The organism is Pseudomonas sp. SWRI50 (genome assembly GCF_014269095.1).
GTDB lineage: Bacteria > Pseudomonadota > Gammaproteobacteria > Pseudomonadales > Pseudomonadaceae > Aquipseudomonas > Aquipseudomonas kermanshahensis.
In genome coordinates this window covers 115,344-171,380 of the sequence record NZ_JABWRW010000004.1, presented here as the reverse complement: position 1 = coordinate 171,380, position 56,037 = coordinate 115,344, and the positions used below count along the sequence as shown (strand labels likewise).

The window sequence follows — 56,037 nt, the reverse complement described above, 5'->3', positions numbered from 1 at the left end:
GAATTGAACCGCTAATTTTACGCGGTCCCTGTAGGAGCGGCCTTGCGTCGCGAAAGGGCTGCGTAGCGGCCCCAGCAATTTCTGCATTAACGCTGAGATCCTGGGGCCGCTACGCAGCCCTTTCGCGACGCAAGGCCGCTCCTAGAAGGCCGGTGATAATCAGGCCAGGTGCAGGTGGTTGTCCCAGAACCCGGAAGGCAGGTCCATCGGTTGCCCGATCAGCTCTGCCTTGCGGCAATCGTAGAACCGGCAACGCCCCTGCCCGGAGGTGACGACAAAGCCATCCTTCACCGCGCCAACCCCTGCGCAATCTGGCATCGGCGCATCCAGCTTCACCGCGCCGCTGTCCAGGTCCCAGACAAACAACCGGTTGGCCCGCGGCGCCGTCAGCGCCACCAGCCGCAGGTCGCTGTGAATCGCCACGCTGGCGGTGTACTGGGCCATGGCCTGCAACTGCCGCTCCGGCACGGGGAAGGCCTTGAACGGCTCGCCCGGGCGCTTGATCGCCAGCAGCTCGGCGGTTTCGTCGGCGTCGCCCATGAATTGCTGGCAGGCGGCAATGGTGCCGTCGTCGCCAATTGCCAAGTGACGCACGCTGTTCATTTGCTGGGCGAGGGTTTCTTTGCTCAGCAGGGTGCCGTCGCGCTGCATCAGGACCAGGCTTGGTTGCATGGCGTTGAGGTTCATCTCCACGCGGCTCTCGGCCTCGGTGCGGATGCCACCGTTGGCCACCACCAGGGTTTCCCCGTCCGGCAGCCAGGCCACTTCATGCGGGCCGATGCCGTGGGTCGACAGCTCGCCGCTGTGCACCAAGCGTTCGCCTTCGAAACGGTACACACCGAGCACGCCGCGACCCGGGTCGGTAGTGTCGTTCTCGGTGGTGTACAGCCATTCCCCGCCCTTGTGGATGACCGCATGGCCGTAGAAGTGGCGGTTGGGCTGCGAGACCACGGTTTGCAGCAGCCGCCCATCGCGCAGGTCGACCAGGTAGCTTTCGGTACCTGGGCGGCGGGCGACGAACAGGGCGATCGGCAGCGTTGGGTGGTTGATGATGGCATGGCAACGCTGGGCAACCGGGGTGCTGAACACCTGGGTGCCGTCCAGGCGGAACCCGACGGCGTAATGCTTGCCATCGCCGTCGTCGCGCGCCGAGAGCAGCAGGGGTTTGCTGCCTTTGTTGCGGAACAGGCTCCAGCCGCCCAGGGTGAGGGCGCTGAGCAGTACGCTACCGAGTTTGAGGGCCTGGCGTCGCAGCATGATCAGTCACCGTCGTTGGCATTGAAGCCCAGCTGGATGTTCAACGCCTTGGCCAGCTCGCCTTCGTGCAGGCGGTGGACAACGTTGAGGCTGTCGTAGATCTGGTTGAGGGTCTGCTTGCCGGCGTCGTCGGCCAGCAACTCGCCGAGGGTTTTCTGATTGTCGGCCAGCTGTTTGAGCGCGGTGGCGTAGGCGTCGTCGATCTTGTCTGCCAAGGCTTTCTGGTCGCTGCCCAACAGGCCACGCAAGCCTTTGTTGTCGACCCCGACCCAGACCGCCTGGGCGGCCTTGAGGCTGGCCTCCAGGCTTTTGAGCGAAGCGTGGCTGCGCCAGGCTTCGGCCTGCAGCGGCTGGGCAATGCCCTTGCTCTGGCGGCCCATGGGGGCGCCAAGCTTCTTCTTCAGGGTATCCAGGGCGGTGACCTGGGCGCGCAGCAGGTCGGCGATGGCCTCGTGGGAATCGGCGTAGCGCTGGTTGGGGAACTTGGTCATCTGCGAGAGCATGCCGTCGGTGCTGTTCCAGCCCTTGAGGATCTCTTCGGCCAAGGCCTTCTGGTGCTCGGCGATGGCCACCAGCAGTGGGCAGTAGCGGGCTTTCTGCTCTGCCGTGGCAACGTCTGGCTTGCTGTCGAAGAGGATGTACTCGTAAGCCGACAGGCCGCGCACCACGACGCTGGCCTTGCCCAGGGCAGCGGCGTCGACGGGTTTGTCACCGTTGACCAACTGCTCGACCTGGCGGCCGACCAGGTTCTTCTTGTCGGGCCAGAACTGCACCTGCCAGGCGCGGTTGCCTTCGGCCAACGGGCCGACCAGCAACGGTTGCAGCTCGGCCCAGGCTTTTTGCGCAGTGAGGAAGTCGGCGCGGGCGGTGTCCAGGTTCGCCTTGCCTTCGCAATAGGCCAGGGCGCTGACGGCCAGCTGGCGATCGGCTTCGACCCAACGGCTGTAGGTCGGCAGGATCACCTGCTTGGCGATGGCGGCGGAGGTCACGGCTTGCGGGTCCTGCGGCGAGCAGGCACCGAGGGCGAGTGCGGCGAGGCTGGTGAACAACAGTTTGGGTCGGAACATGCCCGGCTCCTTGCGCGTTTTAAAGTGAGTTCAGGAAAGCCAGCAGCGCAGCACGCTGCTCGGCATTGAAGGTGAGGACGAAATTACGTGCCGCTTCGGCTTCGCCACCGTGCCAGAGCACGGCTTCGAGCAAGTTGCGGGCGCGGCCGTCGTGCAGGAACTGGCTGTGGCCACTGACCGTTTCACTCAGGCCGATGCCCCACAGCGGCGGGGTGCGCCAGTCCTGGCCATTGGCCGCGAATTCGGTACGTTCATCGGCCAGGCCCGGCCCCATGTCATGCAACAGCAGGTCGCTGTAGGGGCGGATCACCTGGCCGGCCAGCTCAGGTTCGGCCGCGTTTGCGGCGGTGGTGAACTGCGGGGTGTGACAGCCCTGGCAACCGGCCTGGAAGAACAGGTTCTTGCCTGCCAGCACCTGCGGCGCACCCACGTCACGACGGGCAGGCACACCCAGGTTGCGGGTATAGAAGGTGACCAGGCGCAGGATGTTGTCGCTGACTTCCTTTTCGCCCCCCATGCCATCGCCATTGGGCGCGGCCAGGCAGTCGACTTGCGCTGCGGTGCAGTCGTCCTTGGGTTGCAGGGTGGAGGTCAGGCCCATGTCGCCGGCAAACGCATGGACGTTCTGCTGGTTGACGTTGGGTTGCCCGGCTTTCCAGCCGAAGCGGCCCACCACGGTCTTGCCCTGGGCATCATCCCAGACCCGGTTGGCTCGCCCGCGGATGCCGTCGCGGTTGCGGTCGTCCGGGTCTTCGTTGGCGAGGATGTCGGCTTCGGGGATGGCTTCGAGCAGGCCGAGGCCGATCATCGGCGGCGCAACGCGGGCCGAGAAACGGGTGTCAGGGTGCATTGCCCCGTAGCCCAGCTGGGTGATCTGCAAGCTGGGCCGACGCAGCTCGACCTGGTGGCCGTCCTTGAACGTGACGGCCTGGTTGGCGTAGGTCACGCGGACCTTGCCCTCCGGCGCCACGCCGGGGATTGCCATGTCCTGCAACTGGGTGCCGTACACGGGCTCGGGGACCACGCCCAGGCGCTCGACCACCTTGGCCAGGTAAGGCTGGTCGGGGATCGACAGGCGCACCAGCATCGACACCGCGTTGCTGTCATCGAGCTCGGGTGGGTGACCGCGGCCATCGCGCACGTGGCAGTTCTGGCAGGCATTGGTGTTGAACAGCGGGCCGAGGCCATCACGCGCGGTGGTGGTGGACGGGGCGATCACCCAGGGGTTGCGGAAAAAACTGTTGCCGACGGCGAAGTCCAGGCGCCGCTCGGGCGAAAGGTTGGCCGAGGGCAGGGAATAGGCATTGCGATCGCTGCGCTGCACCGTCGCCTTGCCACCCGACAGCGCTTCGCCGGGCTCTGCCTGGGTGAAACGTGGGGCGTCGTCACAGGCGGCGAGGGCAAAGGCCAGCAGCAGGGGAGAGAGTCTGAACAGCGACGAGGACATCAAGGATCCTGGGCGTGAGCGAAAAACCGGCGTGCAAGCTTAGCAAAGTGGGGATGTTTGAATAAGAGCAATTTGCAATTGCTGGATGAAATCAGTGTCAGCTACATCTGTTGCCTGTGCCGGCCTCTTCGCGGGTAAACCCGCTCCCACACAGATCTCAGGAATCATGCCGTCCTGGTGGGAGCGGGCTTGCCCGCGAAAGGGCCAGAAGCAAAAAAGGCGACCCTAAGGTCGCCTTTTCCAGAACCGCTACAGCCGAATCAGAACTCGTGATCCGCAGTATCCGGGTTCAGGTTGGCGATGCCCAGCTTGCCTGCAGCCTGTTCGATCGCGCCGGTCTGCTTGACCAGCGAGGCGATGGCGTCACGCACGACCTGGTTGCCAGCGGCGTTGTCGGCAGCGATCAGTTGGTCGTAGTGCTCGCCTTTCAGGGCGTGGTCGACGATCACCTGGATCTTCGCTTCGGTGGCTTCCAGGTCGGCCTTCAGGGTGGCGTCGGTAGCCGGGTCAACCTTGGCCACCAGCGACGACAGGCTCGGGCCGGTCAGTTTGGTGCCATCCGGGCGGGTGTACTCGCCCAGGTAGACGTTGCGGATACCCTTGGCGTCGTAGAAGTGCGAGTAGTGGGTGTTGTCGCTGAAGCAGTCTTGCTCGTCTTCAGGCGAGTTGGCTTCCAGCGAGACCTTCATGCGCTCGCCCGCCAGTTCGCCCAGCGACAAGCTGCCCATGCCGAACAGCATCTTGCGCAGGCCGTCGTTGACCGGCTCGGCTTCCAGGGTGGCGCGGTAGTTGTCGGCAACGTTCGGTGCCCAGTTGCCGACCATCTCTTCGAGGTCCTTGACCAGCAGGTCGGTGGCCGCCTTCAGGTAGGCACGACGGCGGTCGTTGTGGCCGCCAGTGGCACCGTTGCCTTCCAGGTAGTCGGAAGCAGGGCGGTTGCCGGCACCTGGGCCGGTGCCGTTCAGGTCCTGGCCCCAGAGCAGGAATTCGATGGCGTGGTAGCCGGTGGCGACGTTGGCTTCGGAACCGCCCAGCTCGTTCAGGCTGGCCAGCTTCTCTGGGGTGATGTCCTTGACGTCGACCTTCTCTTCGCCGACCTGGATCTCGGTGTTGGCGATGATGTTGGCGCTGGCCGCCGGGTTGCCCAGGGCGTGCTCGTAGCTCTTGTCGACGTAGTCGATCAGGCCTTCGTCCAGGGGCCAGGCGTTAACTTGGCCTTCCCAGTCGTCGATGATGGTGTTGCCAAAGCGGAAGGCTTCGCTCTGCAGGTAAGGTACGCGCGAGGCGGCCCAGGCGTCCTTGGCGGCTTTCAGGGTTTCGTCGTTGGGCTTGGCCAGGAACGCGTCGACAGCCGTCTGCAGGGCCTTGGCGGTGCTCAGCGAGTCGCTGTACACGGCGAAGACCATGTCGGCGTAATGCTTGACCACGGCCTTGCCGGCCGCTTCATCGACAGCCCCAGGCGCGGCGGCGGTGGTGCTGGCGGCAGCAGGCGCTTGAGCTTGCGGAGCAGCGGCCTTGTCATCCTTTTCGCCACATCCGGCGAGCGCGATGGCGATGGCCAGCAGACTGGCGGAGGCCAGAGGCATTCGAATCATTGTTGGTTTCCCTGCGTCGTGTGGTTGGACCGTGCGCCATGGCACGCGAAACCGCAACATCATGCGAAAGATTTGCATTTGCTGTAAAGAGGCGAGCGCGCAATTCATGTAAATGCCCGTCACGGCCTGTAACCGGGGCCGCCAGGGCTACAGCATGGACACCTGATTGCGCTGTGCCTGCTTTAGGTAACTGGTCAGCTCGCGGGCCGACAGTGGCTTGCTGTAGTGGTAGCCCTGACCCTCGTGGCAACCCTGGGCGATGATGTAGGTCTCCTGCTCGGCGGTTTCCACGCCTTCAGCGATAACCTGCATGCCCAGGCTTTTGCCCAGCTGGATGATGGCGCGCACGATGGTGGCGTCGTCATCGTCGTCGAGCAGGTCCTGGACGAAGCTCTTGTCGATCTTGATCTTGTCCAGCGGCAACGACTTCAGGTAGCTGAGCGACGAGTAGCCGGTACCGAAGTCGTCAATGGCGATCAGTGCCCCGGAGCGGCGCAGGCTGAGCAGGTGCTGGGCGGCGGTGCTGATGTCTTCCATCAGGCCGGTCTCGGTCACTTCCAGCTCCAGGCTGCGCGGCGGCAGGCGGTAGGCCTGCAGCAGGTTGTTGACCACGCGTGGCAGTTCGCTGTGGTGCAACTGCACGGTCGACAGGTTGACCGCCATGCGCAGGTCGCTGAAGCCCAGGTCGTGCCATTCGCGCAGCTGCCGGCAGGCCTGGTCGAGTACCCATTCGCCGATGGTGATGATGTTGCCGTTCTGCTCGGCCAGCGGGATGAACTGGTCGGGCGGGACCATGCCCAGCTCCGGGTGTTGCCAGCGCAGCAGGGCCTCGACGCCAACCACGCGGTGGTCGCGGTAGCTGATCTGCGGCTGATACACCAGGTACAGCTGATTGCGCGGCAGGGCTTCGCGCAGGTCTTTTTCCAGCTCGCGGCGGCGGCGCATCTCACTGTCGACGCTGGCGATGTAGAACTGGTAACGGTTGCGTGAGCGGGCCTTGGCCAGGGTCATGGTCTGTTCGGCTTTTTGCAGCAGCTTCTCGGTGCTGTCGCCGTCTTCGGGGAACAGGGTGATGCCGATGGTGGCACGCAGGCGGATCTGCTGATGGTCGAGGTCGAAGGGCACCTCCAGGTCATCGAGGATGCTCTGGGCCAGCTCGGCAGCCTCATAGGGCTGCTCGATGTTGGCCTGAACCAGGGCGAACTGGTCGCCACCCAACCGCGCCAGCGCCCCCAGGCGGCCACTGTGGGCGCGCAGGCGGTCGGCCAGAGCCAGCAGCAACTGGTCACCGACCTGGTAGCTGAACTGCTCGTTGATGCCCTTGAAATCGTCCAGGCCTACGCACAGCACTGCGACGCGATGCTGCAGGCGGCCGCCATCGACAAGGATCTTGTCCAGCTGTTGCTGCAGTTGCTGGCGGTTGGGCAGGCCGGTGAGGAAGTCGTATTGGGCCATGCGTTGCAGGCTGTTCTCGGCCTCGTGGCGCAGGTGGGTATTGCGCTCGATGGAGGCGAGCAGCTGGTTGGCCGTGTTCACCCACAGGCCCAGTTCGTTTTTCTCGTGGCCCTTGAGCAGCGGGATCTGGTGCTGGCTGGGGCGATCGGGGTTGATCTGGGTAAGGTGCTCGATGATTTTCGACAGTGGCTTGGTCAGCAGCCAGTGGTACACCAGGTACAACACCAGGCCCATGGCCAGGGCGCGCAGCACGCCGGAGATGAAGATGATCACGGCGTTGATCAAAAAATCTTCGCCGTACGACGAGGTGTCGAGGGTGATGCTCAGGTCGCCGTAGTATTCGCTGTAGGGGCCGCGGCCGACCAGTTGGGTGGTGTAGGTGCGTTCCTGGCCGAGGATCAGGTCGGTCAGCCAGCGCATGGACATGTCCTGCAGCGGGCGGGACTTTTCGGCCAGCATGGTTTCGTTGGGGTGGCCGATGGACGCCATGCGCACCGATTCGTCCTGGAACAGGCCTTCCATCACCTGCATGCCCATCTCCCGGTCAAGGCTGTACACCGCCTGGGTAGAGGGGTCACGGAACATGTCGAGGATGCGCTGGGCATCGTTGTCGACAGCCTGGCGGGTCTTGTAGGTGTCGTAGACGATTTGCGCACAACTGAGCACGACGCCCACTGCGAGCGCCGACAGCAGCACGACCCTGAGCAACTTGACCGACAAGCTGTTCCGCAATTCCAGCTTCAATGGGGTTTCCTTAATCCATGCGCATGGCATCATTTTGCCATCAATGAAACCAATACACTATCGGCCGGTGTGCCACGGACACAGCGCGAGAAGCGGGGTTGTCCTGGGCAGTATATCGGTCGCCTGGCCCTGCAACTTGAGTGCGCTGTATCAAGTTTCCAGAGGTTTGATGTTAGCGTGCAATCCGTGCTGAGCAAGAGGCTGTTACAGGCCCATAAAAAAACCCGGCACCAAGGCCGGGTTCTTCGTTCAAGGCTGGATATGCATCAGGCCTTGAAGGTCTTGCCTTCGAACTGTTCGGCAACGAAAGCCCAGTTGACCAGGTTCCAGAACGCCTCGACATACTTCGGACGCACGTTGCGGTAGTCGATGTAGTAGGCGTGTTCCCAGACGTCGCAGGTCAGCAGCGGGGTGTCGCCATTGGTCAGCGGGTTGCCGGCGCCGATGGTGCTGGCCAGGGCCAGGGAACCGTCAGCTTTCTTCACCAGCCAGCCCCAGCCGGAGCCGAAGGTGCCGACGGAAGTCTTGGTGAACTCTTCCTTGAACTTGTCGAAGGAACCGAAAGCGGCGTTGATGGCTTCGGCCAGGGCACCGGTCGGTTGACCACCGGCGTTAGGCGCCAGGCAGTTCCAGTAGAAGGTGTGGTTCCAGACTTGAGCGGCGTTGTTGAAGATACCGCCCGAAGAGGTCTTGACGATCTCTTCCAGGGTCTTGCCTTCGAATTCGGTGCCTGGGACCAGGTTGTTCAGGTTCACGACATAGGTGTTGTGGTGCTTGTCGTGGTGATACTCCAGGGTTTCCTTGGAGATGTGCGGCTGCAGGGCATCGTGGGCGTACGGCAGCGGCGGCAATTCAAAAGCCATGGTGGATCTCCTGATTCAGGTCTATTTGCGGTTTGCGCAAGGCCGATCACGGGCGGCCCGATCAACGTCGGCGAGTTTGTACTCTTTGCGACGCGAGGGCTGGATCATAGCACCGGGCCCGGCGCATAACCACGCAACAAAGATAGGGAATAGAGGTTCCAGAGCGGTTGGCCGGTGCCGACCAGTGGTGTTTGTCGCGGTGTTTGTATCGCCTGTGAGATCGAGCGCCGCCCGCGCGGCGCATCGCGAGCAACGCTCGCTCCTACGTTTGTTTCGGGCCAGTCACGCCTGTGCCAGTGGGCGCGACCGCCTTGTTTGTTCGACGCGATATCGAGACATGCGCCAAGGCGGTCGCGCGCGTTTGCCCCAGGAATAATTGGCCCGAAACTAACGTAGGAGCGAGCGTTGCTCGCGATGCGCCGCGCGGGCGGCGCTCGATCTCCCAGGCGCTGAAACTGCCGTGCCAAGCACTTGCGCATTCAGCTAAAAATCAGCTGCGCCGCCACCGCGAACATCATCACCGCCACCATCAGGTCGAGCATCCGCCAGGTCGCTGGCCGCGCCAGCCACGGTGCCAGCCAGGCCGCACCGATCGCCAAGGTCGAGAACCACAGCAGCGAAGCACTGGCCGCCCCCGCCACATAGGCCCCGGGCACTGTCTGCTGGGCACCGAGCGAGCCGATCAGCAGCACGGTGTCGAGGTACACATGGGGGTTGAGCAAGGTCACGGCCAGTGCACTGAGCAATACCGCCCGGCGCGAGCGCATGCCCTGGCCTTGCTGGTGCTGCAGGCTCTGCTTGGAGCAGGCGCTGCGCAGCGCCTTGGCGCCGTACCAGAGCAGGAACACCGCGCCGCCCCAACGGGCGATGGCCAGCAGGGTCGGGTTGTGCGCCAGTACCGTGGCCAGGCCGAACACCCCGGCAGCGACCAGCAGGGCGTCGCAGACGATGCACAGGGCCGCCACCGGCAGGTGGTGCTCGCGGCGCAGGCTTTGCGCGAGGACGAAGGCGTTCTGTGCGCCGATGGCCATGATCAGGCCGAAGGCCACCAGCATGCCGTTCAGATAGCTTTGCCACATGGCGGTGTACTCCAGAAAATGAGCCATAAACGATGCTGGCTATTGTGGTGATTGGCGCTGTATAAGAAAAACAAATAAAGCTGATCAGGCATTAGGGATATCGATGTTCGACTACAAGCTGCTGGCCGCCCTTGCGGCGGTGATCGAGCAAGGCGGCTTCGAGCGTGCAGCGCAGGTACTGGGGCTGTCGCAATCGGCCATTTCCCAGCGCATCAAGCTGCTCGAAGCACGGGTTGGCCAGCCGGTGCTGGTGCGGGCCACGCCCCCGAGCCCGACCGAGGTCGGGCGCCAGTTGCTCAACCATGTGCAGCAGGTGCGTCTGCTAGAGCGCGACCTGCAACGCCAGGTGCCTGCGCTGGACGAGGAGGGCATGCCGGAGCGTTTGCGGATTGCCCTTAACGCCGACAGCCTGGCCACCTGGTGGGCGGGCGCGGTCGGCCGGTTCTGTGCCGAACAGAACGTGCTCACCGACCTGGTGGTGGAGGACCAGGAAGTTGGCCTTAAACGCATGCGTGCCGGTGAAGTGGCGGCCTGCCTGTGTGGCAGCGAACGGCCAGTGGCCGGCGCGCGCAGCCTGCCGCTGGGCGCGATGCGCTACCGTGCACTGGCCAGCCCGATGTTCATGGCGCGGCATTTCCCCCGTGGGTTCGAGGTCAAGCGCTTGGCACGCACGCCCGCGATCGTGTACGGCCCGGACGACTTCCTGCAACACCGCTACCTGGCATCGCTGGGCATCGAGGACGGCTTCCTGCACCACTTGTGCCCTTCGTCCGAAGGGTTCCTGCGCATGACCGAGGCGGGGTTGGGCTGGGGGCTGGTGCCTGAATTGCAGGCGCGCGAGCAGCTGTCCAGCGGGCAATTGGTGGAAATATGCGCCGATACTCCCATCGATGTGCCGCTGTACTGGCATCATTGGCGCAATGGCGGGCAACTGCTCGCGCAACTGACCGATCACCTGCGGCACACGGCACGGCAATGGCTGGTGCCCTTGTAGCCACGGCCGGCGTCAGTTGCATCTGAAATCTGGCAAGGCGGAGTCTTACATGCGAATTCTGGTCACCGGCGCGAGCGGCTTCATCGGCGGGCGCTTTGCGCGCGTTGCCCTGGAGCAGGGCCTGGACGTGCGGGTCAGCGGCCGACGTGCCGAAGGTGTCGAGCACCTGGTCAAGCGCGGCGCGCAGTTCATCCCCGGCGACCTGGGTGATGCCGAGCTGGCCCGGCGCCTGTGCCAGGGCGTCGAAGCGGTGGTGCACTGCGCAGGCGCGGTGGGCAACTGGGGGCGCTACCAAGATTTTCACCAGGGCAACGTGGTGGTCACCGAAAACGTGGTCGAGGGTTGCCTGAAGGAGCATGTGCGACGCCTGGTGCATCTGTCGTCGCCGTCGATCTACTTCAATGGCCGTTCGCGCCTGGACATCCGTGAGGACCAGGTGCCGCGCCGCTTTCACGATCACTATGCGCTGACCAAGCACCTGGCCGAGCAGAAGGTGTTCGGTGCTCAGGAGTTCGGCCTGGAAGTGCTGGCGCTGCGCCCGCGCTTCGTCACTGGGGCTGGGGATGCCAGTATTTTCCCGCGGCTGATGCAGATGCAACGCAAGGGCCGCGTGGCGATCATCGGCAACGGCCTGAACAAGGTCGACTTCACCAGCGTGCACAACCTCAACGAGGCGTTGCTCAGTGCCCTGTTCGCCGACGACCGCGCCCTGGGCCAAGCCTACAACATCAGCAATGGCCACCCGTTGCCACTGTGGGATGTGGTCAACTACGTGATGCGCCAGATGCACTTGCCGCAAGTGACCCGGTACCGCTCCTACGGCCTGGCCTACAGCCTGGCGGCGCTCAACGAAGCGGCGTGCATGCTCTGGCCGGGGCGGCCGCAGCCCACCTTGTCGCGCATGGGCATGCAGGTGATGAGCCGCGATTTCACCCTGGATATCAGCCGCGCACGCCAGTACTTGGACTATCAGCCCAAGGTCAGCCTGTGGACGGCCCTGGATGAATTCTGCGGTTGGTGGAAGCATCAGCCCGAAGGCCTGAAAATCGGGTGATGCAACGATGGTCATCAACACGCCGCGCGAGCGGTTTATACTCGTGCCTCTTTGCGACTACCGCGGTTGAATGTACTCATGCGTAAGCCTGCTCACGACGATTACGATGATATGCCTACCCTGAGGGCCGGCACGCCCGACGATGATGAACTGATACCCGCGCACGTGATGCGCAGCCGGCAGAAAGCCGAGCGGGGGGCCAGTACGGCACCTTTGTGGGCGCTGTTGGTGGCGTCACTGATTGCCTTGGCGGGGTTGGGCTGGTGGAGCTTCCAGCAGATCTCGCTGATGGAGCAGCAACTGGTCGCGACCCAAGAAAGCTTCGCCCGTATCAGTGAAGAGGCGGCCGGGCGACTGCAGGCGATCAGCGGCAAGGTGGAGGCCAGTGAGTCTTCGGTCAATACCGGCAGCGAGGCCTTGAAGTTGCAAATTCGTCAGTTGCAGCAAGGCGTGGCCGGGCAGACCGGCGACCTGGGCAAGCGCCTGGAGCAGGTGCTGGCCGATACCCGTGAACAACAGAAGGCTGTGACCGAGCTGCAAACCCAGTTGCAGGCACAGTTGAAGCTGGTGAATGGCGAGCTGACGGCGTTGAAGTCGGGCCAGGTCGATGGCGGCAAGCTGGATGCCCAGTTCAAGGCGTTGAGCAATGACGTGGCAGCGTTGAAGGCCGCGCAGGCGGACGGTGGCAAGCTGGATGACCAGCTCAAGAGCCTGAGCAACGAAGTGGCAGCGCTGAAAAAACAGGGTAACCCGAGCGCGGCGATCCAGAGCCTGGAGCAGGACATGCTGGTGTTGAAGAGCCAGGTCGACAATCGCCCGGCGGCGGCGTCGGGCGGTGCCTCGGTGCAGGAGTTCGATGCCTTCCGCGGGCAGACCACCCGCAGCATCAACACGCTGCAGAGCCAGATCCAGAACCTGCAGCAGCAGATCAAAGCGCGCCCCTGAAGACCCCGCGTGCCCTGTAGGAGCAGCCTTGTGCTGCGAAGAGGCCAGTGCAGGCATAACCGTTACGTGCAAGCCTGCGCCGGCCTCTTCGCAGCACAAGGCTGCGCCTACCCGATCACATCCGTGGGTAGTCGATATACCCCACCGGCCCCTTGCTATAGAAGGTTTCCGGGTGTGCCTGGTTCAAGGGCGCATCCGCTGCCAGGCGCGCTGGCAGGTCCGGGTTGGCAATGAACGGCACACCGAACGCCACGGCATCCGCCTTGCCAGTGGCCAGCGCGGCATTGGCAGTGGCCTTGGTGAAGCGCTCGTTGACGATGTACGGGCCACCAAAGGCCTCTTTGATCAGCGTGCCGATGCTGTCGTCGGCTTCCTTCTCCCGTGAGCAGATGAAGGCGATGCCGCGCTTGCCCAGTTCGCGTGCCACGTAGGTGAAGGTTTCGGCACGGTCAGCGTCGCCCATGTCGTGTGAATCGGCACGCGGCGCCAGGTGCACGCCTACGCGGTTGGCCCCCCACACTTCAATGGCGGCGTCAGTGACTTCCAGCAGCAAGCGTGCGCGGTTTTCCAGCGAGCCACCGTAACGGTCGGTGCGCTGGTTGGTGCTGCTTTGCAGGAACTGGTCGAGCAGGTAGCCATTTGCACCGTGGATCTCCACACCATCGAAACCTGCGGCCTTGGCGTTTTCAGCGCCGCTGCGGTAGGCCTCGACGATGTCGACGATCTCTTCGGTTTCCAGCGCCCGCGGGGTCGGGTAGTCGCTGAGCGGGCGCACCAGGCTGACGTGGCCCTTGGGCTGAATCGCGCTGGGGGCCACCGGCAGTTCGCCGTTCAGGTAGCTGGGGTGGGAAATGCGGCCCACATGCCACAGTTGCAGGAAGATGCGCCCGCCTGCGCCATGCACGGCCTTGGTGACATTGTTCCAGCCACGCACCTGTTCGTCGTTCCAGATGCCTGGGGTGTCTGGGTAGCCGACCCCCATCGCCGTGACCGACGTCGCCTCGCTGAGGATCAGCCCGGCGCTGGCGCGTTGCACGTAGTACTCGGCCATCAGTGCGTTGGGCACCCGGCCTTCATCGGCGCGGCAGCGGGTCAGCGGGGCCATGATGATGCGGTTGGGCAGTTGCAGGTCGCCCAGCGTGATAGGGTCGAAGAGCGTAGTCATGCGGTTTCCTTTTCAGAGCGCTTGGCTCAACTGTTCGAGGAAGGCCTGAATGGTCTCCTCATTGCGTTTGAAGAAGTGCCATTGGCCGATCTTCTGGCTGCTGATCAGGCCGGCGCGCTGCAAGATGGCCAGGTGAGCAGAAACGGTCGACTGCGACAGGCCGCAGCGTTGGTCGATCTGCCCGGCACACACACCGTGTTCGGTGCTGTGGTGCTGGTCAGGAAACTGCGTTGCCGGGTCCTTCAGCCAGTCGAGGATTTCTCGCCGGACCGGGTGGGCCAGGGCTTTTATTATGTCGTCTAGATCGAGGGGCATTGGGGTGTGGCTCATGGTGAAGCGTTCGATTGCGATAGGGGGAATGTAAATCGGTATTTCGCGATATACAAATATGAAGAGGTTCTGAGCTGAGCACCAATCGCTATATCGCGTTATAACGATATAGGCGTTGGCGGTGCTAGACTGACGCCATGAACTACCTCGCACACTTGCACCTCGGCGGCCCCGCGCCGCAGCAATTGCTCGGCAGCCTGTATGGCGATTTCGTCAAGGGCTCGCTGGAAGGGCGCTTTCCTCCGGCGCTGGAAGCCGCTATCCGCCTGCATCGGCATATCGACAGCTACACCGACCGTCACCCGCTGGTGCTGGCCGCGCTGGCACGGTTCCCTGTGCAGCGGCGGCGGTTTGCCGGCATTGTCCTGGATGTGTTTTTCGATCATTGCCTGGCGCGGCATTGGGCCGACTATGCCCAGCAGCCGTTGGCGCAGTTCACCGGTGATTTCTATCGGGTGCTGCTGGCGGAGCCTGAGTTGCCCGGGCGCCTGGCGCGCATTGCACCGTTCATGGCGGCCGATGACTGGCTGGGGGCGTATGGCGATTTTGCGACCCTGGAGCAGGTGTTCAACGGCATTGCGCGGCGGTTGTCGCGGCCGGAGGGGATGGCTGGCGTGATGCCTGAGTTGGAGCGGTTGTATGAGCCGTTGATGGCGGACTTTCGCGAGTTTTATCCGCAGTTGCAGGCGTTTGCGGCGGCGGGGCGGGTGTCTGGTTAATCTTCTGCTGCCTGCTCTGGCCTCTTCGCGGGCAAGCCCGCTCCCACAGGTACCGCACAGATTTTGAGCACTGTGCAGTACCTGTGGGAGCGGGCTTGCCCGCGAAGAGGCCAGAGCAGGCAGAACCAAAGCTCAGGCAGCGCGAGCCTGCCGCCGTGGCACCACTGTTGCCTCTTCAACCCCAAACAGCGCCCCATGAATGGCCTGTTGCGCCTGCAATGCCAGCACCGCACGCTCCTTGCCAACACTGGCAATCGGCTGCAGCAGATGAATGCACACCTCGCCACGCGGCTGGGCAAACAGCCGCATCAGGTGCGACAGCAAATCATCATCGCCAATGAACGGCGCAATCGGGTCAGCCTCGCCATTGCGCAAATACTGGATGGCCACCGGCTGCACCGGCACCGCCTGGTCGATGGCACCTGCCAGCAAACGACCGTGGAACGTGCGCACGTGGCGCCCATCGGTGGTGGTGCCTTCGGGGAAGATCAACAGCGGCCGGGCGTCGCTCAGTTGCGCACTGATCTGCTCCCGCAGCCGTTGGCTGTCGCCACCGCCGCGGCGGATGAACAGCGTGCCGGCCTTCTCTGCCAGCCACCCGGCCACAGGCCAGTGGCGCACCTCGGCTTTGGACAGGAACGACAGCGGAAGCAGCATGCCGAGCAGCGGGATGTCGGCCCAGGAGACATGGTTGCTGACCCACAGCATCGGCTGTTTGGGCAGTTCGCCTAACACCCTGACCTCAAAGGGCAAGGCTGTGACCAGGCGTTTCATGAACCAGCAGCTCCAGCGTTGCCGGCGCTCGATCGAAGCCGTCAAGCCTACGCGTTCGCCAAGGGCGATCACGCTGGCCATCAGCAGGCCGAGCAGCAGCACCAGCATAAGCCGTGTGAGGCGGGCGAGTACCCGCAGCTTCGGCATCAGACCGCCGCCTTGAAGTGGCGGGCGTAACGTGGGCAGAGGTCGTCGCGCTTGAGCAGGATGAACACGTCGGCGACCTGGAAATCTTCGTCCCAGCAGGGCTCGCCGCAAATCTTCGCACCCAGGCGCATGTAGGCCTTGAGCAGCGGTGGCATTTCGGCGATGACATTGTTTGGCAGGGCCAGGTTCGGCAGCGGGTTTTTAGGCTCGGCGCGCAGGTGCTCGTTGCACAGGTAGCGTTCGCGCAGGCGCTGCATGACCGCATGGGCCTGCACGCCACCGTCCTGCATGGGGATGCTGGCGCACCCCATCAGGTAGCTGTAGCGCCCTTCGTTGAGCACTTCGGCCAACTCGCCCCAGAGCACGGCGATGGTGCCGCCGTTGCGGTATTCGGCGGCCACGCAGGTGCGGCCCAGTTCAAGAATCGGCCCTTGCAACTGCAACAGGCCGTGCAGGCTGAACTCTTCTTCGCTGTAGAAACGGCCAAGGCTGCTGGCAGCCTGGTGGTCGAGCAGCCGGGTGGTGGCGACCAGTTCGCCGGTGCTCAGGTCGCGCACGCCGATGTGGCGGCAGTGCGGGTCATAGTCATCCATGTCCAGACCGTGTTCGGCACCCTTGAGCTTGGCCTTGAATTCTGCGCTGAACACTTTGTAGCGCAAGGCCTGGGCTTCCTGCAGGGCCGTGGCGCCGACCAGGCGTTCGGCTTGCAGACGGCGTTCAGTGCTGTTGTCGCCGGTGTGAGCGATCCGAGTCATTACGAGTCTCCATAAGCCAGCCATGAAGGGTTGCGGCCGGTCGGCTTTGTTGTGCAAAGTCAGCCTAGGTAGACGGGGTGTCACCCCTGTGAATCTTTGGTGATGCTTGCGTGACACCCACCCTCAACCCCCGCAAGGAGCTGCGTCCGATGGCCTGGCTACAACGACTCAACGACCCGCTGCGCCAACCTGTGGCCGGCACCCTGGGCGAAACCTACGCCGCGCTGCTTGAGCGCCTTGGCCAGGTCGCCCCGTTCGAACTGGCGGTGCTCGGCGGGCGCGCGATGGCCACGCCGGGCCTGGCCTTTCTCGTCGGCTACCAGGCCGCCTTACGCGTGCTCTGGCCCAGCGCGCCGGCCAGCCTCGGCGCCCTGTGCGCCACCGAGCGGCGCAGCGTGCGGCCGGCGGACATGCGCACGCGTGTCGACGGGTTGCGCCTGACCGGCAGCAAGGATTTCGTCACCGCCGGGCTTGAGGCGGAATGGTTGCTGGTGGCGGCGCGCAGTGAAGCGGCAGGCGAGGCACCACGCTTGAACCTGGCGGTGGTGTACCCGGGCGAACCGGGGGTGACGTTGGAGGCGTTGCCGACCTTGCCGCTGATGCCCGAAGTTGGCCATGGCCGGTTGCACCTGGAGCAGGCGGCGTGCGAATTGCTGGCCGGAGATGGCTGGGATGCCTACGTCAAACCGTTTCGTTCGCTCGAGGACTTGTACGTACTTGCCGGTATGACGGCCTGGCTGTATGGCGTCGGCCAGGAGTGTGCGTGGCCGCAGGCGTTGCGCTTGCGCCTGCTGAGCGTATTGGCCGGGTGTGCAGAAGGCAGCCGTCAGTGTGCGGACAGTGTGGGTTGCCATTTGTTGCTGGCGGGGTTGTTTGCGCAGTTTCAGGCGCTGCGCGCTGATATTGATGAGGCGTTGCTGGCTGGGCCCAAGCAGTGGGCGCAATTGTGGCAGCGTGATCAAGGGGTGATGGCGCTGGCTGCGGCCGCGCGGGAGAAGCGCCTGGCCAAGGCCTGGGCGGCTGCAGGATTGTCATGAAACGCCGGCAGACTCGGGTGAACATTTGAATGTTGGGGTTGCAACGCAGCCCCCTACTGTGTGAGCTCAAGATGGAAAAGGTCCTGCTGGCCCTGCTGTGGCTTGTCATGTCCTCGGCCCGCGCCGAACACTGGCCAGCCCCCGACTGGCAAACCGACCCTGCCCCCCTCGACTGGCAAGCCGTCGACGCCTACGCCTTCCCCGCTGACCGCAGCATCCACACCAATGCCCTGCTGATCATCCGCGACGGCCGCATTCTCTATGAACGCTACACCCACCCCACAAACGCCCATACCGCGCACCTCACTTGGTCCGTGAGCAAGAGCGTGCTGGCCACGGTGTTGGGTGTTGCCCAAGGCGAAGGCCGCTTCCAACTGCAGGACCCGGTCGCCCGCTTCTATCCACCCATGCAAGCCCACCCGGACGTGCGCCTGGCCGACCTGCTGCACTGGGCCAGCGGCCTGGACTGGCAGGAAGACTACGAGTACGCCCCGTTAAACTCCTCCGTGGTGGCCATGCTCTACACCCGCGGCCGTGGGGACATGGCGGCCTACACAGCGGCGCGGCCAGCGGCCCGCACACCAGGGCAGCATTTTTTGTATTCCAGCGGTGACAGCAACCTGCTGGCTGCAGCCTTACGCGGCATGCTCGATGCCGGGCAGTACCCCGACTACCCCTGGCAGGCGCTGTTCACGCCGCTGGGCATCCACAGCGCGGTGTGGGAGCGCGATGCTGCCGATACCTATGTCGGCTCTTCGTACCTGTACCTCACTGCCCGCGACCTGGCGCGCATTGGCCTGCTGATGCAGCGCGAGGGGCGCTGGGGTGATCGGCAGCTGCTGCCTGAAACCTGGGTGGCCTTCAATCGCACACCCTTTGCACAGGCCGAGCCAGTGCCGGGTGAAGCCAACCCGGGTGGCCACTGGTGGCTCAACGATGCGCAGGCTTGGCCGGATGCCCCCGCGGACACCTACGCCGCGCTGGGCCATTGGGGCCAGGCGCTGTACGTGTTGCCTAAGCAAAAACTGGTGGTTGTCCGCTATGCCGATGACCGCGACGGCACCTACCAGCATGACCAACTGCTCAAGCGTGTGTTGGCGGCGCTGGCCGGGGAGGGCGCATGAGACGTGCACTGCGGGTCTTTGTGGCGCTGCTTGCCGTGTCGCTGGGCTGGAGCGCGTGGCAGGCGCGCCAGGCGCTGGCGGATTTCCCGGGCATTCTTTCGGCCTATTCGGCCAAGGAGTATTGCTCGTGCCGCTTCGTCATGGGGTTCGACCCGGCCTACTGCCGCGCCTACGTGAAACAGTGGCTGCCGCTGAGCCTGCTTGAAGAAAGCAGCGAGCAACGGCGCGTTACCGCTGAAGGCCTGGGCCGGCGTAACCAGGCTGCATGGCAGGGCGTGCGCGAGGGCTGCCGCTTGCTGCCATGATGGCGGGCGGGTAAGGTTGCGGTCTTGTTTCACGAGATCTGTCATGTTCAAGTTGCCCCGTCTCCTGCCCGCATTATTGCTGGCCCTATGCCTTCCCGCCCATGCCAACTGGCACCTCGATGGCGAGTCATCACGCCTGTCGTTCATTACCGGCAAAAACGGTGATACGGCGGAAGTTCATCGCTTTCTGGTGCTGCATGGCACGGTGGACCGCAAGGGTGCGGCTGGCCTGCGTATCGAAATGGATTCGGTCAGCAGTGGCATCCCGCTGCGCGACGAGCGCATGCGCGACGGCCTGTTCGAGGTCGAGCGGTTCGCCGAGGCCACGGTGAAGGCACAGCTGGACCTGCGGCCGATCAACGACCTGGCCAACGGTGCGCAGATCGAACTGCGCCTACCACTGACAGTGACGCTGCATGGCCAGTCCCACAGCTACAACGCCTTGCTGCTGGCCACACGCCTGGACGAGCGGCGCTTCCAGGTGGTGACCCTGGAGCCCTTGGTACTGCGCGCCGAGGATTTTGGCCTGGTGCCGGGGCTGGAGAGCTTGCGCAAGTTCGCTGGGCTCAAGTCCATCAACCCATCGGTACCGGTTAATGCGGTGCTGATCTTTACCGCCCGCTGACATGCCGGGGCCGGTCTTCCCCTGGCGGGATGGCAACCAGTTCGAACTGCTGATCGACGGCCCCGAGTTCTTTCCACGCATGCTCCAGGCGATCACGCGTGCCGAGTTCCAGGTCGACCTCGAACTGTATCTGGTCGAAGCGGGCGCGTGCGCCGATGCGGTGGTCGACGCGCTGGCACACGCTGCCCGCCGCGGTGTGCGAGTGCGCTGCCTGTTCGATGACTATGGTTCGCTGGCCTTCAACAGCGCCTTGCGCCAACGGCTGCTTGAGGCCGGCGTGTACCTGCGCTGGTACAACCGCCTGCGCTGGAAGCGTGGCCTGCGTAACCTCTACCGCGATCACCGCAAGCTGCTGCTGGTGGACGAGCGCTGGGCCGCGGTGGGCGGCACGGGCGTCACCGATGAATTCTGGACGCCGGGCACCGCTACCAGTGAATGGCATGAGGTGATGGTGCAAATAGAAGGCCCTGTGGTCACCGACTGGCAACTGCTGTTCGACCGCCAATGGCACGCCAACAACCGCCGCACCGCCTGGCGGCCGGCTGAAGGCTTTGGCTTGCCACGTCTGCCCAAGGTGCCGGCACAAGGGCAGGGCATGGGCCGGGTAGCCTATGCCGACGCCCGTCAGCATCAGGACATCCTGCATGCGCTGGTGCGTGCGCTGAACAGCGGCAAGCAGCGGGTCTGGCTGGCCACGCCGTATTTTCTGCCGACCTGGAGCGTGCGCCGCTCGTTGCGCCGCGCAGCCAGCAAGGGCCTGGACGTGCGCCTGTTGCTGACCGGGCCGCGTACCGACCACCCGTCGGTGCGCTATGCCGGGCATCGCTATTACCCCCGTCTGTTGCGCGCCGGGGTGAAGATATTCGAGTACCAGCCGTGTTTCCTGCACCTGAAAATGGCCGTGGTGGATGACTGGGTCAGCGTCGGCTCGTGCAACTTTGACCACTGGAACCTGCGCTTCAACCTCGAGGCCAACATCGAGGCCCTCGACCCGCCGCTGACCGCTGCCGTGGTGGCCAGTTTCGAGCGTGATTTCGCCTTGAGCGAAGAAGTCGACCTCGCTCACTGGCATGCCCGGCCACTGTGGCGGCGGGTGAAACAGCGGGTGTGGGGGTGGCTGGACCGGCTGGTGGTCAACGTACTCGACCGCCGTGACTAAGAGCGACTATCGTGCAGTGACTGTTCACAGGCAATGGAAGGAGTGGATGTGATGACGGCGAAGAAGATTCTCATGCTGGTGGGCGATTACGTCGAAGATTACGAGGCGATGGTGCCGTTCCAGGCCCTGAGCATGGTGGGCCATACGGTGCACGCCGTGTGCCCCGAGAAGCTCGCGGGCCAGACCGTGCGCACTGCCATCCATGACTTTGAGGGTGAGCAGACTTACAGCGAAAAGCCGGGGCATAACTTTGCCCTGAACTACGACTTTGTGCGCGTGCGTGCCGAAAGCTATGACGCCCTGCTGATCCCCGGCGGCCGTGCCCCTGAATACCTGCGCTTGGATGACAAAGTGCTGGACTTGGTCAGGGCGTTCAACGAGGCGGGCAAGCCGATTGCCGCAGTGTGCCATGGGGCTCAGTTGCTGGCAGCGGCTGGCGTGTTGGAAGGGCGCGAGTGCAGTGCCTACCCGGCGTGTGCACCGGAGGTGCGCTTGGCGGGCGGCACGTTCATCGATATCGCGGTGGACCAGGCGCACGTGGATGGCAACCTGGTTACTGCGCCGGCGTGGCCTGCGCACCCGGCCTGGCTGGCGGCATTTTTGAAGGTGTTGGGGACGCGTATTCTCTGAGCCGGCCCATTCGCGGGCAAGCCCGCCCCCACAGGGTAGCTGCTGTTCTTCAGTTCAGTGGAGCACCGGTGGGAGCGGGCTTGCCCGCGAAAGGGCCAGTACAGGGAGCACAGTGCGAACAGCCTTAACCGACCTGCTCAACCCAGTCATTGAGGTTGTAGTAGTTGGTTACCCGGGCAATCTTGCCGCAGTGAATATAGAAGAACGCCCCCGCTGACAGCACATACGTCTGCCCATTGGCCGCAGGTAGCCCTTCATCATCGGCGAGGTATTCGCCATGCACTGTGAACTCCGCCGCCGCCCGGCTGCCGTCGGCATTCTGCATCACCACGATATCGGCCAGGCGCTCGCGGTAGCAGCGGTTCATCTTGTCCATGAACGCGGCAAACCTGGCCTTGCCCATCTGCCGCTCGCCCTGGTTGATGTCGTGGATCACGTCCTCGCTGAGCAGGGCGAGAAAGCCTGGCATGTCACCGGCATTGAAGGCTGCGTAGTATGCATTTACCAGTTCGGTAGCGGTCATGGAACAATACCTGTCGTGTAGGGAAAAGGCGGAGCGTGGGTTCGGATGATAGGGTTTCCCCTCAAGCCCGGCTTAGCCGAGCGCGTCATCCACATCGACAAAACGACCGCCAAGCATGGAAATACGCCTGTTGCACGGCGCCGCTATCGCGCCTTACATCGATGACCTCGCTCGCCTGCGCCTGACCGTGTTCCGCGAGTTCCCTTACCTTTACGACGGCACGCCGGAGTATGAGGCCGACTACCTCTCTACCTACGCCCGCTCTGGGCGCAGCCTGGTGGTGCTGGCGCTGGACGCCGGCAGGGTGGTGGGTGCCGCCACCGGCCTGCCCCTGGTGGACGTTGCCGCCGAGTTCCAGCAACCGTTCCTGGCCCAAGGGCGTGACCCTGCCAGCGTGTACTACTTCGGTGAATCGGTCGTGTTGCCGGAGTACCGGGGCCAAGGCCTGGGCGTGCGCTTCTTTATCGAACGCGAGTCCTATGCCCACAAGCTCGCCGAGTTCGACTATTGCGCCTTCTGTGCTGTCGAGCGCCCAGGCGTGCACCCCCGGCGGCCGGCCGATTACAAACCCTTGCAAGGGTTTTGGCGCAATCGAGGCTTTTTGCACGACCCCTCTTTGCGCACCACCTATGGCTGGCGCGACCTGGATGAGCAGGAAACATCTGAAAAGATCATGTCGTTCTGGCTCAAGGAACTGCCGATATGATCCGTCTGGCGGCCTGCCAGTACGCCATCGAACTGCACAAGACCTGGGATGCTTACGTCGACCACCTGCAGCGCCTGTGCGCCGAAGCCGTGCAAGATGGCGCCCAGTTGCTGCTGTTGCCGGAGTACGCGGGCCTGGTGCTCAGCGGGCTTCTACGCGAGGAGCAGCGGGGTGACCTGAAGGGTTCCATCGCCGGTATCCAGCCGTTGATCGAACCCTGGAAGGCCTTGTGCGAGCGCATTGCCCGGCGCTGGGGTATCTATCTGCAACCCGGCAGCCTGCCAGTGCAGGACAGCGATGGCCGCTATCGCAACCGCGCCTGGCTGTTTGGCCCCGACGGTGTGCTGGGTTATCAGGACAAACTGATCATGACCCGCTTCGAGCGCGAGCAATGGGACATCGCGCCGGGCGAGGGGCTGAAGGTATTCGAGACCAAGCTTGGCAAGCTGGGCATTCTGATCTGCTACGACAACGAGTTTCCGATGCTGGCCCGGCACTTGGCCGAAGCGGGTGCCGACCTGATTCTGGCCCCCAGTTGCACCGACACCGAAGCCGGTTACAACCGGGTGCGTATCGGCGCCCAGGCAAGGGCGCTGGAAAACCAGATTGCCGTGCTGCAGAGCCCGACGGTAGGGCTGGCGCCGTGGTCACCAGCGCTGGATGAGAACATTGGGCGTGCGGGGTTGTTCGTACCGCCGGACCATGGGATGCCCGCGGATGGCGTGGTGGCGCTGAGTGATCAGCTCAACCCGGTCGGCAGCCAGTGGCTGATGTGTGAGGTAGACCTTGAGGCCGTACGGCGGGTGAGGCAGGAGGGGCAGGTGTTTACCCGGCGCGACTGGCCAGAGCAGTTCGGGCGGATGCTGTAAATGAAAACGCCCAGCGGATGCCGTAATGCTGTTCACTTAAGAATGCCGGGGCCGCAAAGCGGCCCTAAGTGAACAGCATTACGGCGGATGCCGGGCGTTTTCGATCAGGCCAGAGGTGAATTACTTCACTTCAACAGCCAGGCTTTCGGCAATCTTGCTCTGCCACAGCGCAGGGCCGGTGATGTGCACCGATTCACCGTTGCTGTCCACCGCGACGGTGACTGGCATGTCTTTCACGTCGAACTCGTAGATCGCTTCCATGCCCAGCTCGGCGAAGGCCAGGACCTTCGACTTGCGGATCGCCTGGGCTACCAGGTAAGCGGCGCCGCCGACGGCCATCAGGTACACGGCCTTGTTGTCCTTGATCGCTTCGATGGCAGTCGGGCCACGCTCGGACTTGCCGATCATGCCCAGCAGGCCAGTTTGCTCGAGGATCTGGCGGGTGAACTTGTCCATGCGGGTAGCGGTGGTCGGGCCGGCAGGGCCAACCACTTCGTCACCGACCGGGTCGACTGGGCCGACGTAGTAGATGAAGCGGCCTTTGAGGTCCACTGGCAGTTCTTCGCCACGGTTGAGCATCTCGACCATGCGCTTGTGCGCAGCGTCGCGGCCGGTGAGCATCTTGCCGTTGAGCAGGATGGTCTCGCCTGGCTTCCAGCTGGCGACTTCTTCCGGGGTGATGTCGTCGAGGTTGACACGGCGGGCGCTTGGGCCGGCTTCCCAGACGATTTCTGGGTAGGCGTCCAGCGACGGCGCTTCCAGCTCGGCTGGGCCGGAGCCATCGAGCACGAAGTGCGCGTGACGGGTGGCGGCGCAGTTCGGGATCATGCACACCGGCAGCGAGGCCGCGTGGGTCGGGTAGTCCATGATCTTGACGTCGAGCACAGTGGTCAGGCCGCCCAGGCCCTGGGCACCGATGCCCAGCTGGTTGACCTTCTCGAACAGCTCCAGGCGGATCTCTTCGATGCGGTTTTGCGGGCCACGGGCTTTCAGCTCATGGATGTCGATGGACTCCATCAACACTTCCTTGGCCATGACCGCGGCTTTTTCGGCGGTACCGCCGATGCCGATGCCGAGCATGCCAGGTGGGCACCAGCCAGCGCCCATGGTCGGAACGGTCTTCAGCACCCAGTCGACGATCGAGTCGGACGGGTTGAGCATGGCCATCTTCGACTTGTTTTCCGAGCCGCCGCCTTTGGCTGCGACATCGACTTCGACCTTGTCGCCAGGGACGATCGAGTAGTGGATGACAGCCGGGGTGTTGTCCTTGGTGTTCTTGCGGGCACCGGCCGGGTCGGCCAGGATCGAGGCGCGCAGGACGTTCTCAGGCAGGTTGTAGGCGCGACGCACACCTTCGTTGATCATGTCGTCGACGCTCAGGGTGGCGCCGTCCCAGCGCACGTCCATACCGACGCGCACGAACACGGTGACGATACCGGTGTCCTGGCAGATCGGGCGGTGGCCGGTGGCGCACATGCGCGAGTTGATCAGGATCTGGGCGATGGAGTCGCGCGCGGCAGGCGACTCTTCACGCAGGTAGGCCTCGTGCATCGCCTGGATGAAATCGACGGGGTGGTAGTACGAGATGAATTGCAGGGCGTCGGCGACGCTCTGAATCAGGTCGTCTTGCTTGATCACGGTCATGCAGCGCGCTCCTCTTAAAGACGGGAACATTCGTAAAGGCCCTTCGACACTGCACACCTGTGTGTCGAAACGCCTGGCAAGGCGTCGGCAGGTCAGGCCGACGTAAAAAGGCGCGGCAGTATAGCGCGCCTCACCGTGCGAAACACCTGCGTGTGGTCTGGACCATGGTCGGCAGGGTGGCGGGCATCCTTTTTGCTGCCAATCGCGGCTTGCCTTAGAGTGACGATGTGTACCCGGAGAATCATGACCATGCCTGAACTCTGTGTGGGCGAGCGCCGCTGGACGGTGCCCACCGGCAGCAACCTGCTCGATGCCTTGAACGCGGCGGGCTTGAATGTGCCCTACAGCTGCCGCGCAGGCAGTTGCCACGCCTGCCTGGTGCATTGCCTGGACGGGCAACCGGCAGATGCCTTGCCCGAGGCTTTGGCGCTGGACAAGCACGCACAGGGCTGGCGCCTGGCGTGCCAGTGCCGGGTGGTGGATGACCTGCGCGTGGCGGTGTTCGACCCGCTGCTCGAAGGCATGCCCGCAACGGTGTGCGCACTGGACTGGTTTGGCGATGTGTTGCGCTTGCGCCTGCGGCTCGAGCGGGCGCTGCGCTACCACGCCGGCCAGCATCTGGTGTTGTGGAATGGTGCGGTCGCGCGGCCATATTCCTTGGCAAGCCTGCCGGGTGAGGATGATTTTCTCGAGTTTCATATCGACTGCCGCCGGCCAGGGGCGTTTTGTGACAGCGCTCGGGGCTTGCGGATTGGCGATGAGCTGCGCCTGGGCGAGCTGAGGGGCGGGGCGTTGCACTACGACCTGGACTGGCAGGAGCGTCCACTCTGGTTTTTGGCGGCGGGCACCGGGCTTGCGCCTTTGTGGGGCATCTTGCGTGAGGCTGTGCGGCAGGGGCATCGCGGCGAGATTCGGGTGCTGCATGTGGCGCGGGACAGCGCCGGGCATTACCTGGCTGGAGCGATGCAGGGTATGGCAGGTGTGACCGTCGACCTGGTGCTGGCGGAGCAGATGGAGGAAGCGCTGGCGGGGTTGCGGATGGTGTCACGACAGACGGTGGCACTCGTATGCGGGGCGCCCGCGAGTGTCGAGCGTTTCGCCCGGCGCCTGTTCGTTGCAGGGGTGCCGAGAGGCCAGGTGTACGCGGATGCCTTTGTTGAACACGTCTGAACCCTTGAACCAAGCACCTTGGTCAACCGCGTGCGGTTCGCGATTGACCACTTGCCATGTGCCGGTGCTGATTGTCAGGGCGCTGTGAGGCAACGTAGCAGGAAACCTTTGCGGATCCAGCCTTGCTCGTCTTCCTCATTGTCCTCGCCGGTCACCAATGTGTTGCCGTCTGGCTGCAGCTCGCTGCTTGAGGCCATGTCCATGCTCTTCCCTAGAGAGAACGACAGCCAGCCATTGTCCTGAAAACCGCTGTCCGGTTGGCCGTTGGTCAAGTACCTGCCGACTAATAGATCAGATTGAATCCCGCCGGTGTCGCCTACGGTGATGATGGCCTGATCGTTGAAGACGGCGACTGTTTTCCAGTAACCACCGATGTCCAGTGAGGTAGTGGTGAAGCCCGACAACGGTTGGCCCTGATCATCGAAAGCGGCGATCACGCCTTTTTGAGGGACTTCGCCGCCGGCACAGACGATGGTGTTCGAAGCGAGTTTGGCAACCGAGAAAAAGTTGGCATGAGTAGTCAGCTCGGCGAAGGCAAAGCCTTCGTTACCGAATGTCGAGTCATAGTCACCGCTACTGTGCAGCCGGATGACACAGGCTAAGTCGAGATCAGCAGTCATGACTGACCCGCCCAGGAGAATGAATTCACCGTCCAGAAGCATCGCGGTCGTGTAAGTAAGGTATCCCCTGGGAGGAGTAAGCTGCTTGTAACCGGTGCCGTTGAAGGTCGTATCCAAGGCGCCGTCGGCATTGAACCGCATGATCATGGAGTGGGTATTGCCGAACGTAAATAGGAGGTAAACCTTGTCGTTCGCCGCGCGTGTCTGCACCTGCGGTAGCCCCTCAGCGACTTCAATAACGCGGGGTGTGGTTTGGTCGTGCACCTCAAGGTCTGTGGGCGTCTTGATCACAACATGGCCATCCTCGCCGAATGACGTGTCTAGCAAGCCGCTGCTGCTGAATCGAGCCAGAGCGGGTTGTAGGCCATTATGCAATCCGATCATGAGGATTTTGCCGTCTGAGAGCAGGTGAACACGGCTGCCAACGGCGGATAACGGGGGAGCGAACTTGCCTTCGGTCAGCCCGTTGTTTTTACCAAAGTGTTGATCGAGTTTGCCTGTGTTATCCACACGGAAAATGACGTAATTGCCGCCCACACTCGTGCCAACGCAAATTCTGCCGTTCTGGTTATCTGGGATTGAAGACGCAACTTGCTGAATCGACCGGTGTGGACGAGCGACGCCGTAGGCGCCGTAGTCAGGATCCAGCACGTTCTGTTTGCGAGTTGTGCTCATTGCTTTTCACCTTTCGTGTTGAACAGTGTGAAGGCGTTGCGTCACTCAACGATCGCAGGCTGGGCGCCACGACGAAACTGGCAAAAATGCTAGGTAGCGGACATGAAAAAGCCCCGTGAGTGAACTCACGGGGCTTTTTGACTACGGGTGTGTAAGGCAATCAGACCAGCGGATCACCGACATGCAGGATCTTCATGCCGTTGGTGCCACCGATGGTGTGGTAGCTGTCGCCCTTGGTCAGGATCACCCAGTCACCTTGTTGCACCAAACCACGCTTGAGCAGTTCGTCGACCGCCGCCTGGCTCACCTTGTCGGCCGGCAGCGAAGCCGGGTCGAAGGCAATCGGGTAGACACCGCGGAACATCGAGACGCGAGCCTGGGTAGCGCGGTGCGGCGACAGGGCGAAGATCGGCACGTGCGAACGCAGGCGCGACATGATCAGTGGGGTGTAGCCACTCTCGGTGAGGGCGATGATCGCCTTGACGCCCGGGAAGTGGTTGGCGGTGTACATGGCCGCCAGGGCGATGCTTTCGTCGCAACGCTCGAAGGTAGTGTGCAGGCGGTGGCTGGACTTCTGGTTGGTCGGGTGCTTCTCGGCACCCTGGCAGATGCGCGCCATGGCCTGGACGGCTTCGATCGGGTAAGCGCCGGCGGCACTTTCGGCCGACAGCATCACCGCATCGGTGTTGTCCAGCACGGCGTTGGCCACGTCGGACACTTCGGCGCGGGTCGGCATCGGGTTCTGGATCATCGACTCCATCATCTGGGTCGCTACGATCACCGCTTTGTTGTTGCGGCGGGCGTGCTGGATGATCTTCTTCTGGATGCCGATCAGCTCGGCGTCGCCAATTTCCACACCCAGGTCGCCACGGGCAACCATGACGGCGTCGGAGGCGGCGATCAGCTTGTCGAGGGTTTCGTCGTCGGCAACGGCTTCGGCACGCTCGATCTTGGCCACCAGCCAGGCGCTGCCGCCGGCCTCGTCACGCAGCTTGCGGGCATATTCCATGTCGCTGGCGTCACGGGGGAACGATACGGCCAGGTAGTCCAGGTCCATTTCCGCGGCCAGCTTGATGTCGGCCTTGTCTTTTTCGGTCAGGGCCGGTGCGGTCAGGCCGCCACCTTTGCGGTTGATGCCTTTGTGGTCCGACAGCGGGCCACCGATGATCACTACGCAGTGCAGTGCATCAGCAGTGGCGGTCTCGACGCGCATGACCACACGGCCGTCGTCGAGCAGCAGTTCGTCACCGACGCCGCAGTCCTTGACCAGGTCGGGATAGTCGATACCGACGATGTCCTGGTTGCCTTCGGTCAGCGGGTGGGCGGTGGAGAAGGTGAACTTGTCACCGATCTTCAGTTCGATGCGCTTGTTGCTGAACTTGGCGATGCGGATCTTCGGACCTTGCAGGTCGCCCAGCAATGCGACGTGGCGACCGTTCTTGGCCGCGATTTCACGGATCAGGCGAGCGCGCGCCTTGTGCTCGTCCGGCGTGCCGTGGGAGAAGTTCAGACGTGCCACGTCCAGGCCGGCAAGGATCAGTTGTTCGATCACTTCCGGCGAGTTGCTGGCGGGGCCAAGGGTGGCGACGATTTTGGTACGGCGGATGGTCATGCACAGACTCCTATAGTGAAGCGCAGCGAAAGGCTACTCCTGAATCTCGCTGTAGTCATTGTTCCGTTGCACTACCTGCGACCAAGGCAGGGTAGCGTTTGAACGGTCAGGCCATCCTCGCAAAAGGGTGTGAAGATTTATGGGCAAAGGCCGATACACTGGCATCAAAGGAGACCCCTCATGCGAGCCCTGATCGTTTTAGCCTTGGCGGCCAGCGCCGTCGGCTGCACCCGCTGGTCGATGGACCACCACTTGAACAATGCCTACCGTGCGTACGACCGCGGTGATTGCCAGCGGGTGATGCTGGAGCTTTCGCAGGTCGACCGCACCAGCCGCGCGCGACCGTTCGTCCACCCCGAGGTGTCGCTGCTGCGCGGCCAGTGCCTGGAACGCCAGAAGCTGTTCGTGGACGCTGCGCAGACCTACGAGTACATGATCCGGGCCTACCCGGGCAACGAATACGCCTACCGCGCCCAGGCCCGGCTGCAGACCCTCGAGAAGCTTGGCCATTACCGTGGCGCTGAGGCTGCCGTGGCCAACCCGGTGCAGACCCCCCCTTGGCGTTAACACCAAGGTGTGATTTATTTCACGGGATTAACCGCGCGCGCTGCGCTAATCTGTAACTCAGTTGTTACAACAACCGCCAGTACCGCGCATTCCTGGCACCGGGTACGGACTGCACTTGTGATCATCTTCAACAAGCGGCATATCGAACGCCATCAGTTGCCCTGCGTTCTCAAGGTCTTCAACCGTTTTACCGATCAGCCGATCGGCCAGCTGGGTAATGCCTCAGTAGACGGTTTGATGCTCATCAGCCAACTGCCGGTGCTGGTCGGGCCGGATTACGAGCTGCAATTGCGTTTGCCGTTGGCCGGTGGCGGGTATCAGTTCATCAACCTCACCGCCAGTTGCCTGTGGTGCCGCGAAGACCAGACGCCCGGCCATTACGACTCCGGCTTCATGTTGCTGCAGGCGCCCCGCGAGTACGACGAGTTCGTTCGCTCTCTGCACGACTATTTCAGTTTCCGCCCCGCCAACGCTTCCGCTAGAGCCGAGTAGGCTAGAATCGGGTCGACCTCGATACAGGACGACCCCGTGAGCTCCAGCATTTTCTGGCACGACTACGAAACCACTGGCATCAACCCGCGCTGCGACCGGCCGCTGCAGGTGGCCGGTGTGCGCACCGACTTCGACCTCAACGAAATCGAAGAACCGATCAGCCTCTATTGCCGCCCCTCGGACGACATCCTGCCGCACCCGGCTGCTTGCCTGGTCACCGGCATCACCCCGCAACAACTGGAAACCCAAGGGCTGTGCGAAGCCGAATTCATGACCCGGGTGCACGCGCAACTGGCGCGCCCAGGCACCTGTGGCGCTGGCTACAACACCCTGCGCTTTGACGATGAAGTGACGCGCTACAGCCTTTACCGCAACTTTTTCGACCCTTACGCCCGTGAGTGGCAGGGCGGCAACAGCCGCTGGGACCTGATCGACATCGTGCGCACGGCCTATGCCTTGCGCCCTGAAGGCATCGAGTGGCCGCAGCAGGATGGCCGTACCAGCCTGCGCCTGGAGCTGCTCAGCAAAGCCAATGGCATCGACCATGGCCACGCCCACGAGGCACTTTCCGACGTGCGGGCCACGATTGCCCTGGCGCGCTTGATCCGGCAGAAACAGCCGAAATTGTATGAGTGGCTGTTTCAGCTACGCAGTAAACAAAAAGTGATGGAACAGGTCCGTTTGTTGCAGCCGCTGGTACATATTTCGGGGCGTTTTTCGGCGGCCCGTAATTACCTGGGCGTGGTCCTGCCGCTGGCGTGGCACCCGCGCAATCGCAATGCCCTGATTGTCTGCGACCTGCATCAGGAAACCCTACCGTTATTGCGGGAAAGTCCTGAAGTTCTTCGTCAGCGCTTGTATACCCGCCACGAAGAATTGGCCGAGGGCGAATTACCCGTTCCGCTTAAATTGGTGCAGATCAATCGTTGCCCAGTGCTGGCGCCACTCTCGGTATTGCGCCCGGTCGATCAACAACGGTTGGGCATCGACTTGACGTTGTTACAATCGCGTGGCGAACAGCTGGCCAATCAACAAGCACACTGGCAAGACAAGCTGGAACACATCTACGGCAAGGATGATTTCACGCCGAGTGAAGATCCTGAACAACAGTTGTATGACGGTTTTCTGGGCGACCGTGATCGGCGTTTGTGTGAGCAAGTTCGCACGCTGGAACCCGCGCAATTGGGCCAGGGGCACTGGATGTTCGATGACCCGCGCATGCCTGAACTGTTGTTCCGTTATCGGGCTCGCAACTTCCCTGAGACCTTGAACAGTGAAGAGCGTCAGCGTTGGTATGGCTTCTGTCAGCAACGCCTGAGCGACCCGCAGTGGGGCGCGCCGAATACCCTGGGTGATTTCGAGCAGGCGCGGCAGCGTGCCTGGGAAGGCGCCGACGAGGCGGGCCGGCGGGTACTGGATGCGTGGCAGGAACACGCGCGAAAACTGCAGGCACAATTTGCAATTGCGCAGTGAATGGAAAAACAAAAACGCCGGCATTGAGCCGGCGTTTTTTTGTTGCGCTAAGCAACGTTGAGCGTGCGGACAATCAGTCCAGCAGGGTCGCCCAGCTTTCAACCACGTCACCACCCCACTTGGCTTTCCATTCTTTCAGGGTTTTGTGGTTGCCGCCTTTGGTTTCGATCACTTCACCATTGTGCGGGTTCTTGTATTGCTTGACCTTGCGCGCACGCTTAGTGGCGGTAGGCTTGACCGCGCCGCGAGGCGCTTTGCTCAGTTTCGACTCTGGGTCGAGAAGGGCAATCACATCACGCAGCGACTTGGAGTACTCGCCCATCAGCGTGCGCAGTTTGCCTTCGAACTCCAGCTCTTGCTTCAGCTTGTCGTCTTGCGAGAGGTTGGCCAGGCGGGCTTGAAGTTCCTTGATGGCTTCTTCGGTGGCGCGGTACTCGTTAATCAGGGACATGGAGAGTTCCTTTAATGCGTGTTCAGAAATGTGTGGGCCAATAATAGACAGGCGATACTCGCAAGTAAACATACAAATGGGCCATTAACTGTTAATTAAGCTGTCACAACATTTCTCTGCGTGAACAAAAATTTACATTAGCCCTGCGTTTTGTCATGCCGCTGAACAGGGCCACGTCTTGTGTGCCTGGCGGTGTGCACAACGCACGCGGTGCGATCCATACTGCGTTTTTCCTGGCGGGCCGCTAGAATGAGCGCCTTTGCGAAGTTCTGGAGTCTCATTCATGCGCACCTATCGTCTGGTGATCGCCTGCCCCGACCGTGTTGGCATCGTGGCGAAAGTCAGTAATTTCCTGGCCTTGTACAATGGCTGGATCAACGAAGCCAGCCACCACTCCGATGAACAGAGTGGTTGGTTCTTCATGCGTCATGAAATCCGTGCCGAATCCCTGCCATTCGGTATCGAGGCATTCCGCGAGGCGTTCGCGCCCATCGCCGAAGAGTTCTCCATGACCTGGCGTGTGACCGACTCGGCGCAAAAAAAGCGCGTGGTGTTGATGGCCAGCCGCGAATCCCACTGCCTGGCCGACCTGCTGCACCGCTGGCACACCGATGAGCTGGATTGCGATATCCCGTGCGTTATCTCCAACCACAACGACCTGCGCAGCATGGTCGAGTGGCACGGCATTCCGTTCTTCCATGTACCGGTCGACCCCAAGGACAAGGCGCCAGCCTTCGCCGAAGTGTCGCGCCTGGTCCAGGAACACGCGGCCGACGTGGTAGTGCTGGCTCGCTACATGCAAATCCTGCCGCCGCAGCTGTGCCAGGACTACGCTGAAAAAGTGATCAACATCCACCACAGCTTCCTGCCATCCTTCGTCGGTGCCAAGCCGTACCATCAAGCGGCCCTGCGCGGCGTGAAGCTGATCGGTGCGACGTGCCACTACGTGACCGAAGAGCTGGATGCCGGCCCGATCATCGAGCAGGACGTGGTACGTGTCAGCCATGCCGACAGTATCGAAGACATGGTCCGCTTCGGCCGTGATGTCGAGAAGATGGTGCTGGCCCGCGGCCTGCGTTATCACCTGGAAGACCGCGTGCTGGTGCACGGCAACAAGACCGTGGTGTTCGACTGATACCGAGCCGGCCTGCTTCGCAGCCCATCGCCGGCAAGCCAGCTCCCACCCGAACTGTGTAGCCTCCAAGGCTAGCGCCGCACCTGTGGGAGTCGGCTTGCCGGCGATGGGGCGCAAAGCGCCCCCTCAATCGCGAGGAAACGCTCATGCCAGATCCACGTGACAAAGCTGGCGCCTCACCACCGCCAACCCTCGGCGAGGGCTGCCTGGCCCGCTATGACCCCGAGGCCTTGAGTGACGCCGACGGCACCGACTTCCCCGGAGCAGCCGAACTCTGGCGGCAACTCAACCCGCCTGACGGCGCCAACGCTCCAGCAGCGGGCGTGCCAGCAAACAAGCGAACACCGGCCCACCCGCCAGCAGATAAAAGTAGTAAGTGACCGCGCGCCAGATAACGATCGCTGCGGCCGCTGTCGAACTGCCCACCAAGGGTGTGAGCAGGCTTGCCGAGGTCAATTCGGCGGCACCTGCGCCACCCGGCAACAGGCTGAACTGGCCGGCGCTGAGCGAGAGCATCTGCACCAGGAAGCTGGGGATCCACGCCAGCTCCACGCCCAGCCCCTTCAGCACCAGGTACAGCACGCTGTAGCGCAGGCCCCAATGCGCGCAGGTCAGGGTGAATACCAGTGCCAGCGTGCGCTTGGGCAGGCGCCAGGTTTGTGCCAGGGCGTCGATGAAGTGCAGCAGCTTGCGCGCCCAGCGGCGTTTACACCCCGCAGACATCCCCAGGCGCTGTAACAGGCGACCGTTCAAGCGCATCAGCCCGCGCCGGTAGCGCAGCAGCCCTAGCACTACGACCAATGCCGCACACAGCAACAGTGCGCTGCCCAGCAACATGCTTTGCTGGCTGTGCCCCAGGCGGTGGAACAACGCATAGCCGGCGATCGCCAGCATCGCGCAGAAGAAAAACAGCAAGTCGTTCAACTGGTCCATGGCGAATACCGCGCCACTGCGCGCCGGGCCAATGCGGTCGCGCGCCAGCAGGGCCATGAGGGTCAGCGGGCCGCCGCTGCCGCCAGGGGTGGTACAGATGGCGAACTCGGTGGCCATGACCACGCCGAGGCTGCGCAGGTAACGCAGTTGTGCGCCTTGCTGGCCGAGCAGCAGTCGCAGGCGAATGGCGTTGATCACCCAGCACAGCACGATCATGCCCAGTAGCATCAGTAACAGGCCGGGGTCGAAGCGTTGCAGGCGGGGCAGCAGTTCGCTGCCGCCCAGCAGCGTCGGTACCAACACCGCGCCCAGCAGGGCCAGGCCTAGCCAGCCCAGGCGATTCATGCGCTGGCCTGGCGGTCCAGCCAGGCGGATTTGGTCAACGGCTCGCGGCCCTCTGCCAGCAGCGCCTGCAGGGTGTGTAGCCAGTAGTCGCGTGATACGCGGTGGCGCATGTCCACCGGGTGCAGGCCGAGACGCAGGGTCTGCGCGCCACGCCAGCGTTGGCATTGCCAGTCGCAAAGCACCTTCGACACCCTTCGGCGCCAGGCGCTGCGTGCGCTCCACACCAGGCCGGGGGCCTCGATGGCGGTGAACTCAGGCAGGCGGTACAGGTGCTGCGGTGTGCTGGTGTAGCGCAGCGGCAACTGGCGCAGGGCCTGGCGCGTGCCTTCGCTCATCAGCCAGGCGGGGGCCACGAAGCCGGCCACCGGCCAGGCTTGCCGCTCGAACACCGCCAGGCCTTGTTCCAGGCGTGCTAGCGCCTGACGTTGATCCAACCCGTAGAATTCGCCTTCATGGGTATAGATGCGGCGCATGAAGAATGCGCCGGGGCTGCGCGGTGGCGCACCGTCGTCGGCGTGGTAGTAGCCATGCAACGCCAGCTCATCACCCAGTGCCAGGCGTCGGTCGAGCAGGCGGCAGAACGTGGGCGAGCGGTGCAGGGGGTTGCGGTGGTGAAAGTCTGGCACCACCAGCCAGGTCATGGGCACACCGCCGATCTTGTCGACGGCTTCGACGAAGGGTTGGTAGTCGGGCCAGGTCTCGGGCGCGATGTCGTGCAGCACCAGCATCAGGCTGCGTGCTGCGCTGCCGGTTTCAGCCATGGGCCCGCGCCCGCGGTTGGTGGCCGAGCACGGCCTGGTAATGCTGCAGCAGGCCGGCGACCACGTTGTCCCATGAATAGTGTTGCTCGACATGGCGGCGGGCTTGGGTGCCGAGGGTACGCACGCCCTCTTCGAACACCTGGCGCACCGCCTGCGCCATGGCTGCCCCGTCATTGGCCTGGCACAGCCGCCCGCATTGTTCGTTGACGATCTCGCCAAAGGCACCGGCACGCACCGCCACCACTGGCGTCGCGCTGGCCATGGCTTCGAGAATGACCAGGCCAAAGGTTTCCTGGTCGCCGGCATGCACCAGCAGGTCGGCACTGGCCATCAGCCTGGCGACCTCCTGCGGCGGGCAGAAGTGGTCGATCACGCTGACGTTCTGCGGCACATTCGCAGGCATGTTGGAGCCCACTAGCAACAGGTGGTAGGGCCGGCCCAGGCGCTGCATGCAGTTGAGCAGAACCGGCAGGTTCTTTTCCCGCGAGCCACGGCCGGCGTAGATCAGCAGGCGGCTGGTGTCGGCAATCCCAAGTTCCGCGCGCAGGTGCGGGTCGCGGTGGTCGGGATTGAAGGTGGCCAGGTCTACACCCAGGCGCTGCACATGCACATCGCGTATGCCCAGCCGGCGCAATTTGTCGGCCATCACCTGGCTGGGGGCCAGAACCCGGTCGAAGTTGCCGTACAGCTTGCTGACGTAGGCTTCGACATTGGGCGTGAACCAATTGCCCATGCGGTTGCTCACCAGCAGCGGCAGGTCGGAATGGTAGAAGCCAATCACCGGCACATCCAGCTGGCGGCGTGCCTCCAAGGCAGCCCAGGCGGTCAGGTACGGGTCGCCGACTTCGATCAGGTCGGGTTTGAGGCTGCGCAGCACATTGCACCAGGGCGCCAGGCGCACCGGGAAGCGGTAGCCATTGCCAAAGGGCAGGGGTGGGGCCGGCACCTGGTAGATGCCATCGGTGTGTTGCGCGCTGGCGCCGGGGATCAACAAGCTGTGGCGCACGCCTTGGATGGCATCGAGGCGGCGGTGTTTGGCATCAAGATAGGTACGTACGCCACCACTGGCGGGGGCGTAGAACATGGTGATGTCGGCAATGTGCACGATCAGCATCCCTCCGGGATCGTCTTCGGGTCTGTCATCCGGCCGTAATGGACCGGCGATGACGCGCCTAAAGGTTGACCTACCAGAAGGATAGTTTGTTCGATCGAGGTTGGGCTGGTTGCTGCGGGCTTGTAGGCGCAGCCTTGTGCTACGAAGAGGTCGGCACGGACGCTACAGCTTTGTGGGCTGAGCTGGCCTCTTCGCAGCGCAAGGCTGCTCCTACAGGGGGCTATTGAACCGTCATTAGATGCGGAAGCTGCCCACCAGGTGTTTCAGGCGCGAAGCCTGTTGCTCCAGGTCCGAACACGCGCGCAGGGTGGCCTGCAGGTTTTCGACACCTTCCTGGTTGAGCATGTTGATCTCGTTGATGTCCATGTTGATCGCCTCGACCACGGCCGTCTGCTCTTCGGTGGCGGTGGCCACCGACTGGTTCATGCCGTCGATCTCGCCGATACGCACCGTCACGCTGTCTAGCCGCTCGCCGGCCTGGTTGGCGATTTGCACGCTGTCCTGGCTGTGGCGCTGGCTCTGGCCCATGGTATCGACCGACTCGCGGGCACCGACCTGCAGCTCTTCGATCATGGTCTGCACCTGTTGTGCCGATTCTTGGGTGCGGTGTGCCAGGTTGCGCACCTCGTCGGCGACCACGGCAAAGCCACGCCCGGCTTCACCGGCGCGGGCGGCTTCGATCGCCGCGTTCAAGGCCAGCAGGTTGGTCTGCTGGGAGATGCTGGTGATGACTTCGAGAATCTGGCCAATGTTGACGGTCTTGCTGTTGAGCGTCTCGATGTGCGCACTGGAGGTGACGATCAGGTCGGACAGGCGGTTCATCGCGGCGATGTTGCGCTCGACCACCTGCTGGCCCTCTTCGGCCAGCAGCCGTGCGGAGCTGGCGTGTTGCGAGGCCTGGGCGGCATTGCCGGCGATTTCCTGTGCGGCGGCGCCCAATTCGTTGATGGCGGCGGCGACGCTGTTGGTGCGGTTGGATTGCTCGTCCGAGTTGGTCATTGACGAGTTCGAGGCGCTGATCACGCGCAGGGCCACTTCATTGACCTGCTCGGTGGCCGAGGACACTTCGCGGATGGAACCGTGGATACGCTCGACGAAGCGGTTGAAGGCGCTGCCGAGCAGGCCGAATTCGTCGTGGTTGTGGATGCGCAGACGCTTGGTCAGGTCGCCTTCGCCTTCGGCGATGTCTTCCATGGCGCGGGTCATGGTCAGCAACGGTTGCATCAGCACGCGAATCAGCAAGCCGAGCAGGCCGATGATGATGACCACCGCGACCAGCGTGGCGATCACCGCCGAGGTGCGGAAGGTGCTGAGCATGGAGAAGGCTTTGTCCTTGTCCACCGACAGGCCGATGTACCAGTTGGCCGAAGGCAGGCCTTTGATCGGGGTGAAGGTGAGCAGGCGGGTCTCGCCCTGGGCCTGAACTTCTGTCAGCTCACCGGACAGTTTCGGTGTGTGCTGAGGGAACAGGTCTGACAGCGATTTCATCACCAGGCCCTGGTCCGGGTGTACCAGGATTTTACCTTGGTCGTTGACCAGGAAGGCGTAGCCCATGCCGCCGAAGTTCAGCGAGTTGATGATCTGCACCAAGCCGTCGAGGGCCAGGTCGCCGCCGACCACGCCCACGCTGTTGGAGACCTTGCTGAGGATGCCGATGACCATCTTGTTGGTGGTCATGTCGATGTACGGTTCGGTCAACGTTGCGCCAGAGGCGTTCATGCCGTCCTTGTACCAGGGGCGGGTGCGTGGGTCATAACCCTCAGGCATCTTGGCGTCCGGGCGCACGCTGAAACTGCCATCGACCTTGCCCAGGTACACCGTGAGGAAGCTTGTGATCAGCGCATTCTGCCCCATCAGGGTTTCAGCGTCGTTGGGGGCCTGGGCAATGTTCTGTGCCAGGTTCTCCACTAGCTTTATACGGCCTTCGAACAGGTTGCGGATATTGGTCGAAGTCGACTCGCCCATTTCAGTCAGATAATTCTCCAGATCCTCTCTGATGGCATTACGCTGGAGATAATCGTTATAGAGGGTGAACAGGCTGAAGGCGAGTATCACGATCAGTGAGGCCGCCAAGAGAATCTTGTGGCTGAAACGAAGGCTTTTGCTCATGGAGTAATCGGTTCCGCTAAGGTTTTATCGGGCGTTCGCACGAATACATCTGCAAGACAGTGCAACATCCCGGGAAGTCCTAGTTGGGTTGTTACTGTGTTCTAGGCGAATATCACCCCGAGGTATCGGCCGATACGCGGCAAAGCTTGAGAAGAGGATGAAAGAAGATGTCGGATTCTTCGCAAATAGTTGTAGGGGCGGGCCTTGATGGTCAGCCTGTCAATCAAGCCATGCGCCTCGCCAACCGTCACGGCCTGGTGGCCGGCGCCACGGGCACCGGCAAGACGGTCACCTTGCAGCACCTGGCCGAGGTGTTCAGTGATGCGGGCGTGGCAGTGTTCGCGGCCGATGTAAAAGGCGACCTGTGCGGCCTGGGTGCGGCGGGCGCACCGCAGGGCAAGGTGGCCGAACGCATTGCCGGCATGTCTTGGTTGGGGCATACGCCGCAGGCTTATCCGGTAAGCCTGTGGGATATCGCCGGGCAGTCCGGCCACCCCTTGCGCACGACCCTCAGCGAAATGGGGCCGCTGCTGCTGGGCAACCTGCTGGAACTGACCGACAGCCAGCAGGCAGCCTTGTATGCCGCATTCAAGGTGGCCGACCGTGAAGGCCTGCTGTTGCTCGACCTCAAGGACCTCAAGGCGCTGCTGGCGCACCTGAAGGACAACCCGCAGATGCTGGGTGAAGACAGCGCGCTGATGACCAGTGCCTCCACCCAGGCCTTGCTGCGTCGCCTGGCGACCCTGGAGCAGCAAGGTGCCGAGGCGCTGTTCGGTGAGCCCGCGTTGCAACTCGAAGACTTGCTGCGGCCCGGCAGTGACGGCCGTGGGCGCATCCACCTGCTCGATGCCAGCCGGCTGGTGCATGAAGCGCCGAAGGTGTATGCAACCTTCCTGCTGTGGCTGTTGGCGGAGTTGTTCGAACAGTTGCCAGAGCGCGGCGATGCCGACAAGCCAGTTCTGGCGCTGTTCTTCGATGAAGCGCACTTGCTGTTCAATGGCACGCCCAAGGCGTTGCAGGACCGCCTGGAGCAGGTGGTTCGGCTGATTCGCTCCAAGGGCGTGGGGGTCTATTTCGTGACCCAGTCGCCAGGTGATCTACCCGATGCGGTGCTGGCCCAACTGGGTTTGCGCATCCAGCATGGTTTGCGTGCGTTTACCGCAAAAGAGCAGAAGTCGCTGCGGGCCGTGGCCGATGGTTTCCGCCCCAACCCCGCATTCGACAGCCTGGCGGTGCTGACCGAGCTGGGTATTGGTGAAGCGTTGGTCGGTACGCTGGAAGAGAAGGGCACCCCCGCCATGGTGCAGCGGGTGCTGATCGCGCCGCCGCAGTCGCGTATCGGGCCATTGAGTGCGGCTGAGCGCACTGCATTGATTACCTCGTCACCGCTGGCCGGGCGTTATGACAAGCCGGTGGACCGTGAATCGGCTTATGAAATGCTCACTCAGCGCAAAGGTGAGCCTGTCGAGCCAGCGCCAGTGCCGAAGGCCGATGAAGAGAGCTTTGCCGACAAGGCTGGCGATTTTTTGCAGAGTGCAGCGGGGCAGGCGATCAAGTCCGCCGTGCGGCAGGCGGCCAATCAGTTGGGTCGGCAATTGGTGCGCGGGCTGATGGGGTCGTTGTTGGGGGGCAAGAAGCGCTAGCAGCGCCACGCACTGTAGGAGCAGCCTTGTGCTGCGAAGAGGCCGGTACAGCCTATGAAGCTGTAGTGCCTTTGCCGACGTTTTCGCAGCGCAAGGCTGCTCCTACAGAGGCGCGGTAATATGAAAAAGGCGCCCGAAGGCGCCTTTTTCTACAGCGGTGTCGCTCAGCCGATCGCCTTGGACGCTAGCCAGAACAAGCCAGCTGCCAAGCCCATCGAGGCAGGCAGGGTCAGGATCCAGGCCAGCAGGATGGTCTTCACGGTGCCGCCTTGCAGGCCGCTCTTGTTGGCGACCATGGTACCGGCCACGCCGGACGACAACACGTGGGTGGTCGATACCGGCAGGCTGAACACGTTGGCCATGCCGATGGCACAGGCCGCTGTGATCTGCGCCGACATGCCCTGGGCGTAGGTCATGCCCTGCTTGCCGATCTTCTCGCCAACGGTCAGGACCACGCGCTTCCAGCCGACCATGGTACCCAGGCCCAAGGCCAGGGCAACGGCCACGATCACCCAGAACGGTGCGTATTCGGTGGTGGCGGTGAGGTCTTTGCGCAGCTTCTCAAGGTCTGCCTTTTCACGGGCATCCAGGCCTGGCAGCTTGCCGACCTTTTTCGCCGTGTCATCCAGGCAGAGCAGGTAGCGGCGAACTTCCACGCGCTTCTCGGCATCCAGGGTGTGGTAGTCGGTCACGCCCTTGAGCGAGGCCTGCAGTGCGGCGATGGTCGGCTCGGTCTGCTGCGGGTTGCAGCTGAACTGTTCCGGCAGGTCGCTCGCCTTGGCCTTGCCCAACGCCAGGAACTCACCCAGGGTGGCGGCATTGCGCTCGTAGAACTGGCTCATGTGCAGGGTGGCGTCGCGGGTGCGTTCGATCTGGTAGGTGGTGCTGTTCAGGTCGAGCACGAACTTGGCCGGCACGATACCGATCAGCACCAGCATGATCAGGCCAATGCCTTTCTGGCCATCGTTGGAACCGTGCACGAAGCTTACGCCCATGGCCGAAATCACCAGTACCAGGCGGTTCCAGAACGGCGGGTGCTTCTTGTCGTCGAGCTTGCGGCGCTGTTCAGGCGTCTTGTGCATCTTGGACAGCGGGCGCCACCATTTAAGGCCGATCAGCACAAGCGCAGCGACCGCGAAACCGGCCATGGGCGAGACCACCAGCGACATGGCGATGTCGATCGCCTTCTGCCAGTTGACGCCATCGCCCAGCGGGATGTCGTTGATCAGGGCGTTGGCCAGGCCAACACCGAGGATCGAGCCGATCAGCGTGTGCGAGCTGGAAGCCGGGATACCGAAGTACCAGGTGCCCAGGTTCCAGGTGATGGCCGCAGCCAACAGCGAGAAGACCATGGCCAGGCCGTGTCCGGTGTTCACATTGATCAGCAGCTCTACCGGCAGCAGGTGAACGATGGCATAGGCCACCCCGACACCACCGAGCAGAACGCCGAGGAAGTTGAACACGCCGGAGAAGAACACGGCGAGGTGCGGCGGCATGGCTTTGGTATAGATGACGGTAGCTACCGCGTTGGCGGTGTCATGAAAGCCATTGATGAACTCGAAGGCGAGTACGAAGGTCAAGGCGAGCAGGAGGCTCACCAACACCCAGGCATCCAGTCCGCTGAATAAATCGATCATGAAGGTTGTCTGGCGGTCTTAGGGGGGCGGGATTATGCCAGAAAATATTGGCAATCGATGCACCTGCTACAGACCAATAGCACGCACTGTGACGCAGCCTTCACGTGCTTGCCAACGCTTGCATGAACAGTAGCGTCCGCAAAAAAGCGTGAAATATTTAAAAAATCGGCAAATGTCTGGGAAATAGTCGACGCTTGACTGATTCAAACGGTCGTATGAAATTTGTGTAATTCCATTTCATCATCGACCTCTGGGTAAAGATCGACCGCGCCCGGGCAGGCCGGGCGACGACGCGGAAGGCGGAACGTTGCGCTTATGGCTTGTCGCTGCGCAGTTCCTTTTCCATTTTTTCCAGTTCCTGGTTGAACGCCTGGTCACGCACGCTGGCGCGCTTGCGCCACGGTTTGCGTTCAGGGTCCGGTTGAGCGGCGTAAGTGGTCACTTCACCACCGTAAACATCCTTGTAACGTTCAGCCTGGCGCTCGAGTTCTGCGCGCAGTTCATCTTTCGTCACAGTAGTACCTGAGTAAGTTGAATTAAGACTGTTGTTTTAGCTGTACAGCATGCCCCTGCGCATACAAAGGATGCCACAGGGAAAGCAGAGGGGGTGCCATACAGAACCTGCACATGCGTGGGTTGCCCGTAAGTGCTGGAGACAGCGGTGTGTTCCATTACCACAGCAACAAGGCGTACAACCCAATCGATTATAGCAACCGATAATTCTTCGAACAGGGATATTTACCAAAGCCTGACATGCCCGTCGAAGTAGTTGGGCTCAATGGGTAACGCGTCACACCGCGCGTATAACTTTGAAAGGCGCGAGCGGTAAAAGTTCGTCGGCCAGCCGTGGCGAATGCAGAAAGTAAAACGGCCTCGCACAAGGCGAGGCCGTTGCCTGGGACTTCTACGGTGGGTACCTGACCAGTCTCTCCAAAGAAGCCACAAAGTGGCATGAGAAAGGTATAAGCAAAAGTGTCAGCGGTCAATTGCGATTATCGGCCGTTCGTTCGATAATCGCACGAACCAGCGTTTTTTTTGAGGTGAGCGATGAGCGACGAAACAGCGGCCAACGAATCTGCCAACCCAGAGTCGGCACGCCCTGCCGCACCCGCCCTGGCGCCGCCGATCGTGGCATCGCCGGCCAAGCGTATTCAGGCGTTTACTGGCGACCCGGATTTCATGACCTCCCTCGCGCGTGGGCTGGCGGTTATCCAGGCGTTTCAGGAGCGCAAGCGCCACCTGACCATCGCCCAGATCAGCCACCGCACCGAAATCCCTCGCGCAGCCGTGCGCCGTTGCCTGCATACCTTGATCAAGCTGGGCTACGCGACGACTGACGGGCGCACGTATTCACTGCTGCCCAAGGTGCTGACCCTGGGCCATGCCTACCTGTCGTCGACGCCGTTGGCGATTTCTGCGCAGCCGTACCTGGACCGCATCAGTGACCAACTGCACGAGGCGGCCAACATGGCCACCCTCGAAGGTGACGACATCCTTTATATAGCCCGATCGGCGACCGTGGAGCGGTTGATCTCGGTCGACCTGTCGGTAGGCGGGCGCTTGCCGGCCTACTGCACGTCGATGGGGCGCATTCTGCTGGCGGCGATGGACGACACCAGCCTGCGCGAGTACCTCGACCGGGCTGACCTCAAGCCGCGTACCAGCCGCACCTTGCACGATGCCGAATCGTTGTTTGCCTGCATTCAGCAGGTGCGAGCCCAGGGCTGGTGCGTGGTGGACCAGGAACTGGAGCAAGGGCTGCGTTCTATCGCCGTGCCGATTTATGACGCTTCGGGGCAGGTGCTGGCTGCCTTGAACGTCAGCACCCACGTCGGGCGTGTGACGCGCAGCGAACTGGAGCAGCGCTTCTTGCCGATCCTGCTGGCGGCCAGCCGGGACCTTTGCCATCAATTGTTCGGGTGATGCCACGCAAGGGAGGGCCGCTGAGCGCCCTTCCTGCCCCATTATCGAGCACGGACGCCTTTCCTGTTCGATAAACGCACAATGTCGTGCTCAGTGAATTGCGTCGTCCCGGTAGGCTGATTAATGTCTCTCGCAACGGTCGGCTTTGCCGACCGAACAAGAAAAACATGTGAGGCACATACCATGACTACTGTCCCATCGCTGCCGCGGCCGCACCCGCTCGCAGCACTGTTGTATCCAGGCTGACGCAGCCCGCCATCCTCCTATTATCAACCCCTGTACTTGCGCGCTGAGTGCAGTGGCATGGCCGTGCCCTAATTCTGGATAACAACAATGAACCAACCGCAAACCAACGTCGGCAAATGCCTCGACGTCCAGTCGTTCATCAACGACCAGCCGCTGTCCCGCTATCAATGGCGCGTCGTGCTGCTGTGTTTTCTGATCGTTTTCCTCGATGGCCTGGACACTGCCGCCATGGGCTTCATCGCCCCGGCCTTGTCGCAGGAGTGGGGCATCGAACGCGCCAGCCTCGGCCCGGTCATGAGTGCCGCGTTGATCGGCATGGTGTTCGGCGCACTGGGCTCAGGCCCACTGGCCGACCGTTTCGGGCGTAAAGGCGTGCTGGTGGCTGCCGTGCTGGTGTTCGGCGGCTTCAGCCTGGCCTCGGCCTACGCGACCAATGTCGACCAGTTGTTGGTCCTGCGCTTCCTCACCGGGCTTGGCCTGGGTGCGGGTATGCCGAATGCGACGACGCTGCTGTCCGAGTACACCCCTGAGCGGCTCAAATCGCTGCTGGTGACCAGCATGTTCTGCGGCTTCAACCTGGGCATGGCGGGCGGTGGGTTTATCTCTGCGAAGATGATCCCGGCGTATGGCTGGCATAGCCTGCTGGTGATCGGTGGCGTGCTGCCGCTGTTGCTGGCGGTGGTGCTGCTGGTCTGGTTGCCGGAGTCAGCACGCTTCCTGGTAGTGCGTAATCGCGGTACGGATAAAGTGCGCAAAACCCTGGCGCCGATTGCGCCGCAGGTAGTGGCCCAGGCGGCCAGCTTCAGCGTGCCGGAGCAAAAGGCGGTGGCGGCGCGCAACGTATTTGCGGTCATCTTCTCCGGCACCTACGGCCTGGGCACGATGTTGCTGTGGCTGACTTACTTCATGGGCTTGGTGATTGTCTACCTGTTGACCAGCTGGCTGCCGACCCTGATGCGTGACAGCGGGGCCAGCATGGAGCAGGCGGCGTTCATTGGCGCACTGTTCCAGTTTGGCGGCGTGCTGAGCGCAGTCGGGGTGGGCTGGGCCATGGACCGCTTCAACCCGCACAAGGTCATCGGCATTTTCTACCTGCTGGCCGGGGTGTTTGCCTACGCGGTGGGGCAGAGCCTGGGCAACATCACCCTGCTCGCCACCCTGGTGCTGGTCGCTGGCATGTGCGTTAACGGTGCGCAGTCGGCCATGCCGTCGCTGGCTGCCCGCTTCTACCCAACCCAAGGGCGTGCCACGGGCGTTTCGTGGATGCTGGGCATCGGCCGCTTTGGTGCGATCCTCGGCGCCTGGAGTGGTGCGACGCTGCTGGGCCTGGGCTGGAATTTCGAACAGGTGCTGACAGCGCTGCTGGTGCCGGCGGCATTGGCGACGGTGGGTGTGGTCGTGAAAGGACTGGTCAGCCACGCGGACGCGACCTGAGTGCCGAAGGGGGCCGCTTTGCGGCCCATTCGCAGCACAAGGCTGCTCCTACAGCGGGGCAATGCCGGCAGCAGAGGAAATACATAAATGGTTCGATAATCGCACATAAGGTCGATTATCGGATTGTAAGGGACCTACCAGTCTCCTTAATCTGAACGCACTGATGAACCCTGACCGGGAGTCTCCAAAGCGAGCCGGCACCCCATGAATTCGCTGTCGCTGCGGTTCATTCGGGGGCCAACCTGCGAGCAGATCGTTGCGGCCATCCGCTGGGCGATCCGCTTTGCCGGCGACGTGCAGACCACCACCGAATCCACCCGAATCGAGATGTCCGCCTTGCGCGACCTCGAAGCCCATACCGCCGCGGCCCATGGCCAGATGGCAGGAGAAGCCAAATGCGCGACGTATTCATCTGTGACGCCATCCGCACCCCGATCGGCCGCTTCGGCGGCGCCCTGGCCGGCGTGCGCGCCGATGACCTGGCGGCAGTGCCGCTGAAGGCGCTGATCGAGCGTAACCCTTCGGTGCAGTGGGATCAGGTCGACGAAGTGTTCTTCGGCTGTGCCAACCAGGCCGGTGAAGACAACCGCAACGTGGCGCGCATGGCGCTGCTGCTGGCGGGCCTGCCTGAGAGCATTCCTGGCGTGACCCTGAACCGCCTGTGCGCATCGGGCATGGATGCCATCGGCACGGCGTTCCGCGCGATCGCCAGTGGCGAAATGGAATTGGCCATCGCCGGTGGCGTTGAGTCGATGTCGCGTGCACCCTTCGTGATGGGCAAGGCCGAAAGCGGCTACTCGCGCAACATGAAGCTTGAAGACACCACCATCGGCTGGCGTTTCATCAACCCGCTGATGAAGAGCCAGTACGGCGTCGATTCGATGCCGGAAACCGCTGATAACGTCGCTGACGATTACCAGGTGTCCCGCGCCGACCAAGATGCATTCGCGCTGCGCAGCCAGCAAAAGGCCGCCGCGGCCCAGGCAGCCGGCTTCTTCGCCGAAGAGATCGTGCCAGTGCGCATTGCCCACAAGAAGGGCGAAACTATCGTCGAGCGTGATGAACACCTGCGCCCGGAAACCACCCTGGAAGCATTGACCAAGCTCAAGCCGGTCAATGGCCCGGACAAGACAGTCACCGCAGGCAACGCGTCGGGTGTCAACGACGGTGCTGCGGCACTCATCCTGGCCTCGGCGGAAGCGGTGAAGAAACACGGCCTGACCCCACGTGCCCGGGTACTGGGCATGGCCAGCGGCGGCGTTGCTCCTCGAGTCATGGGCATTGGCCCGGTGCCAGCGGTGCGCAAGCTGACCGAGCGCCTGGGTGTGGCGATGAGTGACTTCGACGTGATCGAGCTGAACGAAGCGTTCGCCAGCCAAGGCCTGGCCGTGCTGCGTGAGCTGGGTGTGGCTGATGATGCGCCGCAGGTGAACCCCAATGGTGGCGCGATTGCCCTGGGCCACCCGCTGGGCATGAGTGGCGCGCGCCTGGTGCTGACGGCGTTGCATCAGTTGGAGAAGAGCGGCGGGCGTAAAGGCCTGGCGACCATGTGTGTGGGGGTAGGCCAAGGTTTGGCGTTGGCCATCGAGCGGGTTTGATCAGGCTCGGCCTCTTCGCGGGTAAACCCGCTCCCACAGGGATCCACGCAATCCTCTGTGGGAGCGGGTTTACCCGCGAAGAGGCCGGATCTATGAGACACAAGGCTAATGGCCAGCCGCGCCGCGGAACGAGTGTGTTACTAGGTATGTCTAGACTTACCTAGGACCCTCCAGGAGTAAAACCTCATGACCTCAACCTATTACACCGGCGAAGAACGCAGCAAGCGTATCTTCGCGATCGTAGGTGCCTCTTCAGGCAACCTGGTGGAATGGTTCGACTTCTACGTCTACGCCTTCTGCGCGATCTACTTCGCCCCGGCCTTCTTCCCCTCCGACGACCCCACTGTGCAGTTGCTCAACACCGCCGGTGTGTTCGCAGCGGGCTTCCTGATGCGCCCCATTGGTGGCTGGATCTTTGGCCGCCTGGCCGACCGCCATGGCCGCAAGAATTCCCTGATGATCTCGGTGCTGATGATGTGCGCCGGGTCCTTGATGATTGCCTGCCTGCCGACCTACGGCAGCATTGGTACCTGGGCGCCGGCGCTGCTGTTGCTCGCCCGCTTGATCCAAGGCCTGTCGGTAGGTGGCGAGTACGGCACCACGGCGACCTACATGAGTGAAGTGGCACTGCGCGGCCAGCGCGGTTTCTTCGCCTCGTTCCAATACGTGACCCTGATCGGCGGCCAGTTACTGGCGGTGCTGGTGGTGGTCATCCTGCAGCAGTTGCTGACCGAGGACGAACTGCGTGCCTGGGGCTGGCGTATTCCGTTCGTGGTCGGTGCCGTGGCCGCGCTGATCTCGCTGATGCTGCGTCGCTCGCTGCACGAAACCAGCAACGCCGAAACCCGCAATGACAAAGACGCCGGCTCGATCAGCGGCTTGTTCCGCAATCACGCCGCGGCGTTCATCACCGTGCTGGGGTACACCGCCGGCGGTTCGCTGATTTTCTATACCTTCACCACCTACATGCAGAAGTACCTGGTCAACACGGCCGGGATGAACGCCAAGAGCGCCAGCTATGTGATGACGGGGGCGCTGTTCCTGTTCATGATCCTGCAGCCGTTCTTCGGCATGCTGTCCGACCGTATCGGCCGGCGTAACTCGATGCTGCTGTTCGGCGCCTTGGGCACGCTGTTCACCGTGCCCCTGTTGATGGCGCTGAAGACCGTGACCAGCCCGTTCCTGGCGTTCGTGCTGATCAGCCTGGCCTTGTGTATCGTCAGTTTCTACACCTCGATCAGCGGCCTGGTAAAAGCGGAGATGTTCCCGCCGCAGGTGCGCGCACTGGGTGTGGGCCTTGCGTATGCGGTGGCCAATGCCATGTTCGGCGGGTCGGCTGAATACGTGGCCTTGGGCCTGAAGACCCTGGGCATGGAAAACACCTTCTACTGGTACGTGACGGCCATGATGGCGGTGGCCTTCTTGTTCAGCCTGCGCCTGCCGAAGCAGGCGGCGTACCTGCACCATGACGATTAAGGACCTGCAATGACGTACCGTGCGGACAACCAGCTGTTCGATGCCTACTTCACCGCGCCGGCCATGCGCGAGATTTTCTCAGACCGTGGCCGCCTGCAGGGCATGCTCGATTTCGAAGCCGCCCTGGCCCGCGCCGAAGCGGCCGCCGGGCTGGTGCCGCACAGTGCGGTGGCGGCCATCGAGGCGGCCTGCAAGGCTGAGCGTTACGACGCTGGCGCCCTGGCCGATGCCATTGCCAGTGCTGGCAACTCGGCGATCCCGTTGGTGAAGGCGCTGGGCAAAGTGATCGCCAGCGGCGTGCCCGAGGCCGAGCGCTACGTGCACCTGGGCGCCACCAGCCAGGACGCCATGGATACCGGGCTGGTACTGCAACTGCGCGATGCCCTCGACCTGATCGAGGCAGACCTCGCTCAACTGGCCGATACCCTGGCGCGCCAGGCCTTGCAACATGCCGACACCCCGATGGTGGGGCGTACCTGGCTGCAACACGCCACGCCGGTCACCTTGGGCATGAAGCTGGCCGGTGTGCTGGGCGCGCTGACCCGTCATCGCCAGCGGCTTCAGGAGCTGCGCCCGCGCCTGCTGTGCTTGCAGTTCGGTGGTGCGTCCGGCAGCCTGGCTGCGTTGGGCAGCAAAGCCATGCCGGTGGCCGAGGGCCTGGCCGAGCAGCTCAAGCTGCACTTGCCCGAGCAACCCTGGCACACCCAGCGCGACCGGCTGGTGGAATTTGCCTCGGTGCTGGGCCTGATCGCCGGTAGCCTCGGCAAGTTTGGCCGCGATGTCAGCTTGCTGATGCAGACCGAGGCGGGGGAGGTGTTCGAGCCTTCCGCGCCAGGTAAAGGTGGTTCGTCGACCATGCCGCACAAACGCAACCCAGTGGGTGCCGCTGTGCTGATCGGTGCCGCTACCCGCGTACCGGGCCTGTTGTCGACCTTGTTCGCCGCCATGCCTCAAGAACATGAACGCAGCCTTGGCCTGTGGCATGCCGAATGGGAAACCCTGCCGGATATCTGCTGCCTGGTTTCTGGCGCCCTGCGCCAGGCCCAGGTGATTGCCGAAGGCATGCAGGTCGATGCCGAACGTATGCGCCGCAACCTCGACCTGACCCAGGGGCTGGTGCTGGCCGAGGCGGTCAGCATTGTCCTGGCTCAGCGCCTGGGCCGTGACCGTGCTCATCATTTGCTCGAGCAGTGCTGCCAGCGCGCCGTCGCCGAACAGCGCCACCTGCGTGCCGTGCTGGGTGACGAGCCGCAGGTCAGTGCCGAGTTGTCGGCAGAAGAACTCGATCGCTTGCTCGACCCTGCCCATTACCTTGGCCAGGCCCGCGTCTGGGTGGCGCGCGCCGTGGCCGAACATCAACGTTTCACTGCCTGAAGGAGACTGCTGTGGCGCATTTGCAACTGGCCGATGGCGTACTGAACTATCAAATCGATGGCCCGGCGGATGCTCCGGTGCTGGTCTTGTCCAACTCCCTCGGCACCGACCTGGGCATGTGGGACACGCAGATCCCCGTGTGGAGCGAGCACTTCCGTGTGCTGCGTTATGACACCCGCGGCCACGGCGATTCGCTGGTGACCGCCGGCCCGTACAGCATCGAGCAACTGGGCCGCGACGTCGTGGCCTTGCTCGACGCCCTGGACATCAACAAGGCGCACTTCGTCGGCCTGTCGATGGGCGGCCTGATCGGCCAGTGGCTGGGCATCAACGCCGGCGAACGCCTGGCCAGCCTGACCCTGTGCAACACCGCCGCCAAGATTGGCAGCGATGAGGTCTGGAACCCGCGTATCGACACCGTGCTCAAGGGCGGCCAACAGGCCATGGTCGAGCTGCGCGACGCGTCCATTGCCCGCTGGTTCACCCCGGCCTTCGCCCAGGCGCAGCCCGAGCAGGCCCAGCGTATCTGCCAGATGCTCGCGCAGACCCAGCCTGAGGGCTATGCGGCCAACTGCGCTGCGGTACGCGACGCCGACTACCGCGAGCAGGTTCAGCGTATCCAAGTGCCGACGCTGATCGTTGCCGGTACTGAAGACGTGGTGACCACGCCGGAACATGGCCGTTTCATGCAGGCGGCTATCAAGGGTGCCGAGTATGTCGATTTCCCGGCAGCGCACCTGTCCAACGTCGAGATTGGCGAGCGCTTCAGCCGCCGTGTACTCGACTTCCTGCTGGCCCACTGAGGACGACGCCATGGATGAGAAACAACGCTACGACGCGGGCATGCAAGTGCGCCGCGCGGTGCTGGGCGATGCCCACGTGGACCGCAGCCTGGAGAAGCTCAACGACTTCAATGGCGAGTTTCAGGAAATGATCACTCGCCATGCCTGGGGTGATATCTGGACCCGCCCCGGCCTGCCGCGCCATACCCGCAGCCTGATCACCATCGCCATGCTGATCGGCATGAACCGCAACGACGAGCTCAAGCTGCACTTGCGCGCCGCTGCCAACAATGGCGTGACCCGTGACGAGATCAAGGAAGTGCTGATGCAGAGCGCGATCTATTGCGGTATTCCGGCAGCCAATGCCACCTTCCACCTGGCGGAGTCGGTGTGGGATGAGCTGGGGGTTGAGTCGCGCGCTTGATCCTTGCGGCCTTTGTAGGAGCGGCCTAGCGTCGCGATCGGGCCGCAAAGCGGCCCCAACAGTATTTGCGGTATCACTGAAACCTGGGGCCGCTACGCGGCCCGATCGCGACGCAAGGCCGCTCCTACATCGACCTCAGTGTTACCGGCCCGGCGTTGGCTTCCACGGCCCGCTTCAGCGCGGGGCACAACCCCAGCATGAATGCAGCTTCGGCCACCACGAACAGCGGCCCGATGATCAGCCCGCTGATGTCGTCGACGAACGCCGGCTTGCGGCCCTCGTAGTAGTGGCCGACGAACTGGATGATCCAGCCCAGCACAAATGCCCCCAGCCCAGCCCCCAGCCACAGCCCGGTGCTTTGCACCGCCAGTACCTGGCCAACCCACAGGCACAGCCCCAGCAGCAGGCCCATGACCAGCCCGAAGCGCAGGTCCAGGCGCAGGTAGAACCACACCGAGGCGGCGGCCGCCAGCAGGGCAGGTGACAGCCAGATGCCTGCAATGTCCCAGCCTGGGCGTGACAGCAGAATGGTCACGGCCAGCACGATCAGTGGAATGCCGACGAAATGGGTGGCGATGTTGCGCGGGTCGCGGTGGTAATTGGCGTACTGGCTCAGGTGCTCTTCGAGGTTTTTCATTATTGTGCCTCCCTGGTTTGCCTGATCGGGTTTTACTGCCTGTGCCGGTCCCTTCGCGGGCACAGGCAACCTATATTGCTCAGGATAGCCTGCAGCCCACCAGCATCATCACTTCAGCGAATGGCAGCACTCCGCAGGGGCGCATCCAGCCCCACCAGCGTCTCGATCATCGCCCGCGCCGCCGGTGACAACCGGTAGCCGCTGCGGCTGACCACGCCGCAGCGCACGCTGAGCACTTCCAGTGCGGGCGGCAGGTTGCGCCAGTGCAGGCGCACCAGGCGGCCGGCCGCCAGGTCTTCGGCAACGGCTTCTTCGCTGGCGGTACCGATTGCATTACTGGCCTGCACGACACTGCGCAGCACCGCCAGGTGTTCGGTCTGCAGGTGTGGGGTGAAGTCGCTGCGCCCGCTCAGGTTGGCCAGACGCTTGCGCACACCGGGCGCGAGCAGGGCGCTGGCCAGCGGGTAGGTGAACAGGTCGTTGGTCGACAGGCTGTCCTTGGCCAGCAACGGGTGGCCGGGGCGGCAGAAGAACAGGCCAGGGCGTGGCGAAAGCGGCTCGGTATGGAAGTTGGGGTCGGCCTCGAACGGGCGGATGTCGTCGACGAAGAATTCGATCTGCTCACGGCGCAGTGCCTGGCCGAGGCGCTCGGCATTGTCCACCAGCAGCGAGGTACGAATACCCGGGTGGCTGTCGATGAAGTGGCGCAAGGCATCGGGGACCAGGCGAACAGCCAGGGCCGGGCCGCTGCCGAAGTGCAACTCGCCAGCGTCGAGCTTGGTCATCTGTAGCACTTCGTTGCTCAACTGCGCGGCACCTTGCACGAGGCGGCGTGCGTGCTGCAGCACCACCAAGCCTTCGGGGGTGGGTGGCAGTGCCTTGCTGGCGCGGTCTACCAGGGCGCAGCCGAATGTCTGCTCCAGGCCCTGGATGGCGCGGCTGAATGCAGGTTGGGTGATGCCCATGGCTTCAGCGGCGCGGACAAAACTGCGGTATTCGTTGAGGGCGATGAAGTAGCGCAGTTGACGGAGGTCCATGTCGCGGCTCTGGGGCGGGGATCAGGGCTCGATTTAAGCTGTTACAGCTTATGTCGTCAACGAAGGTTTGTTTAGGTTGTTATGCGATAAAGTTATTTATGCATCAAATCATCCGGCCTCTTCGCGGGTAAACCCGCTCCCACCCTGTAGGAGCGGGTTTACCCGCGAAGAGGCCTGTGAAATTACAGAAGGTTCAGCGGGTAGCTCACGATCAAGCGGTTCTCATCGAACGCATTGGTGCTGAAGTCCCGGCGCATGGTCGAGTTGCGCCACTTCAACGAAAGGTCCTTGAAGCTGCCCGACTGCACCACATAAGCCAGCTCTGTTTCTCGCGCCCACTCCTTGCCGTCGTCAACGCCACCTGCAGTCACGTTGTCACCCTTGATATAGCGGTTCATCAGGGTAAGCCCCGGTACCCCGACAGTGGCGAAGTTGAAGTCATGGCGCACCTGCCATGAGCGTTCCTTGGCGTTGTCGAAGCTTGAGTTGTAGCTGTCGTTGGCCAAGGTGCCGCCGCTGGTGCCGTTGACGCGCATCCAGGCGTCATCGCCGCTGACCTTCTGCAGGCCGACGTAGAAGGTATGGCCCTGGTAGCGAGCCGAGAGCAGCGCCGAGGCGGTGCGGTTGTCCAGGTCGCCGGCGCGCTCGGCACCGTCTTCCTTGCCGGTGAAGTAACCGAGGTTGGCGCCCAGGGTCCAGTCGCCCAGTGGCTGGCTGTGGACCAGGTTGAGGTACTGCTGGCGGTAGATGTCCTTGAGCTGGGCATCCCACAGGGCAATCGTTGTGCGCTTGTCGTTGAAGGTGTATTCACCGCCGCCGAAGTTGAAGCGGTCGGACGTGAAAGCACCGCGGCCATTGAGCGACATGTCTTCCATGCTGGCGTCGTTACGCGGGCTGTTGGCGCGGAACTGGCCGGCGTACAGGGTCAGGCCGTCGATCTCCTTGGAGGTCAGCTGGCCGCCGCGGAAGGTTTGTGGCAGCGAGCGACCATCGTCGGAGCGCAGGATCGGCAGCACCGGCATCCATTCGCCGACCTTCAATTCGGTCTGCGAGAGCTTGGCTTTCAAGGCCACGCCCAGGCGGCCGAAATCATCGGCGGGGCGGCCATCGTCGTGCACCGGCAGCAGGTGGGTGTTGGTGGTGCCTTTACCGCCATCGAGCTTGACCGAGTACAGGCCCAGTACGTCCATGCCGAAACCGACGGTGCCCTGGGTAAAACCGGAGCGGGCGTCGAGGATGAAGCTTTGGGTCCATTCTTCGGCCTTGGCCTGCGGGTGTGCCGGGTCGACGAAATTGCGGTTGATGTAGAAGTTGCGCAGGTTGAGGGTGGCCTTGCCGTCTTCGATGAAGCCACCGTCGGCGGCGAACACGGGGAGGGTGCAGGACATGGCCAACAGGCCTGGCAGCAGCTGGCGTGCGGGGTACGAAATGCTCATCTGTCGTGGATCTCTTGTTTTTATTGGCGAACCGTTGCATTGCAGGATGCGGCCTGCAAGCACGGGTCTTTTGATGAACGTGGGCAACGTTGCGTGAGCGGATGGTGCGGGGTAGGGAAGGGGCGAGGCAATTCGTCGCAGACGGTATGGGGCGATTATCGAACGGAATGTTCCAGTTGGTTAATTGTTTTCATGTGCCGGCCTCTTCGCGGGCAACCGAAAACAAAAAGCCCACCGCGAAGGTGGGCTTGATGCTGCTAGCGGATCATTCAGCTTTTCGGTGTTTGAACCGAAGCTTGCTGATTGGCCTGACCGGTCTTCTCGTACCAGCCACCGCCGAGCGCCTTGTACAGGTTGACCTCGCTGGTCAGCTGCGACAGGCGATCACCGATCAGTGCCTGCTGGGCGCTGAATAGGTTGCGTTGGGCGTCGAGGAAGGTCAGGTTGCTGTCGATACCGATACGGTAGCGACGCTCCGCCAGGCGGTAGTAATCCTGGTTGGCCTGCACCAGGTCACGTTGTGCCTGCAACTGCTCTTCGAAGGTCTTGCGCGCCGCCAGGCCATCGGAGACTTCCTGGAAGGCGGTCTGGATGGTCTTTTCGTACTTGGCGACATTGATGTCCTTCTGGATCTTCGAGTAGTCCAGGCTCGCCTTCAGGCTACCGGCGTTGAAGATCGGCAGGTTGATCTGCGGCTGGAACAGCCAGGTGCCCGACCCCCCCTTGAACAGGCCGCCCATGTCCGGGCTCAGGGTACCGGCATTGGCGGTCAGGCTGATGCTCGGGAAGAACGCTGCGCGGGCCGCGCCGATGTTGGCGTTGGCGGCCTTGAGCAGGTGCTCGGCTTCCTGGATGTCCGGGCGACGCTGGAGGATGTCCGACGGCAGGCCGGCCGGTACTTCGGCCAACTGGTCGGCATTGAGCTCCAGTGGCGCAGGCAGGTCGGCCGGTACGCCGGTACCCAGCAGCACGGTCAGGCTGTTGAGGTCCTGTGCCACCAGGCGCTGGTACTGCGAGTACTTGACCCGCGCGCCTTCCACGGCGGTGCGTGCCTGGCTGAGGTCGAGGGCGGAGGCCACCCCGACTTCATTGCTGCGACGGGTCAGGTTGTAGCTTTCCTGGTAGGTCTTCAGCGTTTCTTCGGTCAGTTTGAACAGCGCCTGATCCGCCTGCCAGGTGTAGTAGGCGTTGGCCACGCTGGCCACCAGGGCGATCTGCGTGGAGCGCCGCGCCTGCTCGCTGGACAGGTAGGTTTCCAGGGCCTGCTCGCTCAGGCTGCGCACCCGGCCGAACAGGTCGAGTTCATAGGCGCTGACGCCGAGGGTGGCCGAGTACTGGCTGGTGATATCGGCTTGGCCGGTCTGCGACATATTCGCCGGTACCCGCTGGCGGCTGCCGCTGCCGGTGGCCGAAACGGCCGGGAACAGGTCGGCCCGCTGGATGCGGTACTGCGCACGGTAGGCGTCGATGTTCAACGCCGCGACACGCAGGTCGCGGTTGTTGACCAGCGAGGTCTGGATCAGCTGCTGCAGGGCCGGGTCGTGGAAGAACTGGCGCCAGCCCTGTTCGGCGGCGGCAACGTCTGCCGCTTCGGTCGGCGAGTACGCAGGGCCTTGCGGCCACTGCGCTGCCACCGGCGCTTCCGGGGTCTGGTAATCAGGGATCAGCGAGCAGCCGCCAAGAATCAAAGCGGTTACCGCCAGGGACAACAAAGACTTGGTCATTGCCCAGCCTCATAACGTGGAGTTTCAGGGGTGGCGTCTTTTTCCGGCTGTTTGCTGCCGAACAGCGACGACACTGCGACGAAGAATAGCGGTACCCAGAAGATTGCCAACACGGTGGCGCTGATCATGCCGCCGATCACGCCGGTGCCGATGGCGTGCTGGCTGCCGGCGCCAGCGCCGCTGGCGATGGTCAACGG

51 protein-coding genes and 3 pseudogenes (1 of these 54 cut by a window edge) are annotated in these 56,037 nt (G+C 63.0%); 26 read left to right on the top strand and 28 right to left on the bottom strand.

From position 1 onward, the window contains the following. Window positions 1–159 precede the first annotated feature (159 nt). The 7 genes from HU750_RS06290 to HU750_RS06260 all read right to left on the bottom strand — a co-directional run bounded on the left by HU750_RS06290 (window position 160) and on the right by HU750_RS06260 (window position 9,507). Window positions 160–1,257: a DUF1513 domain-containing protein gene (locus tag HU750_RS06290; RefSeq protein WP_186677684.1), complete on the bottom strand. Its 1,098-nt coding sequence runs from the start codon at window positions 1,255–1,257 to the stop codon at window positions 160–162. Window positions 1,258–1,259: 2 nt separating this feature from the next. Continuing rightward, window positions 1,260–2,324 (bottom strand): imelysin family protein, encoded by a 1,065-nt coding sequence (locus tag HU750_RS06285; RefSeq protein ID WP_099430352.1) that lies wholly within the window; start codon window positions 2,322–2,324, stop codon window positions 1,260–1,262. Window positions 2,325–2,343: 19 nt separating this feature from the next. Further along, window positions 2,344–3,771, bottom strand: coding sequence for a di-heme oxidoreductase family protein (locus tag HU750_RS06280; protein ID WP_186677682.1), 1,428 nt, complete (start codon window positions 3,769–3,771; stop codon window positions 2,344–2,346). Window positions 3,772–4,031: 260 nt separating this feature from the next. Further along, a complete protein-coding gene (locus HU750_RS06275; protein ID WP_027594049.1) occupies window positions 4,032–5,366 on the bottom strand; it encodes an imelysin family protein in 1,335 nt (444 codons plus the stop codon). Window positions 5,367–5,513: 147 nt separating this feature from the next. After that, window positions 5,514–7,565, bottom strand: a complete 2,052-nt coding sequence (locus tag HU750_RS06270; RefSeq protein WP_027594050.1) for a putative bifunctional diguanylate cyclase/phosphodiesterase — start codon at window positions 7,563–7,565, stop codon at window positions 5,514–5,516. A gap of 266 nt (window positions 7,566–7,831) precedes the next feature. Further along, window positions 7,832–8,428 (bottom strand): superoxide dismutase, encoded by a 597-nt coding sequence (locus tag HU750_RS06265; protein ID WP_027594051.1) that lies wholly within the window; start codon window positions 8,426–8,428, stop codon window positions 7,832–7,834. Between the two features lie 479 nt (window positions 8,429–8,907). Beyond that, window positions 8,908–9,507, bottom strand: a complete 600-nt coding sequence (locus tag HU750_RS06260) for a LysE/ArgO family amino acid transporter (protein WP_027594052.1) — start codon at window positions 9,505–9,507, stop codon at window positions 8,908–8,910. 97 nt (window positions 9,508–9,604) lie between these two features. Here HU750_RS06260 and HU750_RS06255 point away from each other — a divergent pair, with 97 nt between their 5' ends. The 3 genes from HU750_RS06255 (at window position 9,605) to HU750_RS06245 (ending at window position 12,500) form a co-directional block, all read left to right on the top strand. Then, window positions 9,605–10,501 (top strand): ArgP/LysG family DNA-binding transcriptional regulator, encoded by an 897-nt coding sequence (locus tag HU750_RS06255; protein ID WP_186677988.1) that lies wholly within the window; start codon window positions 9,605–9,607, stop codon window positions 10,499–10,501. A 49-nt stretch (window positions 10,502–10,550) separates the two neighbouring features. Further along, window positions 10,551–11,555, top strand: coding sequence for an NAD-dependent epimerase/dehydratase family protein (locus HU750_RS06250; protein WP_186677680.1), 1,005 nt, complete (start codon window positions 10,551–10,553; stop codon window positions 11,553–11,555). A gap of 78 nt (window positions 11,556–11,633) precedes the next feature. Beyond that, window positions 11,634–12,500, top strand: coding sequence for an ATPase (locus tag HU750_RS06245; protein ID WP_186677678.1), 867 nt, complete (start codon window positions 11,634–11,636; stop codon window positions 12,498–12,500). A 115-nt stretch (window positions 12,501–12,615) separates the two neighbouring features. On the opposite strand, the gene HU750_RS06240 is transcribed toward HU750_RS06245, so the two are convergent. Together HU750_RS06240 and HU750_RS06235 are read right to left on the bottom strand one after the other, a co-directional pair. Then, complete coding sequence (locus HU750_RS06240; RefSeq protein WP_099430349.1) at window positions 12,616–13,665, bottom strand: alkene reductase; 1,050 nt, start codon at window positions 13,663–13,665, stop codon at window positions 12,616–12,618. Window positions 13,666–13,677: 12 nt separating this feature from the next. Continuing rightward, window positions 13,678–13,980, bottom strand: a complete 303-nt coding sequence (locus tag HU750_RS06235; RefSeq protein ID WP_099430348.1) for an ArsR/SmtB family transcription factor — start codon at window positions 13,978–13,980, stop codon at window positions 13,678–13,680. A gap of 152 nt (window positions 13,981–14,132) precedes the next feature. Here HU750_RS06235 and HU750_RS06230 point away from each other — a divergent pair, with 152 nt between their 5' ends. Beyond that, complete coding sequence (locus HU750_RS06230) at window positions 14,133–14,714, top strand: acyl carrier protein phosphodiesterase (RefSeq protein WP_186677676.1); 582 nt, start codon at window positions 14,133–14,135, stop codon at window positions 14,712–14,714. Window positions 14,715–14,846: 132 nt separating this feature from the next. On the opposite strand, the gene HU750_RS06225 is transcribed toward HU750_RS06230, so the two are convergent. Next, on the bottom strand, window positions 14,847–15,635 hold the full coding sequence (locus HU750_RS06225) for a lysophospholipid acyltransferase family protein (RefSeq protein ID WP_186677673.1): 789 nt from the start codon (window positions 15,633–15,635) through the stop codon (window positions 14,847–14,849). Further along, entirely contained in the window at window positions 15,635–16,390 is a 756-nt protein-coding gene (gene olsB, locus HU750_RS06220; protein ID WP_186677671.1) for an L-ornithine N(alpha)-acyltransferase, read from the bottom strand. Before olsB ends, HU750_RS06225 begins: the two co-directional genes overlap by 1 nt. A gap of 149 nt (window positions 16,391–16,539) precedes the next feature. On the opposite strand from olsB, the gene HU750_RS06215 reads away from it, so the two are divergent. The 6 genes from HU750_RS06215 to HU750_RS06190 all read left to right on the top strand — a co-directional run bounded on the left by HU750_RS06215 (window position 16,540) and on the right by HU750_RS06190 (window position 21,270). Beyond that, a complete protein-coding gene (locus HU750_RS06215; protein WP_099455213.1) occupies window positions 16,540–17,427 on the top strand; it encodes an acyl-CoA dehydrogenase middle domain-containing protein in 888 nt (295 codons plus the stop codon). Between the two features lie 71 nt (window positions 17,428–17,498). Next, window positions 17,499–18,551: a serine hydrolase domain-containing protein gene (locus tag HU750_RS06210; protein WP_027594062.1), complete on the top strand. Its 1,053-nt coding sequence runs from the start codon at window positions 17,499–17,501 to the stop codon at window positions 18,549–18,551. After that, window positions 18,548–18,856, top strand: a complete 309-nt coding sequence (locus HU750_RS06205; protein WP_186677669.1) for an amidase — start codon at window positions 18,548–18,550, stop codon at window positions 18,854–18,856. Before HU750_RS06210 ends, HU750_RS06205 begins: the two co-directional genes overlap by 4 nt. A gap of 43 nt (window positions 18,857–18,899) precedes the next feature. After that, complete coding sequence (locus tag HU750_RS06200) at window positions 18,900–19,481, top strand: YceI family protein (protein ID WP_099455211.1); 582 nt, start codon at window positions 18,900–18,902, stop codon at window positions 19,479–19,481. 1 nt (window position 19,482) lies between these two features. Continuing rightward, window positions 19,483–20,640, top strand: a complete 1,158-nt coding sequence (locus tag HU750_RS06195; RefSeq protein ID WP_027594065.1) for a phospholipase D-like domain-containing protein — start codon at window positions 19,483–19,485, stop codon at window positions 20,638–20,640. A 48-nt stretch (window positions 20,641–20,688) separates the two neighbouring features. Then, window positions 20,689–21,270 carry a DJ-1/PfpI/YhbO family deglycase/protease gene (locus HU750_RS06190; protein ID WP_172961378.1) on the top strand — a complete coding sequence of 194 codons (582 nt, stop codon included), beginning with the start codon at window positions 20,689–20,691 and terminating at the stop codon, window positions 21,268–21,270. Window positions 21,271–21,394: 124 nt separating this feature from the next. On the opposite strand, the gene HU750_RS06185 is transcribed toward HU750_RS06190, so the two are convergent. Beyond that, entirely contained in the window at window positions 21,395–21,793 is a 399-nt protein-coding gene (locus HU750_RS06185; protein ID WP_027594067.1) for a nuclear transport factor 2 family protein, read from the bottom strand. Between the two features lie 115 nt (window positions 21,794–21,908). On the opposite strand from HU750_RS06185, the gene HU750_RS06180 reads away from it, so the two are divergent. Continuing rightward, window positions 21,909–22,499 carry a GNAT family N-acetyltransferase gene (locus tag HU750_RS06180; RefSeq protein ID WP_027594068.1) on the top strand — a complete coding sequence of 197 codons (591 nt, stop codon included), beginning with the start codon at window positions 21,909–21,911 and terminating at the stop codon, window positions 22,497–22,499. Further along, a complete protein-coding gene (locus HU750_RS06175) occupies window positions 22,496–23,368 on the top strand; it encodes a carbon-nitrogen hydrolase family protein (RefSeq protein WP_186677667.1) in 873 nt (290 codons plus the stop codon). Before HU750_RS06180 ends, HU750_RS06175 begins: the two co-directional genes overlap by 4 nt. A gap of 120 nt (window positions 23,369–23,488) precedes the next feature. Here the strand turns inward: HU750_RS06175 and HU750_RS06170 are convergent, their stop codons facing one another. Then, the gene (locus tag HU750_RS06170; protein ID WP_027594070.1) at window positions 23,489–25,012 is read right to left on the bottom strand and encodes a fumarate hydratase; all 1,524 of its coding nucleotides are present in this window, start codon (window positions 25,010–25,012) and stop codon (window positions 23,489–23,491) included. A gap of 249 nt (window positions 25,013–25,261) precedes the next feature. Between HU750_RS06170 and HU750_RS06165 the strand changes: the two genes are divergently transcribed. Continuing rightward, a complete protein-coding gene (locus HU750_RS06165) occupies window positions 25,262–26,182 on the top strand; it encodes an iron-sulfur-binding ferredoxin reductase (RefSeq protein ID WP_186677665.1) in 921 nt (306 codons plus the stop codon). A gap of 74 nt (window positions 26,183–26,256) precedes the next feature. On the opposite strand, the gene HU750_RS06160 is transcribed toward HU750_RS06165, so the two are convergent. Together HU750_RS06160 and pyk are read right to left on the bottom strand one after the other, a co-directional pair. Further along, window positions 26,257–27,477: an NHL repeat-containing protein gene (locus HU750_RS06160; protein ID WP_186677663.1), complete on the bottom strand. Its 1,221-nt coding sequence runs from the start codon at window positions 27,475–27,477 to the stop codon at window positions 26,257–26,259. Window positions 27,478–27,637: 160 nt separating this feature from the next. After that, window positions 27,638–29,089: a pyruvate kinase gene (gene pyk / locus HU750_RS06155; RefSeq protein ID WP_027594073.1), complete on the bottom strand. Its 1,452-nt coding sequence runs from the start codon at window positions 29,087–29,089 to the stop codon at window positions 27,638–27,640. A gap of 180 nt (window positions 29,090–29,269) precedes the next feature. Here pyk and HU750_RS06150 point away from each other — a divergent pair, with 180 nt between their 5' ends. From HU750_RS06150 to sbcB, 3 genes are all read left to right on the top strand, one after another. Beyond that, a complete protein-coding gene (locus tag HU750_RS06150) occupies window positions 29,270–29,656 on the top strand; it encodes a tetratricopeptide repeat protein (protein WP_027594074.1) in 387 nt (128 codons plus the stop codon). A 123-nt stretch (window positions 29,657–29,779) separates the two neighbouring features. Then, window positions 29,780–30,148 (top strand): PilZ domain-containing protein, encoded by a 369-nt coding sequence (locus HU750_RS06145; RefSeq protein WP_027594075.1) that lies wholly within the window; start codon window positions 29,780–29,782, stop codon window positions 30,146–30,148. 36 nt (window positions 30,149–30,184) lie between these two features. After that, complete coding sequence (gene sbcB, locus HU750_RS06140) at window positions 30,185–31,621, top strand: exodeoxyribonuclease I (protein ID WP_186677662.1); 1,437 nt, start codon at window positions 30,185–30,187, stop codon at window positions 31,619–31,621. A 73-nt stretch (window positions 31,622–31,694) separates the two neighbouring features. Here sbcB and mvaT read toward each other — a convergent pair whose 3' ends face one another. After that, complete coding sequence (mvaT, locus tag HU750_RS06135; RefSeq protein ID WP_027594077.1) at window positions 31,695–32,072, bottom strand: histone-like nucleoid-structuring protein MvaT; 378 nt, start codon at window positions 32,070–32,072, stop codon at window positions 31,695–31,697. Between the two features lie 283 nt (window positions 32,073–32,355). Here mvaT and purU point away from each other — a divergent pair, with 283 nt between their 5' ends. Further along, a complete protein-coding gene (gene purU, locus HU750_RS06130; RefSeq protein WP_027594078.1) occupies window positions 32,356–33,207 on the top strand; it encodes a formyltetrahydrofolate deformylase in 852 nt (283 codons plus the stop codon). A gap of 285 nt (window positions 33,208–33,492) precedes the next feature. On the opposite strand, the gene gpgF is transcribed toward purU, so the two are convergent. From gpgF to HU750_RS27500, 5 genes and pseudogenes are all read right to left on the bottom strand, one after another. After that, complete coding sequence (gene gpgF, locus HU750_RS06125; protein ID WP_186677659.1) at window positions 33,493–34,485, bottom strand: glucosaminyl phosphatidylglycerol flippase; 993 nt, start codon at window positions 34,483–34,485, stop codon at window positions 33,493–33,495. Beyond that, complete coding sequence (gene gpgD, locus HU750_RS06120) at window positions 34,482–35,246, bottom strand: N-acetylglucosaminyl phosphatidylglycerol deacetylase (protein WP_099430333.1); 765 nt, start codon at window positions 35,244–35,246, stop codon at window positions 34,482–34,484. The genes gpgF and gpgD overlap by 4 nt, the downstream gene beginning before the upstream one ends. Next, on the bottom strand, window positions 35,239–36,360 hold the full coding sequence (gpgS, locus tag HU750_RS06115) for an N-acetylglucosaminyl phosphatidylglycerol synthase (RefSeq protein ID WP_186677657.1): 1,122 nt from the start codon (window positions 36,358–36,360) through the stop codon (window positions 35,239–35,241). The genes gpgD and gpgS overlap by 8 nt, the downstream gene beginning before the upstream one ends. A gap of 234 nt (window positions 36,361–36,594) precedes the next feature. Then, window positions 36,595–37,191 (bottom strand): annotated as a pseudogene (locus HU750_RS27505) (methyl-accepting chemotaxis protein); the annotation flags it as partial. Window positions 37,192–37,452: 261 nt separating this feature from the next. After that, window positions 37,453–38,325 (bottom strand): annotated as a pseudogene (locus HU750_RS27500) (HAMP domain-containing protein); the annotation flags it as partial. Window positions 38,326–38,636: 311 nt separating this feature from the next. On the opposite strand from HU750_RS27500, the gene HU750_RS06105 reads away from it, so the two are divergent. Then, entirely contained in the window at window positions 38,637–40,112 is a 1,476-nt protein-coding gene (locus HU750_RS06105) for a helicase HerA-like domain-containing protein (protein ID WP_186677652.1), read from the top strand. A 164-nt stretch (window positions 40,113–40,276) separates the two neighbouring features. Here the strand turns inward: HU750_RS06105 and HU750_RS06100 are convergent, their stop codons facing one another. Together HU750_RS06100 and HU750_RS06095 are read right to left on the bottom strand one after the other, a co-directional pair. Then, window positions 40,277–41,749, bottom strand: coding sequence for an inorganic phosphate transporter (locus HU750_RS06100; RefSeq protein ID WP_027594084.1), 1,473 nt, complete (start codon window positions 41,747–41,749; stop codon window positions 40,277–40,279). Window positions 41,750–42,062: 313 nt separating this feature from the next. Further along, window positions 42,063–42,263 (bottom strand): hypothetical protein, encoded by a 201-nt coding sequence (locus HU750_RS06095; RefSeq protein ID WP_027594085.1) that lies wholly within the window; start codon window positions 42,261–42,263, stop codon window positions 42,063–42,065. Window positions 42,264–42,796: 533 nt separating this feature from the next. Here HU750_RS06095 and pcaR point away from each other — a divergent pair. From pcaR to pcaC, 8 genes and pseudogenes are all read left to right on the top strand, one after another. Further along, a complete protein-coding gene (gene pcaR, locus HU750_RS06090; protein ID WP_050580745.1) occupies window positions 42,797–43,672 on the top strand; it encodes a pca regulon transcriptional regulator PcaR in 876 nt (291 codons plus the stop codon). A gap of 333 nt (window positions 43,673–44,005) precedes the next feature. Then, window positions 44,006–45,352, top strand: coding sequence for a 4-hydroxybenzoate transporter PcaK (pcaK, locus tag HU750_RS06085; protein ID WP_186677650.1), 1,347 nt, complete (start codon window positions 44,006–44,008; stop codon window positions 45,350–45,352). A 197-nt stretch (window positions 45,353–45,549) separates the two neighbouring features. Continuing rightward, window positions 45,550–45,745 (top strand): annotated as a pseudogene (locus HU750_RS27130) (CoA-transferase subunit beta); the annotation flags it as partial. A 2-nt stretch (window positions 45,746–45,747) separates the two neighbouring features. Next, a complete protein-coding gene (gene pcaF, locus HU750_RS06075) occupies window positions 45,748–46,950 on the top strand; it encodes a 3-oxoadipyl-CoA thiolase (protein WP_099430329.1) in 1,203 nt (400 codons plus the stop codon). A 186-nt stretch (window positions 46,951–47,136) separates the two neighbouring features. Continuing rightward, the gene (locus HU750_RS06070; protein ID WP_027594089.1) at window positions 47,137–48,426 is read left to right on the top strand and encodes an MFS family transporter; all 1,290 of its coding nucleotides are present in this window, start codon (window positions 47,137–47,139) and stop codon (window positions 48,424–48,426) included. Window positions 48,427–48,435: 9 nt separating this feature from the next. Beyond that, on the top strand, window positions 48,436–49,800 hold the full coding sequence (locus HU750_RS06065) for a 3-carboxy-cis,cis-muconate cycloisomerase (protein ID WP_085273604.1): 1,365 nt from the start codon (window positions 48,436–48,438) through the stop codon (window positions 49,798–49,800). Between the two features lie 11 nt (window positions 49,801–49,811). Then, window positions 49,812–50,603: a 3-oxoadipate enol-lactonase gene (gene pcaD / locus HU750_RS06060; RefSeq protein WP_027594091.1), complete on the top strand. Its 792-nt coding sequence runs from the start codon at window positions 49,812–49,814 to the stop codon at window positions 50,601–50,603. Window positions 50,604–50,613: 10 nt separating this feature from the next. Beyond that, the gene (gene pcaC / locus HU750_RS06055; protein ID WP_027594092.1) at window positions 50,614–51,006 is read left to right on the top strand and encodes a 4-carboxymuconolactone decarboxylase; all 393 of its coding nucleotides are present in this window, start codon (window positions 50,614–50,616) and stop codon (window positions 51,004–51,006) included. 124 nt (window positions 51,007–51,130) lie between these two features. On the opposite strand, the gene HU750_RS06050 is transcribed toward pcaC, so the two are convergent. The 5 genes from HU750_RS06050 to ttgB all read right to left on the bottom strand — a co-directional run. Then, entirely contained in the window at window positions 51,131–51,643 is a 513-nt protein-coding gene (locus HU750_RS06050) for an Mpo1 family 2-hydroxy fatty acid dioxygenase (RefSeq protein WP_186677647.1), read from the bottom strand. 113 nt (window positions 51,644–51,756) lie between these two features. Next, a complete protein-coding gene (locus HU750_RS06045; RefSeq protein WP_099455199.1) occupies window positions 51,757–52,680 on the bottom strand; it encodes a LysR family transcriptional regulator in 924 nt (307 codons plus the stop codon). Window positions 52,681–52,862: 182 nt separating this feature from the next. Then, window positions 52,863–54,116: an OprD family porin gene (locus tag HU750_RS06040; protein ID WP_027594095.1), complete on the bottom strand. Its 1,254-nt coding sequence runs from the start codon at window positions 54,114–54,116 to the stop codon at window positions 52,863–52,865. 269 nt (window positions 54,117–54,385) lie between these two features. Beyond that, window positions 54,386–55,840 (bottom strand): AdeC/AdeK/OprM family multidrug efflux complex outer membrane factor, encoded by a 1,455-nt coding sequence (locus tag HU750_RS06035; protein WP_186677646.1) that lies wholly within the window; start codon window positions 55,838–55,840, stop codon window positions 54,386–54,388. Then, window positions 55,837–56,037, bottom strand: the 3' end of a protein-coding gene (ttgB, locus tag HU750_RS06030; RefSeq protein ID WP_186677644.1) for a multidrug efflux RND transporter permease subunit TtgB. 2,952 nt of this gene lie beyond the right edge of the window; 201 of the gene's 3,153 nt are visible here — the last part of the coding sequence; the start codon falls outside the window, past its right edge; the stop codon is at window positions 55,837–55,839. The genes HU750_RS06035 and ttgB overlap by 4 nt, the downstream gene beginning before the upstream one ends.

Coding starts and splice junctions, on each gene's coding strand:
- HU750_RS06290 (WP_186677684.1), bottom strand. CDS start 1,257: ATGCTGCGACGCCAGGCCCTCAAACTCGGTAGCGTACTGCTCAGCGCC.
- HU750_RS06285 (WP_099430352.1), bottom strand. CDS start 2,324: ATGTTCCGACCCAAACTGTTGTTCACCAGCCTCGCCGCACTCGCCCTC.
- HU750_RS06280 (WP_186677682.1), bottom strand. CDS start 3,771: ATGTCCTCGTCGCTGTTCAGACTCTCTCCCCTGCTGCTGGCCTTTGCC.
- HU750_RS06275 (WP_027594049.1), bottom strand. CDS start 5,366: ATGATTCGAATGCCTCTGGCCTCCGCCAGTCTGCTGGCCATCGCCATC.
- HU750_RS06265 (WP_027594051.1), bottom strand. CDS start 8,428: ATGGCTTTTGAATTGCCGCCGCTGCCGTACGCCCACGATGCCCTGCAG.
- HU750_RS06260 (WP_027594052.1), bottom strand. CDS start 9,507: ATGTGGCAAAGCTATCTGAACGGCATGCTGGTGGCCTTCGGCCTGATC.
- HU750_RS06250 (WP_186677680.1), top strand. CDS start 10,551: ATGCGAATTCTGGTCACCGGCGCGAGCGGCTTCATCGGCGGGCGCTTT.
- HU750_RS06245 (WP_186677678.1), top strand. CDS start 11,634: ATGCGTAAGCCTGCTCACGACGATTACGATGATATGCCTACCCTGAGG.
- HU750_RS06240 (WP_099430349.1), bottom strand. CDS start 13,665: ATGACTACGCTCTTCGACCCTATCACGCTGGGCGACCTGCAACTGCCC.
- HU750_RS06235 (WP_099430348.1), bottom strand. CDS start 13,980: ATGCCCCTCGATCTAGACGACATAATAAAAGCCCTGGCCCACCCGGTC.
- HU750_RS06230 (WP_186677676.1), top strand. CDS start 14,133: ATGAACTACCTCGCACACTTGCACCTCGGCGGCCCCGCGCCGCAGCAA.
- HU750_RS06225 (WP_186677673.1), bottom strand. CDS start 15,635: ATGCCGAAGCTGCGGGTACTCGCCCGCCTCACACGGCTTATGCTGGTG.
- olsB (WP_186677671.1), bottom strand. CDS start 16,390: ATGACTCGGATCGCTCACACCGGCGACAACAGCACTGAACGCCGTCTG.
- HU750_RS06215 (WP_099455213.1), top strand. CDS start 16,540: ATGGCCTGGCTACAACGACTCAACGACCCGCTGCGCCAACCTGTGGCC.
- HU750_RS06210 (WP_027594062.1), top strand. CDS start 17,499: ATGGAAAAGGTCCTGCTGGCCCTGCTGTGGCTTGTCATGTCCTCGGCC.
- HU750_RS06205 (WP_186677669.1), top strand. CDS start 18,548: ATGAGACGTGCACTGCGGGTCTTTGTGGCGCTGCTTGCCGTGTCGCTG.
- HU750_RS06200 (WP_099455211.1), top strand. CDS start 18,900: ATGTTCAAGTTGCCCCGTCTCCTGCCCGCATTATTGCTGGCCCTATGC.
- HU750_RS06195 (WP_027594065.1), top strand. CDS start 19,483: ATGCCGGGGCCGGTCTTCCCCTGGCGGGATGGCAACCAGTTCGAACTG.
- HU750_RS06185 (WP_027594067.1), bottom strand. CDS start 21,793: ATGACCGCTACCGAACTGGTAAATGCATACTACGCAGCCTTCAATGCC.
- HU750_RS06180 (WP_027594068.1), top strand. CDS start 21,909: ATGGAAATACGCCTGTTGCACGGCGCCGCTATCGCGCCTTACATCGAT.
- HU750_RS06175 (WP_186677667.1), top strand. CDS start 22,496: ATGATCCGTCTGGCGGCCTGCCAGTACGCCATCGAACTGCACAAGACC.
- HU750_RS06170 (WP_027594070.1), bottom strand. CDS start 25,012: ATGACCGTGATCAAGCAAGACGACCTGATTCAGAGCGTCGCCGACGCC.
- HU750_RS06165 (WP_186677665.1), top strand. CDS start 25,262: ATGCCTGAACTCTGTGTGGGCGAGCGCCGCTGGACGGTGCCCACCGGC.
- HU750_RS06160 (WP_186677663.1), bottom strand. CDS start 27,477: ATGAGCACAACTCGCAAACAGAACGTGCTGGATCCTGACTACGGCGCC.
- pyk (WP_027594073.1), bottom strand. CDS start 29,089: ATGACCATCCGCCGTACCAAAATCGTCGCCACCCTTGGCCCCGCCAGC.
- HU750_RS06150 (WP_027594074.1), top strand. CDS start 29,270: ATGCGAGCCCTGATCGTTTTAGCCTTGGCGGCCAGCGCCGTCGGCTGC.
- mvaT (WP_027594077.1), bottom strand. CDS start 32,072: ATGTCCCTGATTAACGAGTACCGCGCCACCGAAGAAGCCATCAAGGAA.
- purU (WP_027594078.1), top strand. CDS start 32,356: ATGCGCACCTATCGTCTGGTGATCGCCTGCCCCGACCGTGTTGGCATC.
- gpgF (WP_186677659.1), bottom strand. CDS start 34,485: ATGAATCGCCTGGGCTGGCTAGGCCTGGCCCTGCTGGGCGCGGTGTTG.
- gpgD (WP_099430333.1), bottom strand. CDS start 35,246: ATGGCTGAAACCGGCAGCGCAGCACGCAGCCTGATGCTGGTGCTGCAC.
- gpgS (WP_186677657.1), bottom strand. CDS start 36,360: ATGCTGATCGTGCACATTGCCGACATCACCATGTTCTACGCCCCCGCC.
- HU750_RS06105 (WP_186677652.1), top strand. CDS start 38,637: ATGTCGGATTCTTCGCAAATAGTTGTAGGGGCGGGCCTTGATGGTCAG.
- HU750_RS06100 (WP_027594084.1), bottom strand. CDS start 41,749: ATGATCGATTTATTCAGCGGACTGGATGCCTGGGTGTTGGTGAGCCTC.
- pcaR (WP_050580745.1), top strand. CDS start 42,797: ATGAGCGACGAAACAGCGGCCAACGAATCTGCCAACCCAGAGTCGGCA.
- pcaK (WP_186677650.1), top strand. CDS start 44,006: ATGAACCAACCGCAAACCAACGTCGGCAAATGCCTCGACGTCCAGTCG.
- pcaF (WP_099430329.1), top strand. CDS start 45,748: ATGCGCGACGTATTCATCTGTGACGCCATCCGCACCCCGATCGGCCGC.
- HU750_RS06070 (WP_027594089.1), top strand. CDS start 47,137: ATGACCTCAACCTATTACACCGGCGAAGAACGCAGCAAGCGTATCTTC.
- HU750_RS06065 (WP_085273604.1), top strand. CDS start 48,436: ATGACGTACCGTGCGGACAACCAGCTGTTCGATGCCTACTTCACCGCG.
- pcaC (WP_027594092.1), top strand. CDS start 50,614: ATGGATGAGAAACAACGCTACGACGCGGGCATGCAAGTGCGCCGCGCG.
- HU750_RS06050 (WP_186677647.1), bottom strand. CDS start 51,643: ATGAAAAACCTCGAAGAGCACCTGAGCCAGTACGCCAATTACCACCGC.
- HU750_RS06045 (WP_099455199.1), bottom strand. CDS start 52,680: ATGGACCTCCGTCAACTGCGCTACTTCATCGCCCTCAACGAATACCGC.
- HU750_RS06040 (WP_027594095.1), bottom strand. CDS start 54,116: ATGAGCATTTCGTACCCCGCACGCCAGCTGCTGCCAGGCCTGTTGGCC.
- HU750_RS06035 (WP_186677646.1), bottom strand. CDS start 55,840: ATGACCAAGTCTTTGTTGTCCCTGGCGGTAACCGCTTTGATTCTTGGC.